The organism is Pseudomonas sp. LS2P72 (assembly GCF_054897865.1).
This window is the reverse complement of record NZ_CM142708.1, coordinates 2734904-2788726: the sequence shown is the minus strand read 5'-3', so window position 1 is coordinate 2788726 and position 53823 is coordinate 2734904. Positions and strand designations below refer to the sequence as shown.

Sequence of the window (53823 nt, the reverse complement as noted above, 5' to 3'; positions counted from 1 at the left end):
CCATTCAGGCAAGCTGCCCACAGGTTTGTCATTGGCGGCTGGTCCAATCCAGCGCTTCAGGGCCGCTCGGGCCTGTGCTCTCTGACGAATCAGATCGTCCTGCTGCTCTTCCAGTTGTGCCGCTTCCTGTTTGGGCGTTACTGCATCAGCAGGTTGAGCGCGGCCGCCGGCAATTTGTGCCCGGACGGTATCGGCCAGCAGACGGTTTTCTTTGTAGAAGTCCTGAAACAGCGCGTCTTTACGCTCAACGGAGTAGCTGTTGATCCAGGCCAACGCCGTGGCCTGACGAACCTTTAGACGTTCGACCCGGCGCTCAGCCGCGGCGCGGTCAATGGCCGCATCAGCGACCTCGATTCGGGCTTTGCGCTTGGCGCTGTTGGGCATCTCCTGACTGACTCCGACCATTCGCATAGTCATGAAGTCCTGGTCGATGCTCCAGCGATCCGGCCCCCCAATGGGGTAGTTCTGTACGCCTAGCAGCAACTTGGGATCGGGTAGTTCACCAGCGGGGATGGCCGCACTGCTGGCGGCCTGAATTTTCGCGTCTTGTGCAGTCAGCGACGGCGCATTGTTTTCAGCCAGCTGCAAAGCTTCATCGAGTGTCAATGCGGCAGCGAGACTCGGCAATGCCAGTACGCTTGCCGCCAGGCCGGCCACGAGGGACCACCCTGTGCAATAGCACTTGGAGTTCATGTTCACGATTCCTGTGATGATCCACTGCGCGCTTCATCAGAGATGCACGCAGATATGCCATCCCGCTAACGCGGAATGAGGCTCAGTGTGGTACAGGAATCAAGTGCGGGGCGGTCGCCATACCCCTGACGGGGTTTGTACTGGATGGGAGTCTAGGGAGAAGGACAGTACGAGGGGGCTGGATAAGGTGATAGGAGGCTTGATGATGGAGACTTGCAGCATGCCACCAGTCTTGCACTCCTGACCTGACTTACAGGGTTTGCCGTGCTCGGTGGGACTTTTCATGTCCTGGCAGCAGTCTTGCTCCATGCCGTCCATCATCGCCATGCCCATGGTTTTCATGGGGCAGGGCTCAGTCGGCGCCTGAACACCCGCCATCCCGCTGAGGGGGAGCGCCAGGCTAATCAGGAAAATCAGGCAAAACCGTAGGTAGCGTTTCATGGGCTGCAGTGTAGCCGGTGGAAATGGCCCTTACAATTCACCTTCTAGACTCCTTAGTCGGCTGTCACCAACCTCTATTCCGCGCTCATTTCCATTTCCGGACTTAAAGTGCCTAACCATGCGACAAGACAAATTATGACGACTGCCATTAAAAACTCGAGTGTCATGCTGCGGCGCAAGGCATTGACTGCGGCAGAGTATTCTCCATTTCGAACTGACCGCTCCAATACCGGACTTAGGTGAAAGCGGTTCAGCGTGGCTAAAACGATCATCCCAGCAAAGAGCAATATTTTCAAAAACAGCAGCTGGCCATAAGTACTGAGCATCACTTCATCGAGATTTGGACCAATGACAAACAGGTAATTCACTACGCCTGTGATGCTTATGATCACTACGATTACAGCGCCGGCCGATTCAAAACCAGTCAGCACCCGTGCAAGAATTCGAGCTTCCTGTTCGCCCTTTAGCGATTTCAACCGCAGCAGTAGAGCGAATGCCAATAGAGCACCCAACCAGCCACCGGCGGCTAAAAGATGGAATATATCGGTGATGAAATGCCAGTAGCGTCGGCTGCCTTCATCCATGGCGCCGTGCCCTGTCCATGCCAACGTCGCCAACGCAATCGCTCCGCATACGGTGACGATCCAGAGACTGGGTGTCGGAAATCGCTTATTCAACGCGACGCCAATAATTGCCATCACCAAGACAGCTATTCGGACCATCCAGGTCAACCCGACGTCGGTCCCCATGAGGACCATTTCAAAAATATGGTGATGTAGCTCCATAAGCTCCGACACACCGCTCATTGCTTTCGCAAGCAACAACATGGCGACAAGGGATAGAGCTACACCTGCAACAGAAGTACCGTAAAGAAGCGACTCAAAATTCAAGACCGTGCCCGATACTCTTTCCTTTCCCCTGAGGCTGTACAAGCCGAAAATTGCCAATCCGAATAACAACATCAGGTCGAAATAAAGAGCAAAGCGAACCACAATATTTATTGAGTCGCTCATAAATCATTTCACTTTAAATGAGAAGTTGCCGGTGATCGGGTGAGTGTCCGAGGAAACAGCACGCCATTCGACTTTGTAGGTACCGGTGGTCAGAGGTGCTGCCGGTGTAATCACCATCGTTTTCGGATCACCGCCACCAGCGACGGCGGCCTTAACACCCATTGGGGAGTTCGGCATGCCAGGCATATCGGTCATGATCAGTTTTGCACCGGAAAACTGAGTGGTGAGATTCTCAGAAAAGTGCAGTTCAATTTTCGAAGGGGCCGCCGCATTCGAGCCTTCTGCCGGAGTAGAAGAAAGGAGCTTTGGATGTGCTTGAGCAACTGCACTCAGAAGCAAACCAGCGGTAAGTGCAACAGCTACGGTCGTAGTTTTAAGGAATGACATGCAAGACTCCTCACAGCAAGAGCTGTTGATTCGAGGTTTGTTTGGGAATATCTAATTTTTACTTTTCGATTCTTGTTAAAACCACTGATGATTAGCTAGTAGCCTCCGTGTTCTAGGTCAGGTTGAACACGAGAAACTCACTAGACCCCAACGTCACAGTGCAAGAACACGATGCCACACGAACGCAAACTGTTCGATTACATTTCAGTCAGCTTGACGCGGTGTTTGGCCTCGAATTGGCGGGCGTAGCGAGACTTAAAGACGAGACCGCGCGCCCCAGATACTAGGGTTCTCACTCATTCAAAAATAACGAAAGTGGACGCTGGGCGCAGGCTGAGAGATCGCCGTTGATCACAAATGCGCCGTTGATCAGCTGACCTTCAAGTCAACACTAGGAAACTCTAGATGAAAGGCCGTTTTCCCGTCACATGATGTACACCAGATTTTGCCATCATGCGCCTCAACAATTGATCGGGTAATCGACAGCCCTAGCCCTGCGTTGCTTGGACTCCCTTCTCGCCGCGCTGGGTCCACGCGATAAAAACGATCGAAAAGCTTCTCAAGATGTTCGGGGGCAATGGGTTCTCCGTGGTTCTCCACGACGACCAATACCGACATCTCCTTCTGGAGGATTTCGACACTGATCGTCTTCCCTTCAGAGGTGTAGCGAAGCGCGTTAGAGAGCAGGTTAGAAATCGCTCTGTGGAGCATAAGAACATCGCCTCGGACGCTGCCCCTTCCTGAAACCTTGAGTTCAATCCCCCGCTCATCAGCCAAAAGGCGGTAGTACTCAAGCAATTTTTCCACGACTTCCACCAGGTCTATTGGTTTGTTCTCGTGTGTGATCAGACCGTTGTCAGATTTCGCCAGAAAAAGCATGTCATCAATCATCCGACTCATACGCTTCAAGTCATCAAGATTTGAGTACAGGTTGTCTTCGTAGTCCTCAATATTCCTTTTTCTTGAAAGCACCACTTCGGTGTGGGTCATCAAGTTGCTCACGGGGGTCCGTAGCTCGTGGGCAATGTCTGCGGAAAAGTTCGATAACCGGACAAATGCATCGTCGAGCCTGGACAACATTGCGTTAAACGACAGCACCATTTGCTGAAGTTCTTTCGGAACGGGTGCTAAGGGGATGCGCTCTTTGAGTGATTTTGCTGACATTGAGGCAGCGACCCGCGTGACCTGGCGAATGGGCCGCATGCCACTGCTTGCTACCATCCAGCCGAGTGCAGCACTGACCAATGCGCTGATCACCAACCCTATCCAAAACCATCGTTCAAGCGTCTCGAAAAAGGACATATGCTGAGTAACGTCAAAGATCAAAATGACTGTCAACGGCTTGTTTTGCCCCGTCACAACGGCTTGTGCCGTCACTCCACGGAACATCTGCCCTTGCTCCCGCCACTCCCAGACGTTGTTGTTTGTGGTTGTGCGGAACTCCTTCGGAATATCTACCGGACCGGGATCAGCAAACAGCAGCTTGCCGTCACTATCGATTATTAGGGCAGTCAAATCACGGTGAGCCCCCAGCAGCGCCTCCAGCTCAGGCTTAAATTCGCTGAATTGATCGATGCTGTTCAACCCGGACAAAATTCTCTGGGTCGAGTGGAGCTTTTCGTTCAATGCCTGCTGATCCAGCATCTTAAAGTGATGCCGGCTGAGGTTATTGAAACTGAGTCCGGCGACCGTGAGCACGGCCGTTACCGCGAGCATGAACATCAGACTCATGCGGGTCGTCAGGGACATTCGGTTCATTCCGATTCCGAATCAGGCGCGTCGAGCATGTAACCCATTCCCCTTGAGGTATGAATCAACTTGACCTCAAAGTCGTCATCTATCTTGGCCCTCAACCTTCTCACTGCAACCTCGATAACGTTGGTATCGCTGTCGAAGTTCATATCCCAAACCTGGGAGGCGATAAGTGACTTTGGCAGCACCTCCCCTCGACGTCGTAGCAACAGCTCAAGCAACGCAAACTCTTTGGCCGTAAGGTCTATGCGCTTACCTCCACGAATGGCCCGACGCTTGAGCAGGTCCACCTCCAGATCAGCCAATTTCATATAGGTTTGCGAGGGAGCGCCGTTACCCCGACGCAGCAACGTTCTGACACGGGCCAGCAATTCAGAAAATGCGAAGGGTTTGATCAGGTAATCATCTGCCCCGAGTTCAAGTCCTTTCACTCGATCTTCAACGCGGTCTCGCGCCGTGAGGAAGAGCACGGGAACATCTTTTCCGGATGCACGAACCTTCTGAAGTACTTCCCAGCCATCCAGCCCAGGCATCATGACGTCTAGAATCAGCAGGTCATAGGCCTCGCTCAAAGCGTGCTGAAGCGCCACTTTGCCATTGGTAAAGCGATCCACATTGAACCCCGCCTCCGTGAGTCCTTGCTGCAAATAGATACCTATTTTGGGTTCGTCTTCAGCAACCAGAAGTCTCATGAGGGTGGCTCTCGGATAATGATGAAGCGCAGTCTGCAACGAAACACGCCAGCCAACCAGCAACTGACAGAAAAGTAATATTGGCTTCAGGTAGATGTCAGCGAGCGCTGTCTAGGGTTCAAGCATGAGTACTTCCTGGTGCTCGACCGACTCTTCAGCATGAAACGTTTGGGAGCCGGAAAACAATTCCATAAGGAGTTGCCCCATGAATCGCCTGAAAATGCTGTTTTTTGTGAGCTCGATACTCGTCTCAGCTTCTGTATGGGCTGAAAGTGGCGGAGACCGGGTGATAGAGCGTATGGAAGGCCTGCGCGACAGGGCTGAAGCCGTACTGATTCAAGCTGAAAAAGCCCCTGAAGGACAGCGTCATGTCCACATGGCCGAGCATATGAAGATGCTCGGCGACATCATGAGCCAACTCCATAAAGATCATCCAGACGCATCAATGCCACCTCAGCAGCACCTCGCCTGGATGGAAAAGCACGACAAAATCGTCGATGACGTTTTGAGCCAAATGCAGCGCGAGCACAAATTGATGCTTTCAGAGTGCCATCAGTAATAAGTGCTCGACGCATTTCTTGGTTAGAGCTGATTAACACGGCGTCACCTGAACGCCGTGTTTTTTTTGAAAACTGACAGAAATGTAGTGTTCAGGTCAGTTAACTGGCAGCTCCGTGTCTTTAGCATAGCCAGTGCTCCCACTCTTACTCTCGAGGTCACTATGAAAGCTAAGCTCGTTTCCCCTGTCATCGCAGTATTCACTCTACTCTTCGGTGCTACGGCTATGGCCAGCGCAGGGCATGGAAAAGAGGACATCGGTCAGCCCGGAGTCGCCTCTGAGGTTACCCGTACGGTGGACGTCGAGATGGGCGATGTTTTCTTCAAACCTGAAAGCATCGACGTAAAGCCTGGTGAAACTATTCGATTTGTCCTTCGCAATGAGGGTTCGCTGCTGCACGAGTTCAACATCGGCAAAGCCGCTGCTCATGCAGCACACCAAAAAGAAATGGCAAGCATGTTCCAGAACGGGACGCTTAACCCCACCGGTACCGGGAAAACGATGAGCGGTATGAGCCACAGCATGGGTGGAATGAAGATGGTCGGAATGGAGCACAACGACCCGAACAGCGTCCTGATTGAGCCTGGCGCAACCCAAGAGCTGATCTGGACCTTCAACAACAGCACAGGCCTTCAGTTTGCCTGCAACGTGCCGGGGCATTATCAGTCAGGGATGGTTGGTCCGTTTGACCTGAAGTAAGCCGGAGCTGGCTGCTAACACCGCTTCGACGCACGAGTTGGCTACGCTCTGTCGCAGAGATCACAGCAACGCTCGCACAGTGGGGTTTAGATCATGAATAACCATCAGCATCCGGATGGAAACACCACCGCACCATTTTGGAGGCGCAAAACAGGCGTTGTACTAATCATGCTCATTGCGATTGGTGCCTTCTACGTGTTGCGGGAGCATTTCAGCCACGTTTATCCATTTTGGCCTTATCTGATTCTGTTGATCTGTCCATTGATGCATTTTTTTGGACATGGACATGGCGGACATAGCCATGGCGATCAGGCAGCAACCCACAAGGACGAAAAAGGGAAATAGCCATGCCTACCATATCGAGCCACCACGACCACAGTCACGCCCATGCTGCTCCGCTCAATGACGATGATCTACGTGACCCGGTGTGCGGAATGGCAGTCACTTCATCAAGTAAATTTGGTGAGTCTTATCAGGGACAGACATATCAATTTTGTAGCCTGAAATGCCAGGAGAAGTTTCGAGCTGATCCTGAACGCTTCAGCGGTAATGTTTCGAGCGCCGAATCCCGCGTCACCACTCCAGAGTCTGCGGTACAAACAGGCACTGAGTTTACCTGTCCGATGCACCCGGAAATACGCCAGCCCGGACCCGGCAACTGCCCTAAATGTGGCATGACATTAGAGCCGGTCATGCCCGCGCTCGATGAAGAAGAAAATTCTGAACTCCGGGATTTCGCCCGCCGCTTTTGGTGGTCGCTGCCATTAACCGTGATAGTGACCGTGCTCGCCATGGCGGGACACTCGTTACAACTCCTCCATGGCTCGATCCAAAACTGGATCGAGTTCGCTCTGGCGACACCGGTGACTTTATGGGCAGGTTGGCCCTTTTTTGTAAGGGGCATAGCCTCTATTAGAAATCGCAGTCCAAACATGTGGACTTTGATTGGTTTGGGTACCGCCGCAGCCTACCTTTACAGCGTCATGGCAACGCTCTTACCCCAAAGCTTTCCCGCCACCTTCATGCAAGATGGACGTATCGGCGTCTACTTCGAAGCCGCCGCGGTCATCATCTCGCTCACCTTGCTTGGGCAGATTCTTGAGCTCAAAGCCCGATCGCAAACTTCCGCCGCCATTAAGTCCCTACTCGGCCTGTCGCCCAAAACCGCACGCCGGATCAATGCCGATGGCCAGGAGGAAGACATTCCTCTCACCCATGTTCACCTAGGAGACCACTTGCGGGTCAGACCGGGTGAAAAGGTACCCGTTGATGGTTCAGTAATAGAGGGTGAAAGTGCGGTGGATGAGTCCATGCTCACTGGCGAGCCAGTTCCGCTAATGAAGAGAGCTGGAGATAGCCTGATCGGCGCCACGCTGAATACACATGGGAGCTTGGTAATGGAGGCGCAGAAGGTCGGCGCCGAGACTATGCTGTCACAGATCGTACAGATGGTCGCTCGGGCTCAGCGCTCCAAAGCACCAATGCAACGAATGGCCGACTCGATTGCCGGCTACTTTGTGATGGGTGTTATCGCGATTGCGATACTGACATTTGTCGGTTGGGGGCTTTTTGGCCCTGAGCCCAGTTGGGTGTTTGGTCTGATCAACGCTGTCGCCGTGCTGATCATCGCTTGTCCCTGTGCGTTGGGTCTTGCTACGCCCATGTCGATCATGGTTTCGACAGGTAAAGCAGCCAGCATGGGCGTGCTGTTCAGGGATGCCAGTGCCATCGAAAACCTTTGCAAGATCGACACGCTGATTGTCGATAAGACAGGCACCCTGACAGAGGGACGGCCAGTGTTTCACAGTGTGGAGGCCACACCCAGTTTCAATCCCCACGATGTTCTTCAGCTGGCTGCCAGCCTTGATCAGGGCAGCGAACATCCCTTGGCTCATGCAATCGTCGATCACGCCCGAACCGAGAACATTAAGCTCATCAAACCAGAATCCTTTGAGTCTGGTTCAGGTATCGGGGTCAGTGGCATTGTTGATGGCAAGAAGATCCAGCTGGGGAACACCGCGTTAATGGAAGCCGCAGGCGTGAGGACCAAGCCCTTACAAGAGCGTGCAGAGCTTTTGCGTCTTGATGGCATCAGCATCATCTACCTCGCAGTCGACGGGGTATTGGCAGGGTTGTTGGCAGTATCAGATCCAATTAAGCCGACCTCCAAAGAAGCAGTCACCAAGCTCAAGGCTGACGACATCAAAATCATCATGGCTACTGGCGACGGGCTCACCACCGCTCGGGCTGTCGCCAGGGAGATGGGGATTGAAGAAGTCCACGGTGAAGTGAAACCTCAGGATAAGGAGCGTCTGGTCGCAGACCTCCAGCAATACGGCCGGAAGGTCGCTATGGCTGGTGACGGTATCAACGATGCTCCGGCCCTGGCGCGAGCAGATGTGGGCATTGCCATGGGGACAGGGACTGACGTTGCGATGAATAGCGCGCAACTCACGCTGGTAAAAGGCGACCTGATGGGGATTTTACGAGCAAGGGCTCTTTCGGTCGCAACAGTAAAAAACATGCGGCAAAACTTAGGTTTCGCCTTTCTTTACAACTCGATGGGTATCCCTCTAGCCGCAGGCCTGCTCTATCCACTGACTGGGCATCTCCTGTCGCCGATGATCGCTGCCATAGCCATGAGCGTCAGTTCTGCATCTGTAGTTTTCAATGCATTGAGACTGAGGAATACCCGAATTGACTGAGCTTCAATTGCGAAATTGCAGCGCACTTGCCATGCGTTTGCATACGACCTGACCAGTCATTTGCATTTGACTGACCACCGATTGCAGAGGATTTGACCAACCAGACATCAAAGCTGAGGGGCTCATAACGGCCAGTTCCGGTCGTTCGCCAGTCCCGTCGAGCAGTCATTCCAACGGCTGATCCGCTCCGAAACTTGCCCGGTAGAGACAATGCCGTTTCGCTGACCTTAACTGGGGCGAAAACATTCCGGAAGTAATGCGACCAACCTCACTTGTCTGTCGCCATTACATCTGTCTGCCATTGCGGGCAGCGATCGCAACGGTGGTCGGCGAATCAGCAAGTGAAACGAATTGTCGTGTCGCCCCATCAAGCGCATCGATGCAACCCGCCTCGATGTCGTAGACCCAGCCGTGCAGATTCATACGCCCCTGCTCGAGCGCGAGTGCCACCGATGGGTGCGTACGCAGATTCGCCAGTTGCGCGATCACGTTTTCGCGCACGAGGCCGTCGAGCTTCGCGCGAGGCGTGTCGAACTCATGCGCCCCGTTAATCGCTTTCGCGGCGTCCGAGTGACGTAGCCAGTTAGCGACCGCCGGAAGATGGTCCAGACACGTGCAGCGTGAAATCGCGCCCATCGCTCCGCAGTCCGAGTGGCCGCAGATCACGATGTCCTGTACGCCCAGCACTGCGACCGCATATTCGACGGTAGCCGAGACGCCGCCCGGTTCGGGACCATACGACGGCACAATGTTACCGGCGTTGCGAATTACGAACAGCTCGCCCGGTTCGCGCTGTGTAAGGAGTTCAGGTACAACACGACTGTCCGAGCAGGTGACGAACAACACCTTCGGATTTTGTGTCGTCGCGAGCTGCCTAAAAAGCTCGACGCGTTGCGGATAAACCTCGCGCTGAAAGCGCAGAAAGCCGTCAATAATGTCACGCATGGAGTCCTCCAAACCTGCCGGATGCCGGATGCTGGCACGAGCCCTCGATATGCCATCGCGCCGCTGTGGTCGTCATTATCGCAGACCTCCCGCGCCTTGGCTGCACTCGATCAACGATGGACTTCGAGCCGCGACCAGCGCGGCGGATGTCCGATGCACCCCGGCAGCCACCATTTATCTATCGCTGGCCTGCAAGGCGAGTGAATTGCCCCGTTTTTTATAGACATCCCATTGCTTCTGGCCGTTCTCTGCCGGACATGGCCAAGAAGCGTACTGGTCGAATACGATGCAAATGGTTGGTCAGGTCAAATGCAAACGGGTGGTCACGTCTGTGCAATTATCCATCAATGACGCTTGCAACTCGAAACAGATAACTGTTGACCTTACTATCGTGTGAACGTTGATGCTGTCGGTGCGGTGAAAAGAGACCGCTCAGCACGAGAGGAATAACCATGTTCGTCTTAGATGTATCAGGCATTGGATGCGGCAGTTGCGTCAGCAAAATCACCAAAGCGATTCAGTCACTGGACAACGAAGCTACGGTTTCCGTGGACCGGTCAGCCGGTAAGGTGAGTGTTGAAAGCAGCGAAAGCCCAGAGCAGATTCGTAAAGCTGTCGAGGCGTTAGGTTTTCCTTCCCAGATCAGCGCTTGAATGCTGACACCTGCCCCTGGTCAGAGCCCCGTATGCAGATGACTTCCCTTGGTGAACCCTCAGGGAGTACCGAAGCAGCCGCGTCGGCCACAATTACCGCTCGCAAGCCCTTGCCCTACTAATCACCTCGCAGAGCTTTGAGCATTCCTTTGAATGCTCCATTCAACCGAGTAAAAGCGGCGTCGAAACGTATTCCATTTTCTGTGTACTTTGCGACCTCGACCTGCTGATCGACAGTATTTTGATCAATGGCAGGTTGAGCCGGAGTGCTGTAAAGCAAAGCACCTCCGTAAATATCACCTACTGATTCTTTTTCGGTAATGTGTTTTACATTTGTTGTTTTCAAAGAAAACGGAGTAGCAGGAGTTTCTTTTGTCTGGCTTGCAAGCACAGTAGAAAAATCTAAATCTTGAGTCTTGAGTCTTGAGTCTTGAGTCTTGAGTCTTGAGTCTTGAGTCTTGAGTCTTGAAGTTCATTGCATCAGCGTTTGCGATATTGTTACTCAGAATCTCAGCTCTTGGACTACGATAAATTAACGCTCTTTCTGCGGAGCCAAGCGCTTTCTCAAAATTAATACTCACACTCAATCCCCCTCAGTAACGCTACTATTTTCCATGAACACAGAACACTTAATTGTTGAATCGGTGCGTCCAGGTACACATACGCAGTACCAGTGCAAAGCCTAAAAAAAGTCTTCACCTTGAGAGTTAACGGAAACTTACAAAGTTATGCACATCAAACTAAGACTCAGTAAATAGCGGTGCGACGCTGGAAGATCGAGACCTTACGGATTAAATAGCGTGTTCCTAAAGAGAAGTATCGCAACCTGACACAACTGTAATATTCACCTAAGGTTCCTGACAGGGGATGAGTCTTATAGTCCTATTGAGCCTTAAGCTCTACCCTAAGAATCATCACTTGATGTGGATTCGGGGTTACCAATAATCATCCGAGGAAATTCAAATGACCCCCATCAAAACTTTGTTCGTCATCGCAGCCCTGACCGTCTCTTCTTTGGCAATGGCTGAAGGCGGTGGTGACCGGGCGTTCGCACGTATGGAAGCGGCTAGGAGTAATTCAATGGAATCGTATCAAGTAGCCCAAAAGCAAAGCACCCAACCTCCCATCGCAGAAAGCCAAGCCAAAGCGATGGACCACAAGAATTGCTGAATAGCTTGCTGCGCTCCCAAGCTGACAGAAATGTAATCACTGTGGTGGTTCAAATGTGGCAATTTCTGAGCTCGCTTGCCGTAAGTACTCGTTTTTAGTGACGGCGAGCGAAGCTCATTCGGGCTCATCACAAAACCCCGAGAGAGTGCCTTCAACCTGTTTGAGCAACTCATTGGTTGCTTCGCACGGCTTCCCTTTCGACTGATCGGACATAAACGGCATGCATTCCAAAACCTCTAGGCGGACATTCGTTAAAGGCCTGGCCGCTGGTGGCATTCTCGGCGGCCTTGGTCTGTGGCGCACGCCCGTATGGGCAGTAACCAGTCCCGGTTTCCCGAATGTACTGACCGGCAATGAATTTGATTTGTTCATTGGCGAATCTCCAGTGAACTTCACCGGCTCGGCGCGCACGGCGATGACCATCAACGGCTCTTTGCCGGGACCGCTGCTGCGCTGGCGCGAAGGCGAGACGGTCACACTGCGTGTGAAAAACCGCCTGGGCCAGGACACCTCTATCCATTGGCACGGGATCCTCCTGCCGGCAAACATGGACGGTGTACCGGGCTTGAGTTTCCACGGCATCGCGCCCGATGGCATGTACGAGTACAAATTCAAAGTCCATCAGAACGGTACGTATTGGTACCACAGCCACTCGGGTTTGCAGGAACAGGCAGGTGTCTACGGTCCAATCGTGATCGATTCGAAGGAGCCAGAGCCTTTTCAATACAACCGCGATTATGTGGTGATGCTGACCGACTGGACCGATGAAGATCCTGGTCGCGTCATGGCCAAACTCAAGAAACAGTCGGACTACTACAACCACCACAAACCTACCGTCAGCGACTTCATCAACGATGTCAGCGAGAAAGGCTGGTCCGCGACAGTGGCGGATCGCAAGATGTGGGCCGAAATGAAAATGAACCCCACCGATCTTGCAGACGTCAGTGGGGATACTTACACCTACCTCATGAATGGCCAAGCTCCTGACGGTAACTGGACCGGTATTTTCAAACCGGGCGAGAAGCTGCGCCTTCGCTTTATCAACGGCTCGGCCATGAGCTATTTTGATGTCCGTATCCCAGGCTTGAAAATGACCGTGGTGGCCGCCGACGGCCAGCACGTCAACCCGGTCAGCGTCGATGAGTTCCGCATTGCCGTGGCAGAAACCTATGACGTGATTGTGGAGCCTGTCAGCCAGGAGGCTTACACCATTTTCGCCCAGTCCATGGATCGAACCGGATATGCCCGCGGAACCCTGGCGGTACGCGAAGGGCTCAAGGCTACCGTTCCAGCGATCGATCCACGTCCTCTTTTAACCATGGATGATATGGGGATGGGAGGAATGGATCACGGCAACATGGAAGGCATGGATCACAGCACCATGAAACCGGGCGACATGGCCGGTATGGACCACAGCAAGATGGCGGAAATGGACAAAGGCGACATGTCCAACATGGCCGGCATGGACCACAGCAAGATGGCGGGAATGGACAAAGGTGACATGTCCAACATGGCCGGCATGGACCACAGCAAAATGGCAGGGATGGGCGGTATGGGGGGCGAAATGCAGACTCACCCAGCGTCCGAAACCAACAACCCCTTGGTTGACATGCAAGCCATGAACCCAACGCCAAAGCTAAACGATCCAGGCATCGGTTTGCGGAACAATGGTCGTCGAGTGCTCACCTACTCAGATCTGAAAAGCACTTTCCAAGACCCTGACGGTCGCGAACCCAATCGCACCATTGAGCTTCATCTGACCGGTCACATGGAGAAATTTTCGTGGTCCTTCAACGGAATCAAATTTTCTGACGCCGAGCCGCTTCGTCTGAAGTATGGGGAGCGTCTTCGCATCACCCTGGTGAACGACACCATGATGACCCATCCCATTCACCTTCACGGCATGTGGAGCGACCTTGAAGATGAGAACGGCAAGTTCATGGTGCGCAAGCACACAATCGACATGCCACCAGGTACCAAGCGCAGCTATCGAGTTACCGCTGATGCCTTAGGTCGCTGGGCTTATCACTGCCACCTGCTTTTCCATATGGAAATGGGCATGTTCCGAGAAGTACGGGTTGATGAGTAAAGGAGACGATCTGTGAGCACATACCTAAATCGTAAATCGCTGGTCGGTTGCCTCTTTGCCGTCGGCTTGATGGGTGAACTCTCGTCCGTGGCGCTGGCAGTCGAAGATAGTAGTGATCATTCACCTGCTACTCCTGCAAAAACAACGAACAAGCCTGCAACTACGACAAACGAGTCAAAGCCCGATCACGGGTCAATGGACCACAGCAAGATGAGCCATGAGTCGATGGATCATGACCAAAAAACCAAAAAGGCAGATTGAGATCATGACCAGTAAATTTCTACGCCCAACGTTGATGGCACTGGCAGTCTCTACCAGTCCTGCTTTCTTTGTCGTGGCTCACGCCGCTGAAGAGATGGATCACTCCAAGATGGACCACGGCTCAATGGGAGCTATGGACCATAGCAAGATGGGGGCTATGGATCACAGCAAGATGAGTATGGGTGACGGGCAAATGGACGGAATGGAAAGTATGGATGGAGGGGCTACCACCAGCCGAACTCCAATCCCTGTACTGACCGACACTGACCGTGCTGCCGCCTTTCCAGATGTGGCTGGTCATGGGGTTCACGACAAGAAGGTCAACTCCTTCATGCTGCTGGATAAGTTTGAGTACCAGGATGCTGACAACGGTAGTGCATTGGCCTGGGATGCAAAAGGATGGATCGGCGGTGACGTTGACCGACTGTGGTTGCGCTCGGAAGGCGAACGTACCAATGGCGTAACGGAAAACGCTGAACTCTCAGCACTTTGGGGGCACTCCATCGGTCCATGGTGGGATGTCGTCACCGGCGTACGACAAGACTTCAAGCCCGGGTCACCACAGACTTGGGGAGCGCTCGGTATTCAGGGCATGGCCCTCTATAACTTTGAAGCCGAAGCGACTGCCTACATCGGTGAGAACGGTCAAACCGCTGCTCGATTGGAAGGCGACTACGACATTCTGCTGACCAATCGCCTGATCTTGCAGCCGACGGCCGAAGCCAATTTTTACGGAAAAAATGATCCTCAGCGCGGCATTGGGTCTGGATTGGCAAACACCGAAGTAGGGCTCCGATTGCGCTATGAGATTGTTCGCCAATTTGCCCCTTACATTGGGGTTAGCTGGAGCCGCTCATACGGCAATACGGCAGACCTGGCCAGCGATGAAGGAGAGGATGCGAACGAGGCGCGATTTGTCGCCGGTATTCGGATGTGGTTTTGAGGGCCTGACATGAAAAGAACATTGAAAACATTGACTGCTGCCGGGGTGGTCGCCGCAATAGTAGGTGCCGGCGTGGTGTATTTTGGTGTGATCAATGTTGGGGCGGATGATCCGCATTTCGGCCCCGTTCACTCACTTCTTTCCACTGCTCGGGATCGCTCGATTGCTGTGCGCTCACGCGATATTAAAGTCCCCGACCTGAGCGAAGAAGCTCTCATCCGCGCAGGTGCTGGCAACTACAACGCTATGTGCATCGGTTGCCATCTGGCTCCGGGTATTGCAGGAACCGAGTTAAGTAATAGCCTTTACCCTGCACCTCCGAATCTTTCAAAACTGGGCGTTGATGGAAACCCTGCCGCAGCTTTCTGGATCATCAAGCATGGAATCAAATCCACAGGCATGCCCGCTTGGGGTAAAAGCATGGCCGATCCCTACATCTGGGGAATGGTCGCTTTTCTCCAGCAGCTGCCTTCATTGAATGCAGAGCAATACAACGCTCTAGCAACCAGCAGCGGTGGCCATCAACACGATGGCGGCGAGAGCCAAATGCATAACCATGAAGGTCAGCATGATGCTCAAAAACAGGCCGCCACTGGACATCATGATGCGGGAGCAGCCGAAGAGGTAGCCGAAGCAGGCGACCATCATGGCGAGAGAAACAGCGCCCATGCTCATGAGGCGGTCGCAGCACCTACTCAGGATGAAAGTACCGGAAACGCCCATCCTCAGGGTGTAGGGGCTTCACATGACGCTCCAGCAACTCCGGTCGTTCAGCCAAAAACTCATACCCATGCTGATGGGAAGGAGCATACCCATGCGAAATAACTTTCGTCGTCCCGGTCGGGCACTTCGCCTCGCTGCATTCGCGGCTCTGTTTATCAGTTCATCTGGTCATGCAGCAGAGTCGCTGACGATCGACGTCCATCGTGACGCTAACTGTGGGTGCTGCAAGAAGTGGATCCAACACCTTGAAGCTAACGGCTTCACCGTCGTTGATCATGTAGAAACCAACATGAGCGCGGTCAAGCAGAATCTCGGTGTTGCTCCACGACTCTCGTCCTGCCACACAGCAATGATCAATGGAAAGTTTGTTGAAGGTCACGTGCCCGCCGAGCAAATCATTGCGATGAGCAAACGTGACGACCTTCTCGGAATCGCTGTTCCTGGCATGCCGGTTGGATCTCCAGGCATGGAAGTCAACGGAAAACGTGATGCTTATCAGATAATCGGCCTGACCAAAGCCGGCGCGGATCAGGTCCTTGCTGAATACCCCGGCAATTAATCTGGCCCTGTCCATCTAACACTGCATGGCTACCGTCCACCATGGCCATGCAGCGAGAAATGCTTTTTCCATTACGTGTTCAAGCAGTAGAAGAAGTCGTAAGGGGGCCGAGGACAGCAACAAGGGAGGACGCAGTACAACTGTGGCCTAAACTGCGGCGTTCAATTGTGTTTTTTTTTGCAGGCTTTTCAGGCGCAGGGTCGCGCGTTGCACAGCGGCCATCTTTTCTGGACGCTTCATCCGCTTCCATTTTCTGATGTCTTCCTTGGTGCGACCGCAGCTCAAACATAGTTCGCTGTTCAGCTGGCAAACGGAAATACATGGGTTTTCGATGTCCTTGGCCATGGTTTAACTTCGCGTGGATCGTGTACGTGTTAAACGCTGCCGCCAGTCACCGGCATTCGACCGCTGACATTGCTCTTCAGTATCGAAATGCACGTTGGCCGACACCTGACTGATGTGAACATTCGCTTCACTTAACGCCAGGGTCGTCAGTTCGAGCATCCGCTTGTCTTGCCCAATGGCAAGCACATCATCCCTGTTGGCATCGGTGTCGAAGACCCAAACAACCATCAGACTGGAGGGAAATCGCGCGTAATCCACATCGTGAGTCAACCAAGAGAAGCCCACTATCTCTTCCTTGGCCGTCTCGCAGGCCTTGGTCAGGGCAGCAATCAGACGACGCTCGATTTGCGCCTGATCCCGTTTGCTCAAAAGCATATCTCGATCCTTATTTTCATTTCAGTCGACTATGCGTTCATTTCTAAGCCGGAACGGGGCTTGAGCCGGTGAACCAGTTCCCAGCTTCGTGCGGTATTCAACAGTCAGATGCGTGACTTCATGAACCGTAGCAAGCCGTTCTCGTATGTCTTCGGCGTTCACTGCTGGGCTGCCCAGAACACTCACAATCGCGGCCCGGGCTTGCGGCCCCACCTGCCAGACATGAAGATCAATGATCGAAGCATCTCCAGGCGTTTCAACCAGTTCACGAATTTCTTGGGCTACATGTTCATCTGTCTGGTCGAGCAATACACCCGCAGTCACCCGCATCAACGACCAAGCCCAGCGTGCAATAACAACTGCACCCACAATCCCCATTACAGGGTCGAGCCATACCCAACCAAGGTATCGGCCAGCAAGCAACGCAGCGATGGCCAGAACCGAGGTCAGGGCATCTGCAATGACGTGAACGTAAGCAGAGCGCAAATTATTGTCGTGACCATGCGCATGGTGAGATTGATCGTGGCCGTGGTCATGTCCATGGTGATGATCATGTCCACCAGAAAGCAAAAGCGCGCTCACGACATTCACTGCTAATCCGACAACTGCGATAAGAGTCGCTGTCCCGAATTGCACTTGAGTCGGTTGAAAGAGACGGAATAGCGATTCTCCGCCAATTCCCAAGGCGACCAGTCCCAAAATCAGAGCAGAGGCGAAGCCACCCAAGTCTCCCACCTTGCCAGTTCCAAAACTGTAGCGAGCACTTGAGGCATGTCTTTTTGCATATCCGTAAGCAGCTGCGGCTATGCCAAGTGCTCCCGCGTGCGTTGCCATGTGAAAACCATCGGCAAGCAACGCCATTGAGCCTGTGAGATAACCTGCGGTGATTTCAGCAACCATCATAACGACGGTCAGAGCCACCACCCACAAGGTTCGCTTGGCGTTTTCTTCATGTGATGCCCCCAGGAACATATGGTCGTGGGAATAGTCGGTGAACGAATTACTCATCTGGGCAAATCCTATTTGGAATAGCGGCGAATGGCTTCGAGAAGCTCATCGACGCCTTTCGCTCTTTCTTCGTTGCTGAGTGTCGGATTCGCGACATGTTCACGAGCGTGGTCTTCGATGATTTCATCCATCAGCCCATTGATAGCGCCACGGGTCGAAGCGACCAAAAGCAAGGTTTTTGAGCAATCATCATCAGAGTCGAGTGCTCGCTCAATCGCCTGGATTTGCCCCGCGATTCGCTTTACGCGCTTGAGAAGATTGTCTTTGCTCGATCTCACATGACCCATACCATACCCCCCCTACCTATAATGAAAGTATGATCACACGCTCCAACTAGCCATACAAGCCAGGGAGGGAATACATCCGACCGGCAGCGTCGCAGCATTTGAATGCTGCAATCGAAACATTTAGCACGTCGCCTCGCCGTGCAGAACCAATACAAGCCGGCGGGCGGGCCCGCACTTCAGTAATTCGATAGATGGCGTAGCGCCTATTTCTTGAGCTGCCATGGACTATGATTTAGGATCGAACCATATCCCCCCAGGGGGGATATTCGCACTGGACAGAGACGAAACCAGCTGATTGCGTCTCTTCGTGAAAAGTTAGGTAACCGCCTGGTCACGCACTTCGCCACCTGAGATCTTCCATGCTGAAAATCCTAGCCAACCGAACCTACCGTCATCTCTTTCTCGCCCAAGTAATCGCACTCGTAGGGACTGGACTCGCCACTGTCGCGCTGGGCCTGCTGGCGTTCGACCTTGCGGGCGCCCAAGCAGGTGCTGTCCTCGGTACAGCGCTGGCGATCAAAATGACGGCCTACATTGGCGTTGCACCAATCGCGGCGGCTTTTGCTGAACGTCTACCCCGTCGAGCGATGCTGGTCTCGCTGGATCTGGTGCGAGCACTGGTCGCGCTCGCTCTGCCGTTTGTGACGGAAGTCTGGCAGATCTACGTGCTGATTTTTGTTCTCCAGTCAGCCTCGGCGGCGTTCACCCCGACATTTCAGGCAACCATTCCAGACATCCTGCCGGATGAAGACGACTACACCCGCGCCTTGTCGCTATCACGTCTCGCCTATGATCTTGAAAGTGTCGCCAGCCCTATGCTCGCCGCCGCGTTGCTGACCGTTATCAGCTTCCATAACCTGTTCGCCGGCACTGTCATCGGTTTCCTCGCTTCAGCGGCCCTGGTCGCCACAGTTGTGCTGCCAAAGGCGAAGCCGACGCCACAACGCAGCATCTACGAACGAACTACCCGTGGTATGCGCATATTCCTGGCCACCCCTCGCCTACGGGGGCTGCTGGCTCTTAATCTGACAGTAGCTGCTGCCAGTGCCATGGTCATCGTCAATACGGTGGTGCTGGTGCAGTCGCGCTTCGCTCTGCCTCAGAGTTCTACGGCATTGGCGCTGGCCGCGTTTGGTGGTGGCTCCATGGTCGCGGCCCTGGTCTTGCCACGCCTGTTGAAAAACATCAAAGACCGAACGGCCATGCTGTTTGGTGGAGGAATACTGGTTGCAGGCTTGGCCGTTGGCATCAACCTGAGCACCTACAACTTCCTGCTGCCGCTGTGGATGTTACTGGGCGTGGGCTATTCCTTGGCTCAGACCCCAAGCGGTCGGCTGTTGCGTCGCTCAGCACATGCCGAAGACCGCCCGGCGCTGTTTGCCGCCCAATTTGCTCTATCCCACGCCTGCTGGTTGATTACCTACCCATTGGCGGGATGGCTGGGTGCCAACATCAGCCTCACGGCGTCATTTGTTGGGCTCGCTGTCGTGGCAGGTAGCGCACTGGCGGTCAGTATTGTGATCTGGCGTCCTGCTCATGACCAAGAGTCGATCAAACACACCCATGAGAACCTGCCGGATGATCATACTCACCTCGACGGCCAAGATGGTGCAGATCACGAACACCCGTATGTGATCGACGATCAGCATCGCCGCTGGCCAAGTTGAGGGGGCTATAGTTTCAATGATTTGCCAAACCTCAGACCAGAAACCGTCGAGCTTGCAGAGCGACAAGATGGCCCAAATAGAAGCTTTAGCCCCACTGCCGCACAGGCCAAACCGTGTAGGTGAACGTCTGACACAGAAGCCAGAGTCTGATCAGCGGCGCAACGCACGCAGCGCTTAGGACCAGAGAGGAATAGACTTCCAAATCCAATGCCCTGGTTACGATGCCGCTACGAGTGTTGCCCAGCAGACATAAAACCGCTGGTAACAACCAAAGAACACCGGACCGCTTGATCGCTAACAAAACAGGCATGTGCCCTGCCCTGTTGCAGCAGTTCAGCGAAGTTGGGCATTTCAGACCTAGAGGTACTTGGTGATTTGTTTGAAGGCTTCTAGTGGTGCGCGCTCGCCATTGTTCAAGGCCGAGACGGTGTCTTCCAGGCAGTGATCAATGTGATCCTGAATGAGCGTGCGCTTGGCTTGGCACACCGCTTTTTCGACCGCATGCAGCTGCTGGGCGATGTCCACGCACTGACGACCTTCTTCAATCATGGTGATGATGCCGCGTAAATGACCATCCGCCCGCTTGAGGCGCTTGATGATCGCCTCGTGACTTTGGTGGGTGTGGGGATGGCTATGTTCGTGTTCGTGCTCACTCATGACTTGAGCCTCAGGCCTCAATGAATTACGCTGGCATCCTATCCCCCCTAGGGGGATATGGTCAAACGTATTGCGGTCACAACAAACGAGTTAGAACCCCGGACACTATGCTCAACAGATCCCTGACAACGACAGTGGTATTCGCGCTTGTTCTCGCCATGTTTGTGGCCTGGGCTGGGCATACCTATACGTTGTCGGTAACGACGAAACCCCCTGCCTGGGAGATCGCGCAAGACGCCTATCACTCCCATGAAGAGCAAGCCGAGATGTCGTGTGCGAGCTGCTCGGATCACTATCACTCCCCGTTGACCCCTGACCATCAGCACGAAACGCCACAGCTCACCTCCGCGTTGAGTTTGGCCGCGCAGCCGAAGCTCTCTATGCAGGTCGATGAACCACGCTATTCCGTTCCCCGTCCGCCGATTTTCTTGATCGAGCGGCCACCCCGTCCTTCGTTCGCATCCTGACCATGGCCGCACTGCGGCCTTTGATCCCTGCAACGTAGGATTGATTTATGCATTCGCACTCGATGAGCGGCGTTGACGCATTTACTGCGCCTTCGCGTCGCCTGCTACTTCTGCTGTTTTTATTTGTCGCGTCACTTTTCCTCGCAATGCCCGAGGCGATGGCTCATGCCGTCGCCGAAGGTGACAAGGGATTCATCCAGGAAAGCTCCGGTGTCATGTTGCTGCCCTTCATCTACATGGGCGCCAAGCACATGATGACGGGCTACGACCACCTGCTGTTTCTGTTCGGGGTGATCTTCTTCCTCTACCGCCTGAAAGATGTTGGGCTCTACGTCACGCTATTCGCCATAGGCCACTCGGTCACGCTGCTGCTGGGTGTGCTGACTGAGATCAGCATCAGCTCTTACATCATCGACGCCATCATCGGTTTTTCGGTGGTGTACAAGGCGCTCGATAACCTGGGCGCATTCCAGCGCTGGTTCGGTTTCCAACCCAACACCAAAGTGGCCACGTTGATCTTCGGCCTGCTTCACGGTTTCGGTCTGGCGACAAAGATCCAGGAGTACGAGATCTCTTCTGATGGCCTGATTCCGAACCTGATCGCCTTCAACGTCGGCGTCGAGATCGGCCAATTGCTGGCTCTCAGCGCGATTCTCATTCTGATGGGGTACTGGCGGCGCACCAGCAGTTTCTGGCGCCACGCCTATACCGCCAACGTCGCCATGATGAGTGCCGGTTTTCTCCTGATGGGTTACCAGATCACCGGCCTGTTTGTCTCCGCGTAAGGAATTCTGACCATGTTCAATACTCCGCTTCCAACTGTTAATGACTTGCCCAGCACCCGCCAACTGGTACGTTCGACTGTTATTGCACTGCTGACTGCGGTCGGCCTGCTGGTGACAGTGGTCATGCCTTCGGAATACGCCGTTGATCCAACGGGTGTGGGTCGCGCACTGGGTCTGACCCAAATGGGCGAATTGAAGATCATCCTTGCGCAAGAGGCGTTGGCGGATGCAGCTGCGCCGCAAGCAGTAGCTCCGGCTCCGGCTCCGGCTCCGGCTCCGGCTCCGGCTCCGCAGGTTGCACAAGTCCAACCTATTGCGAAACCTGTTGCTCAATCAGTTGCGACACCTGCCCCTGCTCTGAAGACGAATCAAATGACCGTCACGCTCAAACCAGGTGAAGGGACAGAAATCAAACTGGAAGTGCTGAAGAACAAAACTGTTAGCTACGAATGGACAGCGGCTGGCGGACCGGTGAACTATGACACCCATGGCGAGCCCTACAACGGTGAAAAGGGGTACTTCCACAGCTACACCAAGGGCAAGCAGGTCAAAAGTGATAAAGGTGAATTCACCGCCATTTTTGACGGCACCCACGGTTGGTTTTGGCGCAATCGCAGCAACAACGACGTGACCATCTCACTGAAAACGACCGGCGATTACTTGAGCGTCAAACAGTAATTCGAAACGGCGATGGCTGTTCTACCGCAGAAAATGCAGCGCTCAGCCTTACCACAGCCCATTTATTTCATCCATTTTTGAAGAGTCTTCCCATGAAACTCCCAACAACGCTGATTCGTTCGATGGTCCTGATCTGCTTCCTTGGCCTGATGACGGCATGCGGTGGTGGAGAGAAAGGCGCAACCTCCGAAAGCGCTGAGCACGGCCATTCACACGAGTAACACCCTAAAAAACAAGGCCGCAAATGCGGCCTTCGTTTCTACATTTATTCTTTACTCAACAACACCCTCCTCACCCGACACTCTTCGACCTCTACAACCGTCATGCTCCACTCCTGCCACTTGAGCTTATCCCCAATGATCGGCAGACGATCTAGCTTGCTCATGACCAACCCCGCGAGCGTCTGATAGTCATCAGTTGACGTCAGCTCAGATTATTTGATTCAAAAAGCAGCTTCAGTCACTGCGACCGCTTGCACTCAACTCACCATTAATAAAAAGGGTAATGAAGAGGCGGTGCCCCACAAGCTGCTAGTAAAGAACGGCAAAGAGGGGTAAACCTTTGAAAGGTCGATGTAGACCTTACAATTTGACCACACCACGAGAGCCGACACCCGGCTGCATAAATTGATGTGGATCAACCGTGGCACTTCGATGTGCTGTATGTTGAAAAATCAAAACCCGCTAATCAGTACCGGTGATTCTCCATGTTCTGGTTTCGCCATCGTCAACCAACGTTCATACGCCTCGCCATCGTGCTGTGGGTGTTAGCGTTTGGTCTGGCAGCGACCCAGGGATGTCTGGTACAGCCCAGCCACAATCCGGCTACAACTCATGTCTCGCTGAACACCGCGCAAGATCACGATAGCCACGACACCCATGCCCTCGGTTGCCTTAAGCACTGCGCCGATGCGGCAATAGCTGTAAGTCCTTCGCTCCCTCTTCAAATATTTGACCTGTTCAGTGGGACGTTTCTGTTCCTGATCCCTGCGTTGCTGATTTTGTCGCTCGCCAACCCCTCCGCTTTTGCCTTTCTTGCATTACGGCGCCCTGTACCGGCCAGACCGCCTGCCCGCCTGATTTTCGTCCGTTTCAACGATTAATCCGACCTTCTGCGCGCCGATCTTCGGCGCACTGTCTGACTGCGCCAACATGGTGCGGCTTGGTATTACCTGAGTTGTCCTCACCCATTGGAGATTGCCATGCATGCCTCATTGAAATTTATCCTCGCCACCCTGCTCGTGAGCAGCCCACTCATGGCCTCGGCAGTCGATGAGCATCACCCGGAGCAGACGCCGACCACGCCCGCCCAGACAAGCGAAGCAGCTACGCCGATGCAAAACAATGTCATGACCGAGCAAATGCAAAAAATGCAGGCTGCACACGACAAGGCAGCCGCCGCCAAGACCCCTGCCGAGCGACACGCCGCCATGCAGGAGAGCATGAAGACGATGAAGGACAGCATGGCCATGATGCATAAGAACTGTCATGGCATGGGCATGGCCGGCAACAAAGACGGCATGGAGATGGGAATGATGAACATGATGATGAAAATGATGGATCAGCAATCGAGCATGATGAAGATGCCGATGAGCAAGTGACGCGTACAAGCCTGTAGGCAATGCAACGGCGGTTTTACCTTTGCCAATAAGCCAAGGGTAAAACTGCCGCCCGTTGACCTATACGAAGCATCACTAACAGCACTTCCCTCAGGAGTACAGAACCATGATGAATTCACCACATTCCGCTAACACCTCCCCAACATTTTGGAGGAGCAAACCCGGCATAGCACTCGGCATGCTGCTGGTGATCGTGCTGTTCTATCTGGCAAGAGAACACTACGGCCATATGCTGGGCTTACTGCCTTACATGATTTTGCTGTTGTGCCCGCTGATGCATTTTTTCGGGCACCACCACGGTGGTCACCGTCATCACGGCGAAACCTCAGCCTCAACCAAGGATGCGAACAGGAGTTAGCTCATGCCCACCCCTGAGCTTCGTTCAGAGCACGACCCATTACAGAAGTCTGAACCCCAACTCACCGGCTCCCATGATCCGGTATGTGGCATGACCGTCAGTAACGACAGCCAGTTCAGCACGGAATATGAGGGGCAAAACTACCGGTTCTGCAGCCAGAAATACCAAACGACCTTCAGGGCAGCGCCCAAGCGTTATCGAATATCTCAACTGAAAATCGAACAAGTCCAAATTCACCACGATGCTCGCGCTGGTTTCCGCCGGACTCGGCGTCGGGTTACTACCCGCCCATGCCGGGCGGGCGCTGCCCCCCAATGTCATTTTCAAACCCTTGGAACTGGGGAGTTGGTTGATCCGCCAGCTCAAAAAAGTGCGCGGAATGCAACCTACCGGTGTGTCCAAAACCCTCGATACCCGTAGACAGGGTCGCACCACGCAGGCCCATTTCTTTGGCCAAATCAACAATCCATTCGCCGAGCATCTTCCCTTGATAGCGACGATTCTGTTGAGTAAAGAAAACCACTAGAAAACCTTTCATGTTCATCTCCTCAGCGCGTGCCAATCATTTGATAGGACAAAAGCCCGGCAGCGGTCATTACCAACGAGCCTACGACGTGTAATGAAATTGAGCCGAACGCCCAGAGCAGTCTGCCCTCCTGAATCAGGGCAACTGTTTCGGCTGAAAACGTGGAGAAAGTAGTAAGCCCCCCACAGAACCCCGTGATGATCAGCAGGCACCACTCAGGGCTTAGGGAGGGGGATGCGGCCAAGAATGCGAGGACCAAGCCAATGATGTAGCCCCCGACCATGTTCGCCACCACAGTCCCAGGGGGAATTGTCGGGAACAACGCGTTTAGCTTTATACCTAGGAGCCAACGTAACCAGGCACCAAGCGATGCGCCGATAGCGATAACTAGGGCTGATTTAGCCGAGGAGGTGCTGATAACCGCACAGTACGAGAGGGGGCTGATATGAGATTTGAAGTCACGATCCTGTCCTAAATTGGAGGACAGGGACACACCTACGCACCCTGTCCAGGGTTCACGTAGGCATCATCAGCACGAAGGCGGTTAAAGGAGGAATGCCATCTCCTGTTTTTATCCTATAGCAGCGGCGCTAAGACTTTCAAGCCACCAAATGTTGATAGGCACGTACTTTTCAAGACTAGCAGTTGTGACCAGGCGGTTATCGACTGAACAGGTTTCGCATCCACAACGCCGACCAGAATACCCCACGCCCCTCGCATTGCCGTTCAAGAAATGGATCGTTTTCCAACTGATCATTGAGTCGAGGCATCAATACAACCCGCTTTGGTGTATACACCCGACTGCTCCGGGACAACTTTGTTGACACTCGACAATGAGGCGTACAACTCGACCTGTGCCTGACAATTTCCTTTTCGGTTCAGGGTTATGCTGTGAGGCACTGGGCTTACCGAACAAGAGCCCTCTTACTTGAGTACAAGGTACGCATGTTTTTCAATTGGGCTTAGCAGGCTCTGGGTGGAGAAGGAACACCCACTCAGAATCAGCTTTTCCCCTGAAATCTTGAAGGCAAGGGGCGCCTGATTCTGAGATTCGGAGGTGGTCCATTCACCTTCAGCCCAAGTCCCAACAACCGTTTTATCCATTTCAAACGATTGCTTAGGGGATGACTCTTTTTGATCGCAGCCACTGCCTAGCATCACTGCGAGCAAAACGGGTGAAACAGTTAAGACACTTGTGAACCGGTTCATGACTTGCCTCCAACACTTGCCTGCCTTACCTCAAATGCCTGGCTGCTGGTAGCGATTGGCTGCAAGCCTTTCAGAGCGGCTTCACATCGCCTCGGCATGCCTCGGTAACCCGATAGAAATCAGTGCTGCGAGCAGCACAAAGGCGCTCGATATCCACAAGCACGCCCCCAGCCCATACACCTGATAAACCCAGCCGGAGAGTACCGTGCCGATCAACCGTCCCATGGCGTTGGACATGTAATAAAAACCCACATCCAGCGACACGCCATCTTCCTTGGCGTAGGACACGATCAGGTAGCTGTGCAGCGACGAATTCACTGCGAACAACGCACCAAAAACCATCAGTCCGCCGAGCAGCACCACCTGTTGCGACAGCCCGGTGTACAGAGCGAGAGCAATGGCCGCGGGCAGGCCCGCCAGTGCAAGTGCCCACAAAAACGCCGCACGACCATCCGGTACGTGCTCCCGTTTCTTTCCAGTGATGTTGGGCGCGAAGGACTGCACGATGCCGTAGCCAATCACCCAGACCGCCAGAAATCCACCGACCTTCCAGAAGTCCCAGCCGAAGACACTGCTCAGGTACACCGGCAATGCCACTACAAACCAGACATCGCGGGCGCCGAACAGGAACATCCGCGCCGCTGAGAGGATATTGATCGCCCGGCTTTTGGACAGAATGTCGCGAAACTTTGGCTTGGCTTTGGCTTTGCCCAAGTCCTTCTTCAACAGAATCAAGCTGCTGATCCAGATCAGCGCCAAGACACCCGCCATGGCCAGCAAGGCGCCTTTGAAGCCGATGAGTGCCAGCAAGGCTCCGCCGAGAAAGAAGCCGACACCCTTGAGTGCGTTCTTCGAGCCGGTGAGGATCGCCACCCACTTGTAGAGCTTGCCCTGCTGCCCATCAGGAACCAGAAGCTTGATGGAGCTTTTCGCACTCATCTTGTTCAGGTCTTTGGCAATCCCCGACAATGCCTGAGCGCCCATCACCCATGGGATGGTCAGCAAGGCCGAGGGCACTGTCAGCATCAACAGCGCCGCGACCTGGATGCCCAGCCCGATGTTCATGGTTCGGTTCAGACCCAGCCGAGCGCCAAGGTAGCCACCCACCAGGTTGGTGATCACGCCAAAGAGTTCGTAGAACAGAAACAACGCCGCGATTTGCAGTGGGCTGTAGCCCAACGCGTGAAAGTGCAGCACCACCAACATACGCAAAGCGCCGTCGGTGAGCGTGAATGCCCAGTAGTTGCCCGTGACGAGCAGGTACTGCCGCACTTCCGGAGCGAGGCCTGACAACGCTTTCATGACCGCTCCTTAGATTACCAGACCGACCATTTTGGCCAGTTCGACGGTGCGGTTGGCATAGCCCCATTCGTTGTCGTACCAGGCATAGAGTTTGACCTGGGTACCGTTGATGACCATGGTCGATAGCGCATCGATGATCGATGAGCGTGGATCGGTGCGGTAGTCGATGGACACCAGTGGACGTTCCTCGAAGCCGAGGATGTCTTTCAGCTCGTTCTCGGAGGCGTCCTTGAGGAACTGATTCACCTCCTCGACAGTGGTGGCCCGCTCGACCTCGAAGACACAGTCGGTCAACGAAGCGTTGGCCAGCGGCACGCGTACCGCGTGACCATTCAGGCGCCCACGCAGCTCCGGAAAGATTTCGGCAATGGCGGTGGCCGAGCCGGTACTGGTTGGGATCAGGCTCATGCCGGAGGCACGCGCACGGCGCAGATCCTTGTGTGGCTGATCTAGGATGCTTTGGGTGTTGGTCAGGTCGTGGATGGTGGTGATCGAGCCGTGGCGAATGCCCAGCTTTTCGTGGATGACTTTCACCACGGGCGCCAGACAGTTGGTGGTGCATGAAGCAGCGGTGACGATGCGGTGCTGCGCAGGGTCGAACAGGTGCTGGTTTACACCCATCACCACGTTCAACGCGCCTTTTTCCTTCACCGGAGCGCAGACCACCACACGCTTAACGCCCTGATCCAGGTAAGCCTGAAGCACAGCGACGGTTTTCATCTTGCCGCTGGCCTCAATCACCAGATCGCAATCCGACCAGTCGGTGTCGGCAATCGCTTTGTTCGCGGTCACCTTGATGCGCTTGCCGCCAATCACTACATGATCGCCTTCTGCGCTGGCTTCGTTGTGCCAACGACCATGCACAGAGTCAAAGTTGATCAGGTGCGCATGGGTTACTGCATCGCCTGCCGGATCGTTGATCTGCACGAATTCAAACTCTGGCCAGCTCCAGGCTGCTCGCAGCGCGAGGCGACCGATCCGACCAAAACCATTGATTCCAACTTTGATAGCCATGTTGTTGTGCTCTGTATCTGTTGTCAGAGGGAGTTCGACTGAGGGTCGAACTGGCCGATGTATTTAATATGGGCAGGATGCTGAATGGCGCGTGGACGCAACGACTGAACATCGCGGATGGCATCGCTGAATGGCATACCGCTCTCGATCAACAGTTGAGCGGCGACCAATCCGGTGCGGCCCGAGCCCCCCTTGCAATGGATGGCAATGGTTTTCCCTTCGGTCAGCAACTGCTTAAGTCGTGAATGATGCTGGTCCCATGCGGCCTTGAATGCTTCGCCAGGCGCTTGATCGTCTTCTACTGGCAGGTGAAACCACTCGATGCCGAGCATTTGGCACTCTTCGGGCAGCAGGTCGATCTCGTTCTGAAGCAACTCTTCTGTTGGCATCAGCGTCAGCAACGCCGATGCCCCTGCATCCTTGAGGGTTTGCAACGCCTCGAAAGGTCGGGGGCCCTTCGTGCCTGGGCACGGGGTGAAGATCAATTGGCCTTTGAACTGTGCCAGAGGCAGTACGGAATAAGGGTGTTGTTGCACGTTGAAAAATCCTCAGAGGGAGCGCTGATTGACACGTTTCATGAGTTCTTCCGCTGACTCTTTGCGCTCGGAATAACGATCCACCAGATAGTCCTGACGGTCGCGAAGCAGCAGCGTGAATTTCACCAGCTCTTCCATCACATCAACGACGCGGTCGTAGAAGGGAGAAGGCTTCATCCGGCCGTTGTCGTCGAATTCCATATAGGCCTTCGGCACGGAGGATTGGTTGGGGATGGTGAACATGCGCATCCAACGTCCCAGCACTCGCAGCTGATTGACCACGTTGAACGACTGCGAGCCACCGCACACCTGCATGACGGCGAGAGTTTTGCCCTGGGTCGGGCGTACCGCGCCCATGGCCAGCGGCACCCAGTCGATCTGTGCCTTGAACACTGCGCTCATGGAGCCGTGACGTTCTGGAGAGCACCAGACCTGCCCCTCGGACCACAGCATCAGCTCGCGCAATTCCTTCACGCGTGGGTGATCGTCCGGAGCATCATCTGGCAGCGGTAAACCTGACGGATTGAAAACCCGCGCCTCGGCGCCGAAGTGCTCCAGCAGTCGAGCAGCTTCCTCTACGAGCAGACGACTGAAGGAGCGTTCACGGGTCGATCCGTACAGCAGCAAAATGCGCGGCTTGTGGATGGAGGTCTTTTCGATACCGAGTTTGTCTGTCGATGGGAGATCAACCAGTTCGGTATCGAGTTGGGGGATATGGTCATCAAACATAGTCTTTGTCCTGCGCAACGGCGCTCTTGGATTCATCGAACCAGCGGCGTTTCAACCAGAGGGCCACACCGACCAGAGAAATCAATACCGGCACTTCCACCAACGGGCCAATCACCGTGGCGAAAGCGACCGGGGAAGCCAGGCCGAAGGTGGCAATGGCGACGGCAATCGCCAGTTCGAAGTTGTTGCTTGCGGCTGTGAAAGCCAGTGCGGTGGTGCGCGGATAGTCAGCCTTGAGCAGCTTGCCCATCCAGAAACTGATGAAAAACATCACCACGAAGTAGATCGTCAGAGGGATCGCGATACGCAATACATCCAGCGGCAATTGCAGCACCACATCACCCTTGAGGCTGAACATGGCCACGATGGTCAACAACAGTGCCACCAGTGTCAGCGGGCTGATCTTTGGAATGAAGCGCTCCTGAAACCAAGCTTCACCTTTACGGGCAATGAGGATCTTGCGAGTCAGGTAGCCTGCCAGGAACGGCACACCCAGGTAGATCAGGACGGACTCGGCAATGCTGACAAAGCTGGTCTCAATCACACTGCCTTCCAACCCAAACAGCGGCGGCAGCAGACCAAGGAAGACCCAGGCATACACACTGAAAAACAGGATCTGGAAGATGCTGTTGAACGCCACCAATCCGGCGACGTACTGATTGTTGCCACCTGCGATCTGATTCCAGACCAGCACCATCGCGATGCAGCGAGCCAAGCCGATCAGGATCAGGCCCGTCATGTATTCCGGCTGGTCCCGCAAGAAAATGATCGCCAGTGCGAACATCAGCACCGGGCCAATGACCCAGTTCTGGACCAAAGACAAAACGAGGATGCGCTTGTCCTTGAAGACTTCCGGCAGTTCCTCATAACGAACCTTGGCCAGAGGCGGATACATCATCACGATTAAGCCGATAGCGATGGGGACGTTGGTTGTGCCCACAGAAAGACTGTTGAGCCACTGCGGCCAGCCTTCAAACAGGCTCCCCAAACCGATGCCCAAGGCCATGGCGAGAAAAATCCAAAGGGTCAGGTATCGGTCCAGGAAGGAAAGGCGGCTTTTACTCATGGTCATTGCTCCTGTGGTTACAGCGTGCCAATCAGGGCCAGCTCTGCCTTGAGCTGTTCGGCACTCAGTTGGGCAAGCGGTAAAGCCGAGAAAGCCGAGAAAGCTTCAATACGGGTTTTGATCTGCTCCAAGGTGGCTTCAAAAGCCGCCTCGATCTCTTCTTGAGTACCGTGGTATTCCGAAGGGTCAGCCAGCCCCCAGTGGGCTTTGGTGGCGGGTCCAAAAAATACCGGACAGGCTTCACCAGCTGCCTTGTCGCACACCGTGATGACGAAATCAGGTGCCAAATTCACATGGACATCGCTGGACTTACTGAACAGCCCGAGCGTCGACATACCGGCGTTTTCCAAAGTTTTGAGACTCAGCGGATGCACTTCGCCTTTGGGTTGACTGCCCGCGCTGTAGGCTTTCATGTCTTCCGGTGCCAAGTGATTGAAAACCGCCTCACAAAGGATGCTGCGACAGCTATTGGCAGTGCAGAGGAACAGGATTTTCATCGAGCGATCTCGTAGTCGAAGGCGGAATCAGGCGATTTTGCTTTCACAGCACACGGCTGCCCGTTCAGGACGGTCACCCATTTCATCAAGGCGTTTGGCATCAGGGCTCAACCAGTGCTTGTTGCTTTCCAGCACGGTGGTCAGCACTTGATGAACCCAATCAGGGAGATTCGGGTGCAGTCGGTAATACACCCATTGGCCTTGCCGACGGTCCGACAACAGGCCGCAAGTACGCAGTTGCGCTAGGTGCCTGGAGATTTTTGGCTGACTCTCGTTCAACGCGCAGGTCAGCTCGCAAACACAAAGCTCTCCTTCACGGGTGATGAGCATCATCGTGCGGACCCGAGTGTCGTCAGCAAGGCATTTGAAAACAGTGGTCGGTGTCAGATGGTCAGCCATATCGTTTTCTCAGTGTTTGTTTTTGACCAAGACGAACATCTTGATGCGCTCATGAATTTCGTGAAGGGTGTGACGGAAGGCATCGGGTTTGGTGCTGGTGACCGGGTCTTCAAAACTCCAGGCCAATGCCTCACCCGCTCCAGGTAAAGACAGGCATTCCGCTGCGGCTTTATCACACAAGGTGATGACGTAATCGAAATGCTCACCACCGAACTCGTCTAACGACTTGCTACGTAATCCTTCGGTGCTCACACCGATGTGTGAAAGCGCCTCGAAGGTGCGCGGATCTACCTGAGTTGGAGTTGTGCCGGCGCTGAACGCCTCGAAATGCTCCGAATCGGTATGCCTCAGCAACGCTTGGGCCAACTGGGAGCGTGCAGCGTTGGAAGTACAGACGAACAGGACACGGGCTTTGCTGGTCATTGTGAAGTCTCAGCTCATATGCGGTTTGACGAATATATGTTTTTCCGCATGCAAGGTAAAGAGCCAACGACCCATTAACCCATCAAAACGATTGGACTCCGCCGAGTACCTTCAATGAAAGCTGTGTATTACGGCGCTAGCCAGCCTTCCGTGTCTCTTCAAATATCTGCGGTGGTGTATATATGGTTTCTGTAATGAATCTGTCACTCACGCAGAAATAGGTCGCTCCTTGGTTCAAGGACTACCTGGACGTGCAAAAGAAAATAAGAAGGTCGCCCCTAACCCGCCCCGGTCATCGAGGGCGGGTTCGGTTGCTGCGCACTAGGCTTTGCAACAACCCGGCGAGGTACGAGGCGCGGCCTCAAGGATTGTCTCTCCGGTGCCACAACAAGACGTCTGACTTGCCGAAGCCTTCAAGCGATCATCGACTTCATCGAAATCCGAGTTGCAAATGCCCGTTTCCGGGAGGATCAGTTCAACCCTTTTGGCCGCATCCCAATCACCCGCCAGCGCCGCGACGACAGAGCGAACTTGCTCATACCCAGTCATCAACAAGAACGTAGGCGCCCGACCATAGCTCTTCATCCCAACAATGAACAAACCTTCCTCAGGATGGGCAAGTTCTATCGCGCCATGAGGTCTGACCGTACCGCAGCTGTGCTCGTTGGGATCGATCATTGGAGCGAGCAACACTGCGCTTTGAGTTGCGGGATCAAGTGCGATACGCAACTCGGCGAGCAGGCTCATGTCAGGTCGGAATCCAGTCGCCACAATGATTTGGTCCACAGGTGGAAGTATCTGGTCTCCCGCCCTCACAACCAACCCTTGGCCATTGCCTACAACCTGATCGATAGCGACGTTTTTGAACAGCTCGATCACGCCGTCATTCAGCAATTGGCGAATCTTCAGGCCGAGCTTTCCGCGCTCTTCCAATTGATCATTCGCACCACCACCCAGAATGCGCTCAAGAGAATTACCCCGGATCGCCCAGAGCACTTTGGTTTGCGGTTACTCCTGAATCAGACGCACCAGATCCTGTAGGGCGTTAAACGCGGAGTGACCACCACCCACCACCAGCACTCTTTTGTTGGCATAGCGATTCCGCGCACGACCCAGCACCTCCGGAATGCCGTACGCAATGTGCGCTGCATGCTCGATCTCGCCCAATGCAGGGATGCCATGGGCGCCCATCCAGTTTGGTGTCAGGTAGGTGCCAGAGGCATCAATGACAGCACTGGCAAGCACATCCTGTTCACCCGCTGGCCCTGCGACACGCAGTAAAAAAGGAGCTGCCGATCTGCCCTGGGTCTTCATCACATCCTGATCGACGCGAGTGGCTGCCAGAACACGGGTATTGAGCTGCAAGTGACGCTTGATCTGTTCGAGGTCCGCGAGAGGTCGAACAAACCGGTCCAGCAGTTCACGACCCGTTGGATACTCGTTCTCCGGTGGTGGAGTCCAACCATCGGCCAGCAGAAGATTGGCCGCCTCCTTGTCCACATTGAACTGCCACGGAGAGAACATCTTCACATGCGCCCATTCTTCAATGCTGGCCCCAGCTTCCGGACCAGCTTCCAGGATCAGCGGAGTGATACCTCTGGCCAGCAGGTGAGCGGCTGTGGCGAGGCCCACTGGGCCTGCACCGATTATGGCGACGGGAAGGTGAGTGTTATCCATGATCGACTCCTTCAGGTTGGCTGATTGTTCGGGAACAGGCGCTCGACAATCGCGCAGTCGAGCCAACGTCCTTCTAGGCAGGCGTGTTTTTCATATACCCCCACTTGGCGGAAACCGCAGGCTTCGCACAATGCGAGGCTGGAGTGATTGAAGGTAAAAATGCGTGAAAGGACTTTCCAGAATCCGCGAGCTTCGGCTTCTTTCAGCAGTGACTGAAGTAACTGTTTGCCTAGCCCCTGGCCGCGAACACTGCGATCTAGGTAAATGGAAAAATCCGCAATGCCGTCGTAACAGGCACGAGCGCGATAACTACTGAGTCCTGCCCATCCAACAACCTGATCCGTCTCATCGACCATGACCAACACTGGATAGCGCTCCATTGATTTGATGCGATCAAGCATGTCTGCCGGGCTTCGAGGAGTCGTTTCAAACGTAGAGCTACGCTCCTCGATCCCCTGGTTGTAGATGGCGGCTATTGAAACAGTGTCTTTAGTTTCAGCTAAACGAACTCGCATTGTTGGAGCCCCATTACGTTGGTAGTAACAACATTATTGGCAAAAAAAGGAAAGTTCTTCCCTTTCATTCCTTGCTCTTCACCGCAGGGCAGCATTCACTCACGAGCCCGCAGCGAATCTCCGTGGCCCTCGTAATCTGCCTGAGTAAACTAAGCGCTCCCTGCCGGGCCTCAGCCGAGAGGTTCTCAATCATCGCTCGTTCCTCAGCAATCAGATCAGCTCTGATTTTCGCGTATAGCTCACGTCCAGCATCCGTTGCCTGAATTCGCACCGCACGCCGATCCTCATCATCCTCAACGCGGGACACATACCCTTTGCGCTCCAGGGTATCGATCACTCGACTCGCCGTGCTCTTGTCCAAGAACATTTCTTCCGCCAAGACCTGAAGGCGCAGCGCGCCTCTTTTGACCAGTGTTTCGACGGCATAACACTGGGTTACAGACACGTCGTAACAGCAGATCCGATCTCGATCACGAAACTGATGGACGCGAACCAGTTGGTTCAACGCCTCGTACAAGTCCTCGGAATCCTGAGTCAGCTGATCGTTTTTACCCTTCGTCATAACCGTCACAATTTAGTTGTTAGCTGCAACAGTAATCCTGATTTCCCGAAATCGTCAACACCGATCTCCCGGTTGACGATAGCCAAAGGAAGGCGCTAGCTTGTTGTCACTGACAACAAAAAATGGACGCACCGGTTGTGACACTTCCAGAGCAGATTCATCCTCCGATCAATCGCTCCAGGCTCGTATGGGCCATGGGTTTCACCCAGATTCTTGCCTGGGGTTCGACCTACTACTTGCCCGCAGTACTTGCGTCTCCGATAACCAAAGAGACGGGATGGTCCATTACCAGTGTGGTGGGCGGCCTGTCCTGGGGACTTTTGGTAGCGGGAGCCTCCTCGCCGGCCGTTGGTCGTCAGATTGACCGCCACGGCGGACGCTCTGTCCTAGCGGCCAGTTCACTGCTACTGGCTCTCGGCATGCTACTAATGGGATTGGCGGGCAACGTTGCCACTTACTATGTCGCCTGGACGTTGATCGGTGTTGCCATGGCGGCGGGTTTATACGACGCAGCCTTCTCAACCCTGGGACGACTGTTCGGCGAAGGGGCTCGAACGTCAATTACCGGGCTGACCTTGTTAGGTGGGTTCGCCAGTACCATAGGTTGGCCGGTGATCGCAGGACTGGAAAGTTGGATCGGCTGGAGGAACGCCTGCTTTGTTCTCGCGGCTGCTCATCTCTTGATTGGGCTACCCATCCACTCGCTGTTGATTCCTGGAAGCACAAAACAACCACCCCACCCCGTCATAACAGAATCACCCAGCGCGTCCGAGCTTCACCCCAAGACCACCAATTATCTATTCTTATTGATTGGCGCCATGCTGACGGTTCTAGCGCTGGTCGTATCAGGTATCTCAGTACACCTGCTTAATGTCCTCAAGCAACTGGGAATCGCGACCGCTGTGGCCTTGGCCATCGGCATGGTGATTGGTCCCTCGCAAGTCTTGGCACGGGTGGCAGAGTTTTCCATAGGCAGAAATCTCCACCCGACCTGGTCAGCGCGGGTCGGTGTGTTTCTATGCCTGGTCGGGTTGGGATTATTGATCTCAGGGATGCCCTGGATGGCCTTCGTGGCGATCGCACTCTACGGTGCAGGCAACGGCATCCTAACGATCGCTCGCGGCACCCTCCCCTTGGCGCTGTTTGGCCCGCAAGGCTACGGAGTGAGAATGGGGCTTCTCGCCAGGCCGGTACTCGTGGCCCAGGCCTGCGGCCCGATAGCCGCCGCATTTGTTTTGCAGAACTTTGGAGCCTCGGCACTGCTTGTCGTTATGTGCGGTTTGGTTTTGCTGTGCTTCATCGCCAGCTGGCGCCTTCCAACGACTCGACGCACTGACTAAACGTTGCTGCGGTTGAGATTCGTCAACTGCCAAGTTGTCTTCTAAACAGGCATATCGCGGACAAATCGCATCAAGCTGGGCATGATGTAAGACGCATCCTGGCCGACACCTCTGAGGGTCGCTGAAGCAAAGTTCCGTTGCTTCGGCAGACCGACAAAATACAGCCCAGGTAGGTGCTCGGCCTGCCCGTTACGATGAGCCCAATATTCATCGCCTGGGCATTCCAACCCGCTCAAAAATTCCAAGTTCGGGCGAAATCCGGTAGCAAACACCAGGCTATCGACTTCAGTGTGCTGCCCATCAGCCCAGATCACGCCGGTTGGTGTTATCGCCTCGAACATCGGCTTACGCTCGAACAACTTTTTCTTAAGGGCTCGACGATAGATCCCGTCATCAAGCACCGGCGTACTTTGGTCATTCAACCAACGGGTCTTTTCCAACCCCGACCATTTCAGCCACGCATGAAAATCCGAACCCAGTATCTTTTGTGGAAAAAACCGAATTGGCTCCCTGCTTGCCAGCACGACTTTGCTCACATGGGCCAGTTCATAAGCAATTTGAACAGCCGAGTTCGCAGCACCGACCACAACCACTCGTTGATCACCAAAGCCTTCGGCATTTCGATATTCCGCGCTGTGCAAACTGCGCCCGAGAAAGCCCTGAAGCCCTTGAATATCTGGAATGAACGGCTGATTGAATCCCCCCGTACACACGACCAGCGCCCTGGAGCAGAAAATTTCTCCATCGTCCGTTTGAAGCTGAAACAGCTCGCGCTCTCTTCGTACATGCTGCACGCGGGTGTACTGACGAACTGGCAATCTGAATGCCTTTGCATAGTCTTCCAGATAGCGTACGACATCATCACGAAGCGGGTAATGATCAGGTTCTGCCGGGAAGCGCATGCCTGGCAATGACGAGTAAGCAGCTGGAGAAAAAAGCTTCAGACTGTCGTAGTAATTGCGCCAATTCCCTCCCGGTGACCGCTCAGCATCCAAAATCAGGAACCTAAGGTTTTGCTGCTGTAAGTGCCAACCGCACGCTAATCCTGCCTGGCCTGCACCGATCACAATGACATCCAAGATTTCATTTATTACATTCATATATGCACACTCATGCACACTACAGAGCAAAAAAAACTATCCGGACGTACCTGGGCAGCAGAATGGGGCGAGGCTTTTCATATGCTGAAGAATGGCTTCGAGGCGTGTCACCACTGCCGGACCATCCACCTCGTAGAACATCTGCCTGCTGACCTTGGTACCGCGGACGATACCTGCCTCTAACAGTACTTGCAGATGCCGGGAAACAACTGAGCGTTCCTGGGGCAGTGCTTCCGCAATCTCTCCGATGTCGGCGCGCCCCAGTTGCATCACGCGCTTGAGCACAGCTACACGCGAAGGCTCGCAAAGCGCCTTGAAGAAAGCGCCATCGAGAGACTCGATTGCAGCGTCAATTGCGCGGGTTCGGTTAAGGATTCGATTAGTCATGCAACCGACTATATGTGCATATCCATGCACACGTCAACACTCTGCAATTGCACCTCTCCTAAGGCTAAAAGCTGTGCCGTGAAGGTAACCAACTCCCCGAGAAAGCCAACAATTTAGGGTGTAACCCCAGGTGGTGTTGGTAAAGATTCCACCGAGAGCCAGTCGTTTTGTAGGGGCAAAAACGCTCGAAAATAAAAAGGGGTCGCGAGATAAAGTCTCGCAACCCCTTGATTTATATGGTCGGGACGGAGTGATTCGAACACTCGACCCCTAGCACCCCATGCTAGTGCGCTACCGGACTGCGCTACGCCCCGACTAGGCGTTAAATCCGTTCCTCTTCTCGAAGAACGCTCAAGAATATATCGCAAGCTTTTGAAAACTGGAAGTATCTAAAAGCAGGAATTTATTTCTTGAGTACCACCAGAACATCCTCCAGCTCGGCGATCATCTGGCGAATCATTTGCTTGTATTGGGTTGTGTCATCTTTGGCTTCATCGCCGGACAAACGCAGGCGTGCGCCGCCGATGGTGAACCCCTGATCGTAAAGAAGCGCGCGGATCTGCCGGATCATCAGTACGTCTTGTCGCTGATAATACCGGCGGTTTCCGCGGCGTTTGACGGGGTTGAGTTGAGGAAATTCCTGCTCCCAGTACCGCAACACGTGCGGTTTTACCGCACATAGCTCGCTGACTTCACCAATGGTGAAGTAGCGTTTGCCTGGGATGACGGGTAGCTCGTCGTTATGACTTGGTTCCAGCATAAGCCTCAACTCGGGCCTTCAACTTCTGCCCTGGACGAAAGGTGACCACACGGCGAGCCGTGATCGGGATTTCTTCACCCGTTTTCGGATTGCGGCCAGGCCGCTGGCGTTTGTCCCGAAGGTCGAAATTGCCGAAACCGGACAATTTGACTTGTTCGTTGTCTTCAAGAGCGTGCCTGATTTCTTCAAAAAACAGTTCGACCAATTCCTTGGCTTCCCGTTTATTCAGGCCCAACTCTTCATACAGACGTTCCGCCATCTCAGCTTTCGTCAGAGCCCCCATACGTCACTTCCTTAACGTGGCGTTCAACCTTTGTTCGAGCGAGGTGAGGATGTTTTGCGTCGTGGTATTCACCTCATCGTCATTAAGAGTGCGCGATGGATGCTGCCAGGTCAAGCCGACTGCAAGGCTTTTTCTATCAGGATCAATGCCTTTACCCTGATACACGTCAAATAGCCTGAGGTCTGTCAGCCATTCGCCTGCATTTTCACGGATTACGTCCAGTACGGCGCTGGCCGCAACGTCCGTGGCCGCAATGAGTGCCAGATCACGACGCACTTCAGGAAAGCGCGATAACTCCTGGAATTTAGGCATTTTACCCAATGCTACTTCGGCCAGCACCAGCTCGAAAACGAAGACCGGACGGTCGAGACCGAGAGTTTTCGACAATTCAGGGTGGACAGCACCGACGAAGCCGACCAAACGGCCTTCACGTTCGATGCGCGCGGTTTGACCTGGGTGCAACGCAGGGTGTTTGCCCGGCACAAAAGTGAATGACTCCAATGCCCCAGCGAAGCCCAGCACCGCTTCCACGTCGGCTTTGACGTCAAAGAAATCCACGACATCGCGACCTTGTGCCCAACCTTCCGGCAGACGACTACCGCAAACAACACCCGCCAGCATCGGCTCTTGCTTCAAGCCTTCCAGCTGACCGACAAAACGCAGGCCGCTTTCGAACAGTCGGACGCGATCTTGCTGACGGTTCAGGTTGTGCTGAAGTGCCTTGACCAGACCCGGCCACAGGGACGAGCGCATGGCGGCCATGTCGTTCGAGATCGGGTTGGCCAACAACAGCGGTTCGACACCTGGATTAAACAGCTCAAACTGTTTCGGATCGATGAAGCTGTAGGTGATCGCTTCCTGATAACCACGGGCTACCAGCAGACGGCGCAGCTCAGGCAGATCGCTCCGCGCCTCAGCCTTGGCTTGCGGCGCCAGACGAGCTTGCGGGTAGCGAACCGGCAGACGGTTGTAACCATACAGACGAGCCAGTTCTTCGATCAGATCAACTTCCAGGCTGATGTCGAAGCGGTGGCTTGGCACTTCTACGCGCCACTGCCCTGCCCCATCGGCAGAAATCTTCAGACCCAAGCCGCTGAGCAGTCGCTCGACTTCGGCCGAATCCATTTCCATACCCAGCATCTGAGTGATGCGTTGCGCACGCAGAGTAACTGGCGCAATCGACGGCAGGTGTTGCTCGCTGACGGTTTCGATGATCGGGCCAGCTTCGCCGCCAGTGATTTCCAGCAGCAGGCCGGTGGCGCGCTCCATCGCTTCACGGGCCAACTGCCAGTCCACGCCACGCTCGTAACGGTGCGAGGCGTCAGTGTGCAGGCCATAGGAACGGGCCTTGCCAGCGACAGCAATCTGATCGAAAAACGCGCTTTCGAGGAACACATCGCGAGTGGTCGCGGTGTTGACACCGCTGTGCTCGCCACCCATAACGCCGGCAATGGCCAGGGCGCGGGTGTGGTCGGCAATCACCAGCGTATCGCTACGCAGGCTGACTTCCTGACCGTCGAGCAGTACCAGCTTCTCGCCTTCTTCAGCCATTCGCACGCGGATGCCGCCGTTGATTTCGGCGAGATCGAAGGCATGCAGTGGTTGACCCAGCTCCAGCATTACGTAGTTGGTGATGTCGACAGCAGCGTCGATGCTGCGCACGTCGCCACGACGCAGACGCTCGACCATCCACAGCGGCGTTGGCTTGGACAGATCGACGTTACGGATCACACGCCCCAGGTAACGCGGGCAAGCGGCTGGCGCCAGCACTTCGATCGAGCGTACTTCGTCGTGTACGGCTGGCACGACAGCAACCACCGGACGGGTGACTTCAGCAGCGTACAACGCGCCGACTTCACGGGCCAGACCGGCCAGGGACAGGCAGTCGCCGCGGTTCGGGGTCAGGTCGACCTCGATGCTGGCGTCGTCCAGGCTCAGGTATTCACGAATGTCCTGACCGACCGGCGCATCGGCTGGCAATTCCATCAGGCCATCGTTGCCTTCACCAACTTGCAGCTCGGCTTGCGAGCACAGCATGCCATTGGACTCAACTCCACGCAGCTTGGCTTTCTTGATCTTGAAATCGCCTGGCAGTTCGGCACCGATCATGGCGAACGGGATCTTCAGGCCCGGGCGCACGTTAGGCGCACCGCAAACGACCTGGAAGGTCTCCGAGCCATTGCTGACCTGGCAAACGCGCAGCTTGTCGGCGTCCGGGTGCTGTTCGGTGCTCAGCACCTCGCCCACCACCACACCGGTGAATTCGCCGGCGGCCAGCGTAACGCTATCGACCTCAAGACCGGCCATCGACAGACGAGCAACCAGCTCGTCACGACTTACCTGCGGGCTTACCCAGCCACGCAGCCATTGTTCACTGAATTTCATCCTGCTCTCCTAAGAATTCGTTACGACTAGCGAAATTGCGCGAGGAACCGCAAGTCGTTGTCGAAGAACAGACGCAAGTCGTTCACGCCGTAACGCAGCATGGCCAGACGCTCAACACCCATGCCGAAGGCAAAGCCCGAGAACTCTTCCGGGTCGATCCCGGACATACGCAACACGTTCGGGTGAACCATGCCGCAGCCCATCACTTCCAGCCAGCCAGTCTGTTTGCAGACGCGACAGCCTTTACCGCTGCACATCACGCATTCCATGTCGACTTCGGCGGATGGCTCGGTGAACGGGAAGTACGAAGGGCGGAAACGCACGGCCAGTTCTTTTTCGAAGAACACGCGCAGAAACTCTTCGATGGTCCCTTTCAGGTCGGCGAAGTTGATATCGCGGTCGACCAGCAGGCCTTCGACCTGGTGGAACATCGGGGAATGAGTGATATCGGAGTCGCTACGGTACACACGGCCTGGGCAGACGATGCGGATCGGCGGCTGTTTCGATTCCATGGTGCGGACCTGTACCGGAGAGGTATGGGTGCGCAGCAACATGTTGGCATTGAAATAGAAGGTGTCATGCATCGACCGGGCCGGGTGATGGCCTGGGATGTTGAGCGCTTCGAAGTTGTGATAGTCGTCTTCGACCTCAGGGCCTTCGGCAATGCCGTAGCCGATGTGGGTGAAGAACTGTTCGATACGTTCCAGAGTGCGAGTAACCGGATGCAGACCACCCGAGGTCTGGCCACGGCCAGGCAGGGTCACGTCAATGGACTCGGCGGACAGTTTGGCGGCCAGGTCGGCCTCTTCAAACACTGCCTTGCGCGCATTGAGAACCTCTGTGACACGCTCCTTGGCAACGTTGATCAGGGCGCCGACTTGCGGACGCTCTTCTGCCGGCAAATTCCCCAGGGTCTTCATCACCTGAGTCAATTCGCCCTTTTTGCCAAGGTAGTGAACCCGGATTTGCTCCAGGGCATTGATATCTTCAGCGCTTTGCACAGCCTCTAGAGCTTGAGAGACGAGCGCATCCAGGTTTTCCATGTACAGACTCCAGATACAAAATAGGGGAAGAGCTTGAAGGCTCTTCCCCTATTTATGACGTTTAACACCTGGCCCCACAGAGGTGAGGCCGGGTGACTGTCGGGGGTACTTAAGCCAAGGTGGCTTTAGCTTTCTCGACAATCGCAGCAAACGCCGCTTTTTCGTTCACTGCCAGATCAGCCAGAACCTTACGGTCGATCTCGATGGACGCTTTTTTCAGGCCGGCGATGAAACGGCTGTAGGACAGACCGTTGATACGTGCACCAGCGTTGATACGAGCGATCCACAGAGCGCGGAACTGACGTTTTTTCTGACGACGGTCACGGTAGGCGTATTGGCCTGCCTTGATTACCGCTTGCTTGGCAACACGGAATACGCGCGAGCGAGCGCCGTAGTAGCCTTTAGCAAGTTTCAGAATTTTTTTGTGACGTTTACGGGCAATGACGCCACGCTTTACACGAGCCATGAGTTACTTCCTCTATTCTTGACTAAATTAACGAAGGCGCAGCATGCGCTCGACTTTTGCCACGTCACACGGTGCCAGCAAGCTGCTACCGCGCAGTTGACGCTTACGCTTGGTCGACATTTTAGTCAGGATGTGGCTCTTGAAAGCGTGCTTGTGCTTGATACCGTTAGCAGTTTTCAGAAACCGCTTAGCAGCACCACTTTTAGTTTTCATTTTTGGCATGTTCGGATACTCCGCATTCAGTTGATAAACATAATCAGAAGGCCTGCCGTGCCCTATTGATTACTTCTTCTTTTTCGGGGCGATGACCATGATCAGTTGGCGTCCTTCCATCTTAGGATGCTGTTCGACCGAACCGTACTCGAGCAAGTCACCTTCAACTCGCTTGAGGAGTTCCATCCCCAGCTCCTGGTGGGCCATCTCACGGCCGCGGAATCGCAAGGATACCTTGGCCCTGTCCCCATCACTCAGGAAACGTACCAGGTTGCGCAGTTTTACCTGGTAATCCCCTTCCTCCGTCCCTGGACGAAACTTGATTTCTTTAACCTGAATCTGCTTCTGGTTTTTCTTGGCCGCGGCAATCTGCTTCTTCTTTTCGAAGATCGATTTGCCGTAGTCCATCAGTTTGCAAACAGGGGGTACTGCATCGGCGGAAATTTCCACCAGATCCAGCTTGGCCTCTTCAGCCTTAAGAAGCGCGTCTTCAATTGACACAATCCCAAGCTGTTCACCTTCAGCCCCAATTAACCGAACCTCGCGTGCCGAGATATTCTCGTTGATCGGGGCCTTCGGTGCAGCTCGTTTATCTTGTCTCATTTCACGCTTAATAGTAATTACTCCGAATCTGGGCGACCACGCCGGGAAACCGCTTGAGCGAGGAACTCGGCGAACTGGGCGACGGGCATCGAGCCCAGGTCAGCACCTTCACGAGTACGCACAGCGATAGTCTGCATCTCGACTTCCCGATCTCCGATAACCAAGAGATAAGGAACCTTGAGCAAAGTATGCTCGCGGATTTTAAAGCCGATCTTTTCATTTCTCAAGTCAGACTTGGCACGAAATCCGCTTTCGTTGAGAGTTTTTTCAACCTCGGCGGCGAAATCAGCCTGTTTATCAGTGATATTCATGATCACTGCCTGGGTCGGAGCCAGCCACGCGGGGAATGCACCCTCGTAGTGCTCGATCAGGATTCCGACGAAACGTTCGAAGGAGCCAAGGATCGCCCGGTGCAACATCACCGGGTGCTTACGGCTGTTGTCTTCAGAGACGTATTCGGCTCCCAGACGGACAGGCAGGTTAAAATCGAGCTGAAGGGTACCACACTGCCAGACGCGGCCAAGGCAATCTTTCAGCGAGAACTCGATCTTAGGACCGTAGAACGCACCCTCACCCGGCTGCAAATCGTACGGCAGGCCAGCGCTATCAAGGGCTGCAGCCAGGGCCGCTTCGGCGCGATCCCACAGTTCGTCGGAACCGACGCGTTTTTCCGGACGAGTGGACAGCTTCATCTCGACGTCTTTGAAGCCGAAGTCAGCATAAACGTCCATGGTCAGCTTGATGAACGCAGCGGATTCGGCCTGCATTTGCTCTTCAGTGCAGAAGATGTGGGCGTCGTCCTGAGTGAACGCCCGCACGCGCATAATCCCGTGCAACGCACCCGATGGCTCGTTACGGTGACAAGCACCGAATTCGGCCAGACGCATCGGCAATTCGCGGTAGCTTTTCAGGCCTTGGTTGAACACTTGCACGTGGCAAGGGCAGTTCATCGGCTTGATGGCGTAGTCGCGGTTTTCCGACTGCGTGGTGAACATGTTGTCGGCGTAGTTGGCCCAGTGCCCGGACTTTTCCCACAGACTGCGGTCAACGACCTGCGGAGTTTTGATCTCCAGATAGCCGTTGTCGCGCTGAACCTTGCGCATGTACTGCTCGAGCACTTGATACAGAGTCCAGCCGTTCGGGTGCCAGAACACCATACCCGGCGACTCTTCCTGGGTGTGAAACAGGCCCAGACGCTTGCCGATCTTGCGGTGATCGCGCTTTTCAGCTTCTTCGATGCGCTGGATGTAAGCCGCCAGCTGCTTCTTATCTGCCCATGCGGTGCCGTAAACGCGCTGCAATTGCTCGTTCTTGGCATCGCCACGCCAGTAGGCGCCGGATAACTTGGTCAGCTTGAAGGATTTCAGGAAGCGCGTGTTCGGCACGTGCGGACCGCGGCACATGTCGACGTATTCTTCGTGATAGTACAGGCCCATTGCCTGCTCGTTCGGCATGTCTTCGACCAGACGCAGCTTGTAGTCTTCGCCGCGGGCCTTGAACACTTCGATCACTTCGGCGCGCGGAGTGACTTTCTTGATCACGTCGTAATCTTTCTCGATCAGCTGTTGCATGCGCTGTTCGATGGCGGCCAGGTCGTCCGGAGTGAAGGGACGTTCAAAGGCGATATCGTAATAGAAGCCTTCATCGATGACCGGACCGATGACCATCTTGGCCGTCGGGTACAGCTGCTTGACCGCATGGCCAACCAGGTGGGCGCAAGAGTGGCGAATGATCTCCAGCCCCTCTTCATCCTTTGGCGTAATGATTTGCAGCGTAGCGTCGCTGCCGATGATGTCGCTGGCGTCGACCAGCTTGCCATCGACCTTGCCGGCCACGGTGGCTTTGGCCAGACCTGCACCAATGGATGCGGCGACCTCGGCTACGGATACCGGGTGATCGAATGAACGTTGACTGCCGTCGGGAAGAGTAATAGTTGGCATGGCGCCTCCTCTCCTAGTGGTGACCCCTACCAAAGGTCACGTGGGTTGGGATGAGCCAGTACAAGATCCGATCCAGGCCATTCAATGACGAACGCCTGCCTTACAGCGGCAGGAGCCTTGCGGCCAACCGGAAAACCGAACCAGAGTGACTGGGATTCAAATCAGGGTTATTCGCACATTTGCCGCCACCGGGACTGAAGGTCATCCGGAGCCTGCAAACGCCCGAGCCAGGCATGCTAGCACAGATGAACGGTCGTCGATGCACCGAGGTTTTGTCCTAGGGCAAATCGGGCAATTTTATGCCAGAGTGCTGAACTTGAACCCTGCTTTACCCCTCAGATAACAAGACATTGACCCACAAGGAGCATCCCAGCATGCATCTGAAACGTTTATTCGCAGTCGTCGCCCCCATCGTTTTGCTGCTGCCACTGGCCGCCCATGCCGATTGGCCGAAGGGCGAACGCGAGAAATACATGGCTCAGTGCACACAAGCGGCCACTCCGCAGATCGGTGCTGCAGCAGCGAAGTCTCACTGCGCTTGCGGTGCTGATTCAATCAAGTCTTACCCGCCGGCTGATATCCAGGCGCTGATGGACAACAAGGCCACCCCGGAATTGCAGCAGAAAGCACTGGGGCAGATAGCCAAATGCAAGGCCAATGCACCAGCGAAAAAGTGAGAAAAAAGTCCTTTTGACTCGGCTCAACGCTGATAAAAAGTGATGGATTTGAGCTTTTTCGTACAATTTATGCAGGTTTTACAGGTTTTTTTATCGTCTTTACTTTCGGCTGAAAGCCTTGTAAAACGGGGCTTTCAGCTACATCAAGCAGCAAACAGAACGCGACTGCAGGGTAAACAGCACGTCCGGGGGGCTCCCAAAGCGAACATTTCGACTATGATACCCCGGTGTGCCCAGTTGGCCTGAGCAGCACAGCACTACTGAAAATATATGTTTCTTGGAGATACACCATGTCTAATCGCCAAACCGGCACCGTTAAATGGTTCAACGATGAAAAAGGCTTCGGCTTCATCACTCCTCAAGGTGGCGGTGACGACCTGTTCGTACACTTCAAAGCTATCGAAAGCGACGGTTTCAAAAGCCTGAAAGAAGGCCAGACCGTTTCCTTCGTGGCTGAGAAAGGCCAAAAGGGTATGCAAGCTGCACAAGTCCGCGCTGAGTAATTTTCAGCCGCACTAAAAAAACCCCGTCTACGTGACGGGGTTTTTTATGGGCGAAACAAAAGCCTGAAGCGATCAGCCGCAGTTGACGCGGGTGACGACCCGATTGGCATCGGTATTCAGGTTCAGGCGATCGGAGCGGTACTCCAGGGTCACCATGTCGGTGGGCAAGAGGAACCGTGCATTCTGCGCGCCTGCGCGAGTACGCGCCTGCTCCAGCAGTTCAGGCGAAGCTTTTTTGCCAATGGTGAATTCGGCAGCCTTTGCCTCACAACGGCTGTGACCCGTGTCAGTCGTCGTGACAGGGTCTGTTGTCGACTCGGTGGAGGTAGTGCTGCAACCGGCCAGCATGGCAACGGCCAACAAAGTACCTAATGACGCGAGCTTCCAAGGCATGAAGCCTCCTTTTTTCAATAGTTAAGCTGAGATCGTGCGACCGCCAATCTGGCGTTTGGTTTCACAGGGAGTGCTAGCACCCTGCTCTCTATTCGGACACGCGGCGAGTGTGCCTGAGCATCGCCCTGCCGTTTACCACTCAATCGTGACTGAATATGAATAGCGTTCAATAGACGTCAATGTAGTCGAACGGCGGATTCGGCCAGTTCTCTTTCAGCGCATTGAAAATCTGCATGACCCAGACCTCGTCACTGGCCGCGACCAATCCGACATAACCGGAACCCTTGGCCCACGTCTCCAGACGAAACAACAGCCCGCTGATATCAGTGCCACCCACAACGCCTGACGATATGTAGGCGATGCCGCCCTTAGTGACTCGCAATTGAGTGTGCTCATCGTCGCTGGCAGAGGCCAGCAACTGACGCACCGCCTCAAGGGTCAAGCCGTCAGGAGTGTTCAAATCGATCTGCACAGCACAGTCCTTGAAAATTCGTCAAAGACCAAGTGTCGCATAGCCCTCCCCTCATGCCTAAGTCGGAGTGCCAAAAGCCGCGCAAAATGGTTAACTCGACACTCAGACTTTCCCGACTTCACGAGCGCCATCATGACCACCGTAAGTATCGACGCCGACATCAAAGCCAAGTGGCCACAGGGCCACAGCTCTTACAGCCCGGGCAGCCCGGAAGAGTTGGCAATCATTGGTATCGATCTATTGGTCAAGGAACTGGGGACGCAAGCCGCCCAGATATTCATCGCACAGATATTCGCGAAGTACCCTACCGACTATATTGGCCTGATAGATAGCGACTGAAAGTAACACCCGCAGGCTGGCACCTGCGGATCTATGGCTTACTTCAGACGAGCCAGACGCTCGGTCAGCAGGTCAAAGAAGCCCTGGGCGTCGCCGCTTTCTACCCAGAAAGCGTTCTTCGGCGCTTTCAGGCCGTCATACCAGTCGACGATGGTTTGGCCGAACGTCGGGCCTTCGCGGCTATCAACGACTACATTGACTGAACGACCGGTGAACAACTCAGGCTTGAGCAGGTAGGCGATGACCGTCGCGTCATGCACCGGGCCACCCGGAATGCCATAGTGCTCCATGTCGCCTTTGACGTATTCATTGAGAATATCGCCCACCAGCTTGCTGGCATTGTTGTTGATCGCTGCGATCTGCTTGAGACGCGCTTCACTGGTGAGGATCTTGTGGGTCACGTCCAGCGGCAGGTAGGTCAGCTTCACACCGCTTTTCAATACCACTTCCGCAGCCTGCGGGTCGGCGAACAGGTTGAACTCCGCCACCGGAGTGATGTTGCCGCCATTGAAGTGCGCCCCGCCCATGATCACCACCTCCTTGATGCCCTGAACGATCTCAGGTTCCTGGATCAGCGCCAGGGCCAGGTTGGTCTGTGGACCGAGCATGGCGATGGTAATGCTATGGGGCTTGGCGGCTTTCAACGTATCGATCAGGTAATTGACCGCATTGCCCTGGGCCAGGCCTTTCTTCGGCTCATGTACGGTGACGCCCGACAGGCCTTCCTTGCCATGGATGTTCTCGGCATAGATCCGCGTGCGCATCAGCGGCTTCGGAGCGCCCGCGTAGACCGGCACCTCCTCCCGCCCTGCCCACTCGCGGGCCAGCCGCGCATTACGCGAAGTCTTGTCCAGACGCACATTGCCGGCGACGGTGGTCAGCGCACGAATGTTCAGCTCTTGCGGCGATGCCAGGGCAAACAGCAAGGCAACCACGTCGTCGGCACCCGGATCGGTGTCGATGATCAAGTCGATCTTTTCCGCCGCCTGGGCGCTTGTTGCGGTAATCAAGGACAAAAGCAGCAGACTCCGGAGCAGGTGGTGCAGTTTCTGAGCATAGCGGTGCATAGTGCACTCCTTGTGCGTGGGACAGCAGAAAGACAACAGCGAGTTAGAACGTAACCCCCGCCACCAGCACGATGTTGCAGTACGGCTGACATTCGCCTGTACGAACAATCGCCCGCGCCTGTCGACTGAGGACTTTGAATTGGTCATGACTGAGCAGCTCACGCCGACCCAGCGCACCTTCGGCATTCAGCTCATCGAGCGTCGCCAATGCCGAAGGCTTTTTGTCCAGGATCTCCTGGGCCAATACATGGCTCTCGACCTGCATTTCGCTGAGCACAACCTCCAACGTGCTGACGAAATCCGGGATACCGTGGGTCAGGGCCAGGTCGATCAGCTCAACGCCTGGTGGCACCGGCAGACCTGCATCGCCGATTACCACGATGTCGCCGTGGCCCAGAGACGCGATCAGCCGCGACAGCGCGACGTTGAGCAAAGGTGTCTTTTTCATGGTGCTTTAAAGGCCTGTACGTCGGACAAGGTGGGAATCGAGGGTTGCGCGCCAGCACGGGTCACCGACAGCGCCGCGGCGACCTGTCCGAAACGGATCGCGTCGGCTTCGCTTTTGCCGGCGGCCAGCGCAGCGGCGAAACCACCGACGAAGGTGTCGCCAGCCGCCGTGGTATCGACAGCCTTCACCTTCGTCGCAGGGAAATGCTCGAAGCGTTTGCCGTTCGCGAACAGCGAACCTTGAGCACCGAGGGTGATGATGACTTTGCCGGCCCCCATGGCGACCAACCGGGCTGCAGCGGTTTCGGCAGAGGCCAGAGAATCCACTGGCAACCCACTCAGCGCCGAGGCCTCGCTTTCGTTGGGAATCAGATAATCAATGGACGCGTACCAGTCTGCCGGCAATGGACGGCTGGCCGGCGCCGGATTGAGGATCACGGTCTTCCCCAATTCACGACCACGCTTGAGCGCATGACCGACAGTGGCATCCGGGACTTCCAGCTGACAGATGATCACGTCTGCGGCCTGTAATACTGCATCGAAGCGGTCGATCACCGCTGGCGTCAGCGCACCGTTGGCACCGGCAACGATCACGATGGCGTTCTGGCTGTTGTCATCGACCACGATCAACGCTACGCCGCTGGAATCGTCGACGGTGCTGACTGCCTGGCAATCGATCTGCTCGACCAACAACGCACTGCGCAGTTCTTCGCCGTAGGCATCACTGCCCACGCAACCGACCATCGACACCTGCGCCCCCAGCCTCGCCGCGGCGACTGCCTGATTCGCGCCCTTGCCACCGGAAACCGTGGCAAACGACTCGCCGATCAGCGTTTCACCGCCACGGGGCAGCCGTGGTGCCCGGGTGACCAGATCCATGTTCAGACTGCCTATAACCACTACTTTTGCTGGCATACATTGCTACTCATCAATTCTGTTTCAACGGAACTGGGCGAACACGCCGGCCAGCGGCGCAGTCGACTCCCGCAAGACAATACTGGGCGTCACGATCCGTTGCTCAGTGGTCATATCCGGCGTGGCGATTCTTCTTAAAAGCACTTCGGCCGCCATCTCGCCGAGTTGCAGGATCGATTGCCCCACGGTAGTCAGCGCCGGGTACACATAGCGGCTCATCTGAATATCGTCGAAGCCGATCACCGACAGCTCCGTCGGCACACGAATGTTGCGCTCGGCCGCCGCTCGCAGCACACCGATACCAATCATGTCGTTACCGGCGAAGATCGCGCTCGGCGGGTTCTTTTCCAGCAGGATCGCGGCGGCGTTGTAACCGCCGGTGCTGGTGAAGTCGCTTTCCAGCATGCGCTCGCGGGACACTTCGACACCCGCCTCTTTCAGGGCACGGCAATAACCGGCCAGACGCATCTGCGCCACGCTGGTACTCGCCGGGCCGCCAATGGTGGCAATGTCTCGATGGCCCAATTCCAGCAGGTGGCGGGTCGCCAGATAAGCGCCGTATTCGTGATCGATTCGCACCATGTCGGCATTCACACCATCCAGTCCACGGTCGACGATCACCATCGGCGTACGCACACCTGCCAGGCCCTCTGCCAACCCCGCGTCGCCACCGGCCGAAGCAACGATCAGCCCGTCGATGCGCTTTTCCAGCAGCACGCGCAGGTAGCTGCGTTGCTTGTCCGGGTTGTCATCGGAGTTACAAAGAATCACGCAGTAGCCATTACGCTCGCAGTAATCCTCGATGCCGCGCGCCAGTTCGGCGAAGTACGGGTTGAGGCTGTTGGGCACGAGCAACCCGATGGTCGCCGTGGTTTTGGCTTTGAGTGACCGGGCCACGGCACTGGGCACGTAGTCGAGGGTTTTGATTGCCGCCTCAACCTTGACCCGCACCTCTTCGCTCACCGGCCGGGTCTTGTTCACGACGTGGGAAACCGTGGTGTAGGAAATTCCCGCGAGCGCTGCCACATCCTTGATTGTTGCCATGACTCAGGTCCGCCGGCTTGCGCGCTGACTGCGATAAGTATCAAGCACCACCGCCACCACGATCACGGCGCCGGTGATGATGCGTTTGGTGGGTTCAGTCGCGCCGATCTGCGCGAGACCGGCCGCCAATACGGAAATGATCAGAACTCCGAAGAACGTACTGATGACCGAACCGCGACCGCCCATCAGGCTGGTGCCGCCGATCACGACCGCGGCGATCACTTGCAGCTCCAGCCCGGAGCCGGCATTCGGATCCGCCGCTTCCAGGCGAGAAATCTGAAACAGCGCAGCGATACCGGCCAGCAGCCCCATCAGACTGAATACCAGGATCTTGTAGGGCTTCGGATTGATCCCTGCCAGACGCACCGCCTCTTCGTTGGTGCCGATGCCGATCAGGTATCGACCGAACACGGTACGCGTCAGCACGGCCTGGGCAATGAAGATGATCAGCAAGGCAATGATGAACGATGGCGAGATGCCGAAGGCGATCGGGTTGGACAACCAGGCAAAGGCATCACCGATGTAAGCCGTGCGCGATCCGGTCATCTGATACGCCACGCCGCGGGCCATCTCCAGCACACCGAGGGACACGATGAACGACGGAATCCGCCAAGCCACGGTGATTGAACCCGTGACGGTGCCGGCCAGTGCTGCCGCCGCCATTCCGAGTAGCGCCGCAGGCAACACGCTCCAGCCCCAACCGAGAATGGCCACGCTGACTGTTGATGCCGCGAGCGCGAGCACCGAACCCACCGACAGATCGATGCCGCCGATGATCAACACGAATGTCATGCCGACCGCCAGCACCATCAAGTCCGGAATCTGGTTGGCCAGGGTGCTAAAGGTGTCATAGGACAGGAAATGGCTGCTCAGAACCGAGAACAGCGCGACCATTGCCAGCAAGGCACCGGCCAGCCCCAGATAGGTACCGAGACCGTAGAAGTTGCCACTACGTTTGCCGGCAGTCACTGCAGTATTCATGCGAGATCCCTAGGCGCTGCTTCATTGAGCAACGCATCACGTTTTTGGTAGCCGGCGAACGCGGCGGCAAGCAAATCATCCTGGGTCCAGCTGTCACGCTCAAAGGTGTCGATCAGACGTCCCGCCGAGAGCACGCCGATGCGGTCGCAGATCAACATCAGTTCACGCAGGTCGCTGGACACCACCACGAGCGCTTTGCCTTGACGGGTCAGCTCACCGAGCAAGGCATAGATGTCAAACTTGGCGCCGACGTCGATGCCACGCGTTGGCTCGTCGAACAGCATCACCGAGCAATCACGCTCGAGCCACCGGCCGATCACGACTTTCTGCTGGTTGCCGCCGGACAGTTCCGACACAAGTTGCGTCGGGCTGGAACTGCGGATGCGCATGGCGTCGATCTGACGCTGGGCCAGCGCCATCTCGTCACCATTGTTGACGAAGCCACCGCTGGAAATCACCGGCATGTTACCCAAGGCAATATTCGCGCTGATTGACTGGGTCAGCAGCAGGCCTTCGCCCTTGCGGTCTTCGGTGATCAGGGCGATGCCATGACCGACCGCGTCAGCCGGTGAGCGGATACTGACAACCTGTGCCGGCGAACCGAGCGCAACCGTGCCGCTGTCCGCTGTATCAGCACCGAAGATCAAGCGCAGCAATTCGGTGCGCCCTGCCCCGATCAAGCCCGAAATTCCGTAGATCTCGCCGGCGCGCACTTCGAAGGACACGTCGCGAACCTTATCGGAGCGGGTCAGCCCTTTGACCGTCAAGGCTGGAGCGCCGATCTTGCGCGGCCCCATGTCGATGTGCTCGCCGAGTTCACGACCGACCATCAGCGTCACCAGTTGCTCGCTGTTGTAATTGGCCATCGGCTCGACGCAAACCAGGTTGCCATCGCGCAGTACCGCAATACGCTGGGCGACCCGCGCCAGTTCTTCGAGACGGTGCGAGATATAGATGATCGAGACGCCGCGAGCTTGCAGACGAGTGATCTGCTCGAACAGCATCTCGACTTCACGGTTCGTCAGCATTGCGGTCGGTTCGTCGAGGATCAGCACGTGGCAATCGCCGATAAGATTGCGGGCGATCTCCACCATTTGCTGGTGACCGATGCCCAACTCGCCCACCAGCGTGTCCGGGTCAATCGCGTCGAGGCCGACCTGGGCCATGGCTTCGATCGCTGCCTTGCGCAATTGCCGGCGACTGATCCAGCCGGCCTTGCTGGGCAGGTTGTCGAGAAACAGGTTTTCCGCCACCGTCAGGGTCGGCAACAGATTGAGCTCTTGCATCACCATGCGGATACCGAGGTCTTCGGCCTGGGTGCGGCTTGCGGGGCGGTAATCCTGCCCCTGGAATTGCATGTGTCCGGTGGTCGGCGTGACCAGCCCGCCGATGATCTTCGACAGCGTGCTTTTTCCCGCGCCGTTTTCGCCGGTCAGCGCCAGCACTTCACCGCGCATCAGCGTCAGGTCGATGCCGGTCAG

General features: G+C 55.2%; 66 protein-coding genes, 1 tRNA gene, 5 pseudogenes and 1 riboswitch (2 of these 73 only partly in view). Of the genes and pseudogenes, 24 read left to right on the top strand and 48 right to left on the bottom strand.

Annotation, left to right across the window (positions count from 1 at the left end; all coding sequences use genetic code 11):
• The 6 genes from ACYZUA_RS12980 to ACYZUA_RS12955 all read right to left on the bottom strand — a co-directional run.
• On the bottom strand, positions 1-693 hold the 5' portion of the coding sequence (locus tag ACYZUA_RS12980) for a TolC family protein (protein ID WP_048377698.1). The gene continues 564 nt to the left of window position 1, outside the view; only the first 693 of its 1257 coding nucleotides appear in the window; the start codon lies at positions 691-693; its stop codon lies off the left edge, out of view.
• A 99-nt stretch (positions 694-792) separates the two neighbouring features.
• Positions 793-1134, bottom strand: a complete 342-nt coding sequence (locus ACYZUA_RS12975) for a hypothetical protein (RefSeq protein ID WP_102595279.1) — start codon at positions 1132-1134, stop codon at positions 793-795.
• Between the two features lie 74 nt (positions 1135-1208).
• Positions 1209-2147, bottom strand: a complete 939-nt coding sequence (copD, locus tag ACYZUA_RS12970; RefSeq protein WP_151141750.1) for a copper homeostasis membrane protein CopD — start codon at positions 2145-2147, stop codon at positions 1209-1211.
• 3 nt (positions 2148-2150) lie between these two features.
• Positions 2151-2534: a copper homeostasis periplasmic binding protein CopC gene (copC, locus tag ACYZUA_RS12965; RefSeq protein WP_019821291.1), complete on the bottom strand. Its 384-nt coding sequence runs from the start codon at positions 2532-2534 to the stop codon at positions 2151-2153.
• A gap of 369 nt (positions 2535-2903) precedes the next feature.
• The gene (locus ACYZUA_RS12960; protein ID WP_048377464.1) at positions 2904-4292 is read right to left on the bottom strand and encodes a heavy metal sensor histidine kinase; all 1389 of its coding nucleotides are present in this window, start codon (positions 4290-4292) and stop codon (positions 2904-2906) included.
• Positions 4289-4978, bottom strand: coding sequence for a heavy metal response regulator transcription factor (locus tag ACYZUA_RS12955; protein ID WP_024078225.1), 690 nt, complete (start codon positions 4976-4978; stop codon positions 4289-4291). The genes ACYZUA_RS12960 and ACYZUA_RS12955 overlap by 4 nt, the downstream gene beginning before the upstream one ends.
• Positions 4979-5183: 205 nt before the next feature.
• Here ACYZUA_RS12955 and ACYZUA_RS12950 point away from each other — a divergent pair, with 205 nt between their 5' ends.
• From ACYZUA_RS12950 to ACYZUA_RS12935, 4 genes are all read left to right on the top strand, one after another.
• Positions 5184-5537 (top strand): co-regulatory protein PtrA N-terminal domain-containing protein, encoded by a 354-nt coding sequence (locus ACYZUA_RS12950; protein ID WP_048377465.1) that lies wholly within the window; start codon positions 5184-5186, stop codon positions 5535-5537.
• A 162-nt stretch (positions 5538-5699) separates the two neighbouring features.
• A complete protein-coding gene (locus tag ACYZUA_RS12945) occupies positions 5700-6236 on the top strand; it encodes a cupredoxin domain-containing protein (RefSeq protein WP_461963385.1) in 537 nt (178 codons plus the stop codon).
• Between the two features lie 93 nt (positions 6237-6329).
• A complete protein-coding gene (locus ACYZUA_RS12940) occupies positions 6330-6581 on the top strand; it encodes a DUF2933 domain-containing protein (protein ID WP_102595275.1) in 252 nt (83 codons plus the stop codon).
• A gap of 2 nt (positions 6582-6583) precedes the next feature.
• A complete protein-coding gene (locus ACYZUA_RS12935; protein WP_461963384.1) occupies positions 6584-8941 on the top strand; it encodes a heavy metal translocating P-type ATPase in 2358 nt (785 codons plus the stop codon).
• Between the two features lie 285 nt (positions 8942-9226).
• Here ACYZUA_RS12935 and ACYZUA_RS12930 read toward each other — a convergent pair whose 3' ends face one another.
• The gene (locus ACYZUA_RS12930; RefSeq protein ID WP_048377468.1) at positions 9227-9886 is read right to left on the bottom strand and encodes a carbonic anhydrase; all 660 of its coding nucleotides are present in this window, start codon (positions 9884-9886) and stop codon (positions 9227-9229) included.
• A gap of 452 nt (positions 9887-10338) precedes the next feature.
• On the opposite strand from ACYZUA_RS12930, the gene ACYZUA_RS12925 reads away from it, so the two are divergent.
• Complete coding sequence (locus tag ACYZUA_RS12925; RefSeq protein WP_019821359.1) at positions 10339-10539, top strand: heavy-metal-associated domain-containing protein; 201 nt, start codon at positions 10339-10341, stop codon at positions 10537-10539.
• Between the two features lie 118 nt (positions 10540-10657).
• Here ACYZUA_RS12925 and flgB read toward each other — a convergent pair.
• Positions 10658-11120: pseudogene (flgB, locus tag ACYZUA_RS12920) on the bottom strand (flagellar basal body rod protein FlgB).
• Positions 11121-11502: 382 nt separating this feature from the next.
• On the opposite strand from flgB, the gene ACYZUA_RS12915 reads away from it, so the two are divergent.
• The 6 genes from ACYZUA_RS12915 (at position 11503) to ACYZUA_RS12890 (ending at position 16284) form a co-directional block, all read left to right on the top strand.
• Positions 11503-11709 (top strand): co-regulatory protein PtrA N-terminal domain-containing protein, encoded by a 207-nt coding sequence (locus ACYZUA_RS12915; protein WP_461963383.1) that lies wholly within the window; start codon positions 11503-11505, stop codon positions 11707-11709.
• A 220-nt stretch (positions 11710-11929) separates the two neighbouring features.
• Positions 11930-13798, top strand: coding sequence for a copper resistance system multicopper oxidase (locus tag ACYZUA_RS12910; RefSeq protein ID WP_461963382.1), 1869 nt, complete (start codon positions 11930-11932; stop codon positions 13796-13798).
• Between the two features lie 12 nt (positions 13799-13810).
• A complete protein-coding gene (locus ACYZUA_RS12905) occupies positions 13811-14059 on the top strand; it encodes a hypothetical protein (protein ID WP_175441898.1) in 249 nt (82 codons plus the stop codon).
• The gene (locus ACYZUA_RS12900; RefSeq protein ID WP_048377470.1) at positions 14031-15002 is read left to right on the top strand and encodes a copper resistance protein B; all 972 of its coding nucleotides are present in this window, start codon (positions 14031-14033) and stop codon (positions 15000-15002) included. The genes ACYZUA_RS12905 and ACYZUA_RS12900 overlap by 29 nt, the downstream gene beginning before the upstream one ends.
• Before the next feature lie 9 nt (positions 15003-15011).
• Entirely contained in the window at positions 15012-15827 is an 816-nt protein-coding gene (locus ACYZUA_RS12895) for a c-type cytochrome (protein ID WP_461963381.1), read from the top strand.
• Entirely contained in the window at positions 15817-16284 is a 468-nt protein-coding gene (locus ACYZUA_RS12890) for a DUF411 domain-containing protein (RefSeq protein ID WP_461963380.1), read from the top strand. Before ACYZUA_RS12895 ends, ACYZUA_RS12890 begins: the two co-directional genes overlap by 11 nt.
• 147 nt (positions 16285-16431) lie before the next feature.
• Here the strand turns inward: ACYZUA_RS12890 and ACYZUA_RS12885 are convergent, their stop codons facing one another.
• From ACYZUA_RS12885 to ACYZUA_RS12870, 4 genes are read right to left on the bottom strand one after another with little or no spacing between them, the layout of a single operon-like run.
• Positions 16432-16629: a DUF1289 domain-containing protein gene (locus ACYZUA_RS12885; protein ID WP_461963379.1), complete on the bottom strand. Its 198-nt coding sequence runs from the start codon at positions 16627-16629 to the stop codon at positions 16432-16434.
• 3 nt (positions 16630-16632) lie between these two features.
• A complete protein-coding gene (locus ACYZUA_RS12880; RefSeq protein ID WP_461963378.1) occupies positions 16633-17004 on the bottom strand; it encodes a hypothetical protein in 372 nt (123 codons plus the stop codon).
• Positions 17005-17025: 21 nt separating this feature from the next.
• Positions 17026-18012 carry a CDF family Co(II)/Ni(II) efflux transporter DmeF gene (dmeF, locus tag ACYZUA_RS12875; RefSeq protein ID WP_461963377.1) on the bottom strand — a complete coding sequence of 329 codons (987 nt, stop codon included), beginning with the start codon at positions 18010-18012 and terminating at the stop codon, positions 17026-17028.
• 11 nt (positions 18013-18023) lie between these two features.
• On the bottom strand, positions 18024-18299 hold the full coding sequence (locus ACYZUA_RS12870) for a metal/formaldehyde-sensitive transcriptional repressor (protein WP_028621219.1): 276 nt from the start codon (positions 18297-18299) through the stop codon (positions 18024-18026).
• Positions 18300-18658: 359 nt separating this feature from the next.
• Here ACYZUA_RS12870 and ACYZUA_RS12865 point away from each other — a divergent pair, with 359 nt between their 5' ends.
• Positions 18659-19966, top strand: coding sequence for an MFS transporter (locus ACYZUA_RS12865; RefSeq protein ID WP_461963376.1), 1308 nt, complete (start codon positions 18659-18661; stop codon positions 19964-19966).
• A gap of 357 nt (positions 19967-20323) precedes the next feature.
• On the opposite strand, the gene ACYZUA_RS12860 is transcribed toward ACYZUA_RS12865, so the two are convergent.
• The gene (locus ACYZUA_RS12860) at positions 20324-20623 is read right to left on the bottom strand and encodes a metal-sensing transcriptional repressor (protein ID WP_069557030.1); all 300 of its coding nucleotides are present in this window, start codon (positions 20621-20623) and stop codon (positions 20324-20326) included.
• Between the two features lie 514 nt (positions 20624-21137).
• Between ACYZUA_RS12860 and ACYZUA_RS12855 the strand changes: the two genes are divergently transcribed.
• From ACYZUA_RS12855 to ACYZUA_RS12845, 3 genes are all read left to right on the top strand, one after another.
• Positions 21138-21875: a HupE/UreJ family protein gene (locus tag ACYZUA_RS12855; protein ID WP_461963375.1), complete on the top strand. Its 738-nt coding sequence runs from the start codon at positions 21138-21140 to the stop codon at positions 21873-21875.
• A gap of 12 nt (positions 21876-21887) precedes the next feature.
• Positions 21888-22553, top strand: a complete 666-nt coding sequence (locus ACYZUA_RS12850; protein WP_461963374.1) for a transmembrane anchor protein — start codon at positions 21888-21890, stop codon at positions 22551-22553.
• A gap of 92 nt (positions 22554-22645) precedes the next feature.
• Complete coding sequence (locus tag ACYZUA_RS12845; protein ID WP_461963373.1) at positions 22646-22774, top strand: hypothetical protein; 129 nt, start codon at positions 22646-22648, stop codon at positions 22772-22774.
• Between the two features lie 44 nt (positions 22775-22818).
• Here the strand turns inward: ACYZUA_RS12845 and ACYZUA_RS12840 are convergent.
• Positions 22819-22974 (bottom strand): annotated as a pseudogene (locus ACYZUA_RS12840) (transporter associated domain-containing protein); the annotation flags it as partial.
• Positions 22975-23259: 285 nt separating this feature from the next.
• Between ACYZUA_RS12840 and ACYZUA_RS12835 the strand changes: the two are divergent.
• The 5 genes and pseudogenes from ACYZUA_RS12835 to ACYZUA_RS12815 form a co-directional block, all read left to right on the top strand.
• Positions 23260-23655, top strand: coding sequence for a hypothetical protein (locus ACYZUA_RS12835; protein ID WP_461963372.1), 396 nt, complete (start codon positions 23260-23262; stop codon positions 23653-23655).
• Positions 23656-23754: 99 nt separating this feature from the next.
• A complete protein-coding gene (locus tag ACYZUA_RS12830; protein WP_151141722.1) occupies positions 23755-24153 on the top strand; it encodes a hypothetical protein in 399 nt (132 codons plus the stop codon).
• 124 nt (positions 24154-24277) lie between these two features.
• On the top strand, positions 24278-24529 hold the full coding sequence (locus ACYZUA_RS12825; RefSeq protein WP_048377480.1) for a DUF2933 domain-containing protein: 252 nt from the start codon (positions 24278-24280) through the stop codon (positions 24527-24529).
• Positions 24530-24532: 3 nt separating this feature from the next.
• Positions 24533-24670 (top strand): annotated as a pseudogene (locus ACYZUA_RS12820) (hypothetical protein); the annotation flags it as partial.
• A gap of 88 nt (positions 24671-24758) precedes the next feature.
• Positions 24759-24878: pseudogene (locus ACYZUA_RS12815) on the top strand (LysR family transcriptional regulator); the annotation flags it as partial.
• On the opposite strand, the pseudogene ACYZUA_RS12810 reads toward ACYZUA_RS12815, so the two are convergent.
• From ACYZUA_RS12810 to ACYZUA_RS12740, 15 genes and pseudogenes are all read right to left on the bottom strand, one after another.
• Positions 24873-25067, bottom strand: a pseudogene (locus tag ACYZUA_RS12810) (DUF190 domain-containing protein); the annotation flags it as partial. The pseudogenes ACYZUA_RS12815 and ACYZUA_RS12810 overlap by 6 nt on opposite strands.
• Before the next feature lie 10 nt (positions 25068-25077).
• Positions 25078-25473, bottom strand: coding sequence for a fluoride efflux transporter CrcB (crcB, locus tag ACYZUA_RS12805; protein WP_461963966.1), 396 nt, complete (start codon positions 25471-25473; stop codon positions 25078-25080).
• Positions 25474-25568: 95 nt separating this feature from the next.
• A riboswitch (Fluoride riboswitch) is annotated at positions 25569-25630 on the bottom strand.
• A 349-nt stretch (positions 25631-25979) separates the two neighbouring features.
• Positions 25980-26264, bottom strand: coding sequence for a hypothetical protein (locus ACYZUA_RS12800; RefSeq protein ID WP_461963371.1), 285 nt, complete (start codon positions 26262-26264; stop codon positions 25980-25982).
• Between the two features lie 81 nt (positions 26265-26345).
• Positions 26346-27566: an organoarsenical effux MFS transporter ArsJ gene (arsJ, locus tag ACYZUA_RS12795; protein ID WP_461963370.1), complete on the bottom strand. Its 1221-nt coding sequence runs from the start codon at positions 27564-27566 to the stop codon at positions 26346-26348.
• Positions 27567-27575: 9 nt separating this feature from the next.
• Positions 27576-28580: an ArsJ-associated glyceraldehyde-3-phosphate dehydrogenase gene (locus ACYZUA_RS12790; protein WP_461963369.1), complete on the bottom strand. Its 1005-nt coding sequence runs from the start codon at positions 28578-28580 to the stop codon at positions 27576-27578.
• A 23-nt stretch (positions 28581-28603) separates the two neighbouring features.
• Positions 28604-29116 (bottom strand): phosphatase domain-containing putative toxin, encoded by a 513-nt coding sequence (locus tag ACYZUA_RS12785; RefSeq protein WP_461963368.1) that lies wholly within the window; start codon positions 29114-29116, stop codon positions 28604-28606.
• 12 nt (positions 29117-29128) lie between these two features.
• A complete protein-coding gene (arsH, locus tag ACYZUA_RS12780) occupies positions 29129-29845 on the bottom strand; it encodes an arsenical resistance protein ArsH (protein ID WP_461963367.1) in 717 nt (238 codons plus the stop codon).
• The gene (arsB, locus tag ACYZUA_RS12775; protein ID WP_461963366.1) at positions 29838-30911 is read right to left on the bottom strand and encodes an ACR3 family arsenite efflux transporter; all 1074 of its coding nucleotides are present in this window, start codon (positions 30909-30911) and stop codon (positions 29838-29840) included. Before arsB ends, arsH begins: the two co-directional genes overlap by 8 nt.
• A gap of 17 nt (positions 30912-30928) precedes the next feature.
• Positions 30929-31408 carry an arsenate reductase ArsC gene (locus tag ACYZUA_RS12770; RefSeq protein WP_461963365.1) on the bottom strand — a complete coding sequence of 160 codons (480 nt, stop codon included), beginning with the start codon at positions 31406-31408 and terminating at the stop codon, positions 30929-30931.
• A 27-nt stretch (positions 31409-31435) separates the two neighbouring features.
• Entirely contained in the window at positions 31436-31807 is a 372-nt protein-coding gene (locus tag ACYZUA_RS12765) for a metalloregulator ArsR/SmtB family transcription factor (RefSeq protein ID WP_010455862.1), read from the bottom strand.
• 9 nt (positions 31808-31816) lie between these two features.
• Positions 31817-32230, bottom strand: coding sequence for an arsenate reductase ArsC (locus ACYZUA_RS12760; protein WP_461963364.1), 414 nt, complete (start codon positions 32228-32230; stop codon positions 31817-31819).
• 321 nt (positions 32231-32551) lie between these two features.
• The gene (locus ACYZUA_RS12755) at positions 32552-33226 is read right to left on the bottom strand and encodes a hypothetical protein (protein WP_461963363.1); all 675 of its coding nucleotides are present in this window, start codon (positions 33224-33226) and stop codon (positions 32552-32554) included.
• Positions 33227-33238: 12 nt separating this feature from the next.
• Positions 33239-33907, bottom strand: coding sequence for an FAD-dependent oxidoreductase (locus ACYZUA_RS12750; protein WP_461963362.1), 669 nt, complete (start codon positions 33905-33907; stop codon positions 33239-33241).
• Between the two features lie 11 nt (positions 33908-33918).
• On the bottom strand, positions 33919-34422 hold the full coding sequence (locus ACYZUA_RS12745) for an arsinothricin resistance N-acetyltransferase ArsN1 family A (RefSeq protein WP_193861937.1): 504 nt from the start codon (positions 34420-34422) through the stop codon (positions 33919-33921).
• A gap of 64 nt (positions 34423-34486) precedes the next feature.
• Positions 34487-34984 (bottom strand): MarR family winged helix-turn-helix transcriptional regulator, encoded by a 498-nt coding sequence (locus ACYZUA_RS12740; RefSeq protein ID WP_461963361.1) that lies wholly within the window; start codon positions 34982-34984, stop codon positions 34487-34489.
• Between the two features lie 194 nt (positions 34985-35178).
• Between ACYZUA_RS12740 and ACYZUA_RS12735 the strand changes: the two genes are divergently transcribed.
• Complete coding sequence (locus tag ACYZUA_RS12735) at positions 35179-36324, top strand: MFS transporter (RefSeq protein WP_461963360.1); 1146 nt, start codon at positions 35179-35181, stop codon at positions 36322-36324.
• A 41-nt stretch (positions 36325-36365) separates the two neighbouring features.
• Here ACYZUA_RS12735 and ACYZUA_RS12730 read toward each other — a convergent pair whose 3' ends face one another.
• The 11 genes from ACYZUA_RS12730 to thrS form a co-directional block, all read right to left on the bottom strand.
• Complete coding sequence (locus ACYZUA_RS12730) at positions 36366-37424, bottom strand: flavin-containing monooxygenase (protein ID WP_461963359.1); 1059 nt, start codon at positions 37422-37424, stop codon at positions 36366-36368.
• Between the two features lie 36 nt (positions 37425-37460).
• Positions 37461-37811 carry an ArsR/SmtB family transcription factor gene (locus ACYZUA_RS12725; RefSeq protein WP_048377495.1) on the bottom strand — a complete coding sequence of 117 codons (351 nt, stop codon included), beginning with the start codon at positions 37809-37811 and terminating at the stop codon, positions 37461-37463.
• 237 nt (positions 37812-38048) lie between these two features.
• Positions 38049-38125: transfer RNA gene (locus tag ACYZUA_RS12720), tRNA-Pro, on the bottom strand.
• 89 nt (positions 38126-38214) lie between these two features.
• Positions 38215-38571 (bottom strand): MerR family transcriptional regulator, encoded by a 357-nt coding sequence (locus ACYZUA_RS12715; protein WP_003179985.1) that lies wholly within the window; start codon positions 38569-38571, stop codon positions 38215-38217.
• On the bottom strand, positions 38552-38854 hold the full coding sequence (ihfA, locus tag ACYZUA_RS12710) for an integration host factor subunit alpha (protein ID WP_002553164.1): 303 nt from the start codon (positions 38852-38854) through the stop codon (positions 38552-38554). The genes ACYZUA_RS12715 and ihfA overlap by 20 nt, the downstream gene beginning before the upstream one ends.
• Before the next feature lie 3 nt (positions 38855-38857).
• A complete protein-coding gene (gene pheT, locus ACYZUA_RS12705) occupies positions 38858-41239 on the bottom strand; it encodes a phenylalanine--tRNA ligase subunit beta (protein WP_461963358.1) in 2382 nt (793 codons plus the stop codon).
• A gap of 26 nt (positions 41240-41265) precedes the next feature.
• Entirely contained in the window at positions 41266-42282 is a 1017-nt protein-coding gene (gene pheS, locus ACYZUA_RS12700) for a phenylalanine--tRNA ligase subunit alpha (RefSeq protein ID WP_461963357.1), read from the bottom strand.
• 109 nt (positions 42283-42391) lie between these two features.
• A complete protein-coding gene (rplT, locus tag ACYZUA_RS12695) occupies positions 42392-42748 on the bottom strand; it encodes a 50S ribosomal protein L20 (RefSeq protein ID WP_007905879.1) in 357 nt (118 codons plus the stop codon).
• Positions 42749-42775: 27 nt separating this feature from the next.
• On the bottom strand, positions 42776-42970 hold the full coding sequence (gene rpmI, locus ACYZUA_RS12690; RefSeq protein WP_008145659.1) for a 50S ribosomal protein L35: 195 nt from the start codon (positions 42968-42970) through the stop codon (positions 42776-42778).
• Between the two features lie 60 nt (positions 42971-43030).
• Complete coding sequence (infC, locus tag ACYZUA_RS12685; protein ID WP_169857083.1) at positions 43031-43582, bottom strand: translation initiation factor IF-3; 552 nt, start codon at positions 43580-43582, stop codon at positions 43031-43033.
• Complete coding sequence (thrS, locus tag ACYZUA_RS12680; RefSeq protein WP_461963355.1) at positions 43582-45504, bottom strand: threonine--tRNA ligase; 1923 nt, start codon at positions 45502-45504, stop codon at positions 43582-43584. Before thrS ends, infC begins: the two co-directional genes overlap by 1 nt.
• A gap of 374 nt (positions 45505-45878) precedes the next feature.
• Here thrS and ACYZUA_RS12675 point away from each other — a divergent pair, with 374 nt between their 5' ends.
• The gene (locus ACYZUA_RS12675; RefSeq protein ID WP_461963354.1) at positions 45879-46181 is read left to right on the top strand and encodes a hypothetical protein; all 303 of its coding nucleotides are present in this window, start codon (positions 45879-45881) and stop codon (positions 46179-46181) included.
• Positions 46182-46471: 290 nt separating this feature from the next.
• Positions 46472-46684 carry a cold-shock protein gene (locus tag ACYZUA_RS12670; protein ID WP_007905882.1) on the top strand — a complete coding sequence of 71 codons (213 nt, stop codon included), beginning with the start codon at positions 46472-46474 and terminating at the stop codon, positions 46682-46684.
• Positions 46685-46756: 72 nt separating this feature from the next.
• On the opposite strand, the gene ACYZUA_RS12665 is transcribed toward ACYZUA_RS12670, so the two are convergent.
• Both ACYZUA_RS12665 and ACYZUA_RS12660 read right to left on the bottom strand, forming a co-directional pair.
• A complete protein-coding gene (locus ACYZUA_RS12665) occupies positions 46757-47077 on the bottom strand; it encodes an I78 family peptidase inhibitor (RefSeq protein WP_033061805.1) in 321 nt (106 codons plus the stop codon).
• Positions 47078-47243: 166 nt separating this feature from the next.
• Positions 47244-47549: a hypothetical protein gene (locus ACYZUA_RS12660; RefSeq protein ID WP_008145652.1), complete on the bottom strand. Its 306-nt coding sequence runs from the start codon at positions 47547-47549 to the stop codon at positions 47244-47246.
• Positions 47550-47681: 132 nt separating this feature from the next.
• Between ACYZUA_RS12660 and ACYZUA_RS12655 the strand changes: the two genes are divergently transcribed.
• Complete coding sequence (locus ACYZUA_RS12655) at positions 47682-47888, top strand: hypothetical protein (protein WP_461963353.1); 207 nt, start codon at positions 47682-47684, stop codon at positions 47886-47888.
• Between the two features lie 38 nt (positions 47889-47926).
• Here ACYZUA_RS12655 and ACYZUA_RS12650 read toward each other — a convergent pair whose 3' ends face one another.
• The 6 genes in view from ACYZUA_RS12650 to ACYZUA_RS12625 are tightly spaced (at most 43 nt apart) and all read right to left on the bottom strand, a layout consistent with a single transcriptional unit that may run on beyond the window.
• Entirely contained in the window at positions 47927-48955 is a 1029-nt protein-coding gene (locus ACYZUA_RS12650) for a nucleoside hydrolase (RefSeq protein ID WP_461963352.1), read from the bottom strand.
• Between the two features lie 43 nt (positions 48956-48998).
• Entirely contained in the window at positions 48999-49403 is a 405-nt protein-coding gene (gene rbsD / locus ACYZUA_RS12645; protein WP_461963351.1) for a D-ribose pyranase, read from the bottom strand.
• Entirely contained in the window at positions 49400-50317 is a 918-nt protein-coding gene (gene rbsK / locus ACYZUA_RS12640; protein ID WP_461963350.1) for a ribokinase, read from the bottom strand. The genes rbsD and rbsK overlap by 4 nt, the downstream gene beginning before the upstream one ends.
• 24 nt (positions 50318-50341) lie before the next feature.
• Positions 50342-51361 (bottom strand): LacI family DNA-binding transcriptional regulator, encoded by a 1020-nt coding sequence (locus ACYZUA_RS12635; protein WP_461963349.1) that lies wholly within the window; start codon positions 51359-51361, stop codon positions 50342-50344.
• A 3-nt stretch (positions 51362-51364) separates the two neighbouring features.
• On the bottom strand, positions 51365-52342 hold the full coding sequence (locus ACYZUA_RS12630; protein ID WP_461963348.1) for an ABC transporter permease: 978 nt from the start codon (positions 52340-52342) through the stop codon (positions 51365-51367).
• On the bottom strand, positions 52339-53823 hold the 3' portion of the coding sequence (locus tag ACYZUA_RS12625; RefSeq protein ID WP_461963346.1) for a sugar ABC transporter ATP-binding protein. Its footprint extends 69 nt past the window's final position; the window shows 1485 of its 1554 coding nt (coding positions 70-1554); the start codon falls outside the window, past its right edge; it ends in the stop codon at positions 52339-52341. The genes ACYZUA_RS12630 and ACYZUA_RS12625 overlap by 4 nt, the downstream gene beginning before the upstream one ends.

What these genes read in the sequence shown, in the direction of transcription:
- ACYZUA_RS12830 (WP_151141722.1), top strand. Translation starts at nt 23,755, where the DNA reads ATGCATGCCTCATTGAAATTTATCCTCGCCACCCTGCTCGTGAGCAGC.
- arsB (WP_461963366.1), bottom strand. Translation starts at nt 30,911, where the DNA reads ATGAGTAAAAGCCGCCTTTCCTTCCTGGACCGATACCTGACCCTTTGG.
- copC (WP_019821291.1), bottom strand. Translation starts at nt 2,534, where the DNA reads ATGTCATTCCTTAAAACTACGACCGTAGCTGTTGCACTTACCGCTGGT.
- ACYZUA_RS12835 (WP_461963372.1), top strand. Translation starts at nt 23,260, where the DNA reads ATGTTCTGGTTTCGCCATCGTCAACCAACGTTCATACGCCTCGCCATC.
- rbsD (WP_461963351.1), bottom strand. Translation starts at nt 49,403, where the DNA reads ATGAAAAAGACACCTTTGCTCAACGTCGCGCTGTCGCGGCTGATCGCG.
- arsH (WP_461963367.1), bottom strand. Translation starts at nt 29,845, where the DNA reads ATGTTTGATGACCATATCCCCCAACTCGATACCGAACTGGTTGATCTC.
- arsJ (WP_461963370.1), bottom strand. Translation starts at nt 27,566, where the DNA reads ATGAAAGCGTTGTCAGGCCTCGCTCCGGAAGTGCGGCAGTACCTGCTC.
- ACYZUA_RS12955 (WP_024078225.1), bottom strand. Translation starts at nt 4,978, where the DNA reads ATGAGACTTCTGGTTGCTGAAGACGAACCCAAAATAGGTATCTATTTG.
- rpmI (WP_008145659.1), bottom strand. Translation starts at nt 42,970, where the DNA reads ATGCCAAAAATGAAAACTAAAAGTGGTGCTGCTAAGCGGTTTCTGAAA.
- ACYZUA_RS12730 (WP_461963359.1), bottom strand. Translation starts at nt 37,424, where the DNA reads ATGAATGTAATAAATGAAATCTTGGATGTCATTGTGATCGGTGCAGGC.
- ACYZUA_RS12665 (WP_033061805.1), bottom strand. Translation starts at nt 47,077, where the DNA reads ATGCCTTGGAAGCTCGCGTCATTAGGTACTTTGTTGGCCGTTGCCATG.
- copD (WP_151141750.1), bottom strand. Translation starts at nt 2,147, where the DNA reads ATGAGCGACTCAATAAATATTGTGGTTCGCTTTGCTCTTTATTTCGAC.
- thrS (WP_461963355.1), bottom strand. Translation starts at nt 45,504, where the DNA reads ATGCCAACTATTACTCTTCCCGACGGCAGTCAACGTTCATTCGATCAC.
- ACYZUA_RS12750 (WP_461963362.1), bottom strand. Translation starts at nt 33,907, where the DNA reads ATGGATAACACTCACCTTCCCGTCGCCATAATCGGTGCAGGCCCAGTG.
- ACYZUA_RS12940 (WP_102595275.1), top strand. Translation starts at nt 6,330, where the DNA reads ATGAATAACCATCAGCATCCGGATGGAAACACCACCGCACCATTTTGG.
- ACYZUA_RS12725 (WP_048377495.1), bottom strand. Translation starts at nt 37,811, where the DNA reads ATGACTAATCGAATCCTTAACCGAACCCGCGCAATTGACGCTGCAATC.
- ACYZUA_RS12675 (WP_461963354.1), top strand. Translation starts at nt 45,879, where the DNA reads ATGCATCTGAAACGTTTATTCGCAGTCGTCGCCCCCATCGTTTTGCTG.
- ACYZUA_RS12950 (WP_048377465.1), top strand. Translation starts at nt 5,184, where the DNA reads ATGAATCGCCTGAAAATGCTGTTTTTTGTGAGCTCGATACTCGTCTCA.
- rbsK (WP_461963350.1), bottom strand. Translation starts at nt 50,317, where the DNA reads ATGCCAGCAAAAGTAGTGGTTATAGGCAGTCTGAACATGGATCTGGTC.
- ACYZUA_RS12910 (WP_461963382.1), top strand. Translation starts at nt 11,930, where the DNA reads ATGCATTCCAAAACCTCTAGGCGGACATTCGTTAAAGGCCTGGCCGCT.
- ACYZUA_RS12925 (WP_019821359.1), top strand. Translation starts at nt 10,339, where the DNA reads ATGTTCGTCTTAGATGTATCAGGCATTGGATGCGGCAGTTGCGTCAGC.
- ACYZUA_RS12790 (WP_461963369.1), bottom strand. Translation starts at nt 28,580, where the DNA reads ATGGCTATCAAAGTTGGAATCAATGGTTTTGGTCGGATCGGTCGCCTC.
- ACYZUA_RS12890 (WP_461963380.1), top strand. Translation starts at nt 15,817, where the DNA reads ATGCGAAATAACTTTCGTCGTCCCGGTCGGGCACTTCGCCTCGCTGCA.
- ACYZUA_RS12895 (WP_461963381.1), top strand. Translation starts at nt 15,012, where the DNA reads ATGAAAAGAACATTGAAAACATTGACTGCTGCCGGGGTGGTCGCCGCA.
- ACYZUA_RS12760 (WP_461963364.1), bottom strand. Translation starts at nt 32,230, where the DNA reads ATGACCAGCAAAGCCCGTGTCCTGTTCGTCTGTACTTCCAACGCTGCA.
- ACYZUA_RS12845 (WP_461963373.1), top strand. Translation starts at nt 22,646, where the DNA reads ATGAAACTCCCAACAACGCTGATTCGTTCGATGGTCCTGATCTGCTTC.
- ACYZUA_RS12900 (WP_048377470.1), top strand. Translation starts at nt 14,031, where the DNA reads ATGACCAAAAAACCAAAAAGGCAGATTGAGATCATGACCAGTAAATTT.
- ACYZUA_RS12855 (WP_461963375.1), top strand. Translation starts at nt 21,138, where the DNA reads ATGCATTCGCACTCGATGAGCGGCGTTGACGCATTTACTGCGCCTTCG.
- ACYZUA_RS12870 (WP_028621219.1), bottom strand. Translation starts at nt 18,299, where the DNA reads ATGGGTCATGTGAGATCGAGCAAAGACAATCTTCTCAAGCGCGTAAAG.
- ACYZUA_RS12655 (WP_461963353.1), top strand. Translation starts at nt 47,682, where the DNA reads ATGACCACCGTAAGTATCGACGCCGACATCAAAGCCAAGTGGCCACAG.
- ACYZUA_RS12650 (WP_461963352.1), bottom strand. Translation starts at nt 48,955, where the DNA reads ATGCACCGCTATGCTCAGAAACTGCACCACCTGCTCCGGAGTCTGCTG.
- ACYZUA_RS12765 (WP_010455862.1), bottom strand. Translation starts at nt 31,807, where the DNA reads ATGGCTGACCATCTGACACCGACCACTGTTTTCAAATGCCTTGCTGAC.
- rplT (WP_007905879.1), bottom strand. Translation starts at nt 42,748, where the DNA reads ATGGCTCGTGTAAAGCGTGGCGTCATTGCCCGTAAACGTCACAAAAAA.
- ACYZUA_RS12975 (WP_102595279.1), bottom strand. Translation starts at nt 1,134, where the DNA reads ATGAAACGCTACCTACGGTTTTGCCTGATTTTCCTGATTAGCCTGGCG.
- ACYZUA_RS12930 (WP_048377468.1), bottom strand. Translation starts at nt 9,886, where the DNA reads ATGCGTGACATTATTGACGGCTTTCTGCGCTTTCAGCGCGAGGTTTAT.
- dmeF (WP_461963377.1), bottom strand. Translation starts at nt 18,012, where the DNA reads ATGAGTAATTCGTTCACCGACTATTCCCACGACCATATGTTCCTGGGG.
- ACYZUA_RS12885 (WP_461963379.1), bottom strand. Translation starts at nt 16,629, where the DNA reads ATGGCCAAGGACATCGAAAACCCATGTATTTCCGTTTGCCAGCTGAAC.
- ACYZUA_RS12850 (WP_461963374.1), top strand. Translation starts at nt 21,888, where the DNA reads ATGTTCAATACTCCGCTTCCAACTGTTAATGACTTGCCCAGCACCCGC.
- ACYZUA_RS12915 (WP_461963383.1), top strand. Translation starts at nt 11,503, where the DNA reads ATGACCCCCATCAAAACTTTGTTCGTCATCGCAGCCCTGACCGTCTCT.
- ACYZUA_RS12670 (WP_007905882.1), top strand. Translation starts at nt 46,472, where the DNA reads ATGTCTAATCGCCAAACCGGCACCGTTAAATGGTTCAACGATGAAAAA.
- ACYZUA_RS12825 (WP_048377480.1), top strand. Translation starts at nt 24,278, where the DNA reads ATGATGAATTCACCACATTCCGCTAACACCTCCCCAACATTTTGGAGG.
- ihfA (WP_002553164.1), bottom strand. Translation starts at nt 38,854, where the DNA reads ATGGGGGCTCTGACGAAAGCTGAGATGGCGGAACGTCTGTATGAAGAG.
- pheT (WP_461963358.1), bottom strand. Translation starts at nt 41,239, where the DNA reads ATGAAATTCAGTGAACAATGGCTGCGTGGCTGGGTAAGCCCGCAGGTA.
- ACYZUA_RS12740 (WP_461963361.1), bottom strand. Translation starts at nt 34,984, where the DNA reads ATGACGAAGGGTAAAAACGATCAGCTGACTCAGGATTCCGAGGACTTG.
- ACYZUA_RS12770 (WP_461963365.1), bottom strand. Translation starts at nt 31,408, where the DNA reads ATGAAAATCCTGTTCCTCTGCACTGCCAATAGCTGTCGCAGCATCCTT.
- ACYZUA_RS12630 (WP_461963348.1), bottom strand. Translation starts at nt 52,342, where the DNA reads ATGAATACTGCAGTGACTGCCGGCAAACGTAGTGGCAACTTCTACGGT.
- ACYZUA_RS12800 (WP_461963371.1), bottom strand. Translation starts at nt 26,264, where the DNA reads ATGAACCGGTTCACAAGTGTCTTAACTGTTTCACCCGTTTTGCTCGCA.
- ACYZUA_RS12735 (WP_461963360.1), top strand. Translation starts at nt 35,179, where the DNA reads ATGGGTTTCACCCAGATTCTTGCCTGGGGTTCGACCTACTACTTGCCC.
- ACYZUA_RS12960 (WP_048377464.1), bottom strand. Translation starts at nt 4,292, where the DNA reads ATGAACCGAATGTCCCTGACGACCCGCATGAGTCTGATGTTCATGCTC.
- ACYZUA_RS12860 (WP_069557030.1), bottom strand. Translation starts at nt 20,623, where the DNA reads ATGAGTGAGCACGAACACGAACATAGCCATCCCCACACCCACCAAAGT.
- ACYZUA_RS12745 (WP_193861937.1), bottom strand. Translation starts at nt 34,422, where the DNA reads ATGCGAGTTCGTTTAGCTGAAACTAAAGACACTGTTTCAATAGCCGCC.
- ACYZUA_RS12635 (WP_461963349.1), bottom strand. Translation starts at nt 51,361, where the DNA reads ATGGCAACAATCAAGGATGTGGCAGCGCTCGCGGGAATTTCCTACACC.
- pheS (WP_461963357.1), bottom strand. Translation starts at nt 42,282, where the DNA reads ATGGAAAACCTGGATGCGCTCGTCTCTCAAGCTCTAGAGGCTGTGCAA.
- ACYZUA_RS12715 (WP_003179985.1), bottom strand. Translation starts at nt 38,571, where the DNA reads ATGCTGGAACCAAGTCATAACGACGAGCTACCCGTCATCCCAGGCAAA.
- ACYZUA_RS12880 (WP_461963378.1), bottom strand. Translation starts at nt 17,004, where the DNA reads ATGCTTTTGAGCAAACGGGATCAGGCGCAAATCGAGCGTCGTCTGATT.
- ACYZUA_RS12865 (WP_461963376.1), top strand. Translation starts at nt 18,659, where the DNA reads ATGCTGAAAATCCTAGCCAACCGAACCTACCGTCATCTCTTTCTCGCC.
- ACYZUA_RS12935 (WP_461963384.1), top strand. Translation starts at nt 6,584, where the DNA reads ATGCCTACCATATCGAGCCACCACGACCACAGTCACGCCCATGCTGCT.
- ACYZUA_RS12945 (WP_461963385.1), top strand. Translation starts at nt 5,700, where the DNA reads ATGAAAGCTAAGCTCGTTTCCCCTGTCATCGCAGTATTCACTCTACTC.